This window comes from Bradyrhizobium sp. INPA03-11B, assembly GCF_040446015.1.
Lineage (GTDB): Bacteria > Pseudomonadota > Alphaproteobacteria > Rhizobiales > Xanthobacteraceae > Bradyrhizobium > Bradyrhizobium macuxiense_A.
Map to the genome: position 1 here is coordinate 1 of NZ_JASGSR010000026.1, position 56299 is coordinate 56299.

The following is a 56299-nucleotide window of genomic DNA, read 5'->3' on the forward strand; positions in this document are numbered from 1 at the left end:
TTGACCTGGTGGTAGTGCAGGGCGTGCAGCGTGGCCGCGGTCGGCGACGGCACCCAGGCGGTGGTGGCGCCGGCCTGCGGGTGGCCGATCTTCTGCGCCAGCATGTCCGCCATCTTGTCGGGCGCGGCCCACATGCCCTTACCGATCTGGGCATGGCCGGGCAGGCCGTCGATCAGGCCGTTGTCGACGTTCCAGTCCTCATAGGCCTTGATCCACGGCTGCGCCTTCATGTCGTTCTTGCGGATCATCGGACCCGCTTCCATCGAGGTGTGGATCTCGTCGCCAGTGCGGTCGAGGAAGCCGGTGTTGATGAACATGATGCGCTTGGAGGCGCGCTGGATGCAGGCCTTGAGGTTGACCGTGGTGCGGCGCTCCTCGTCCATGATGCCGACCTTCAGCGTGTTTTCCGGCAGCGAGAGCATCTTCTCGACCTCGGCGAACAGGTCGCAGGTTAGCGTCACCTCGTCGGGGCCGTGCATCTTCGGCTTGACGATATAGGCCGAGCCGGTGCGGCTGTTCTTGACCTTGGAATTGCCCTTGAGGTCGTGGATCGCGAGCAGGCCGGCAACCGCGGCGTCCAGCAAGCCCTCCGGGATTTCCTCGCCCTTGGCGTCGAGCACCGCGTCGGTGAACATGTGGTGGCCGACATTGCGCATCAGCAGCAGGCTGCGGCCGTGCAGTTTCAGCTCGCTGCCGTCGGGCTTCTTGTAGACGCGGTCGGCATTGAGCGAGCGCGTCAGCGTCTTGCCGCCCTTGTCGAAATCGGCCGACAGCGTGCCGTTCATCAGGCCGAGCGTGTTGCGATAGACCAGCACCTTGTCCTCGGCGTCGACTGCGGCGACCGAGTCTTCCATGTCGAGAATGGTGGAGACCGCCGATTCCAGGATCATGTCGGCGACGCCGGCCGGATCGTCCTTGCCGATGACGTTGCTGCGGTCGATCTTGACCTCGACATGCATGCCGTTGTTGACGAGCAGGATCGCGGTGGGCTGGGCGGCATCGCCGAGATAGCCGGCGAACTGCGCGCCGTTCTTCAGCGCGGTCGAATTGCCGCTCTTCAGCTTGACCGAGAGCTGCCCGGCGATCACGGCATAGGACGTCACGTCGGTGTGGCTTCCGGTCGCCAGCGGCACGGCGGCATCGAGGAACGCCTTGGCCTTCGCGATCACCTTGTCTCCGCGGGCCTTGTTGTAACCACGGCCAGCCTCGCTCGGATCATGCGGGATCGCGTCGGTGCCGTAGAAGGCGTCGTACAGCGAGCCCCAGCGCGCGTTGGCGGCGTTCAGCGCGTAGCGGGCGTTGGTCAGCGGCACCACCAGCTGCGGGCCGCAGATCTTGCCGATCTCCTCGTCGACGTTGGCGGTCTCGACCTTGTGGGTCGCGGGCTCCGGCAGCAGATAGCCGATGTCCTTGAGGAACGCGGTGTACGCGTTGATGTCGAACGCCTTGCCCTTGTTGGCGCGATGCCAGTCGTCGATCTTGGCCTGCAGCGCGTCGCGGACCGCGAGCAGTTCGCGATTCTTCGGGCCGAGCTTCTGGATGATGGCGGCGAGTCCTGCCCAGAACGCGTCCGGCGCGATCCCGGTTTTCGGTGTCGCCTCCTTGGCGATGAAATCAAACAGGACAGGGGCGATCTTCAATCCATGGGCATCGACACGAGTCATGATGGGCTTTCTCAAAGAAATGGGGCGCTTAGGGGCTGCTTTCGCAAGAAATCAGCAAAAAAACGCGCCAAAGGGCCGCGTTCACGGCCCTTTTAGCCCTAAAGCCACGGCTCTGAGAAGGCCCCCTTTTCCCAAGCGCGGCTCGGGCAGCCGCGCTGAAGGGCGCGGTCAGGGCGCCCTGGTCCGTACCTTGGTGGCGATCAGCAATGCAGCGAGCACCAGGGGAATTGCGCCCGCCACGAACACGGCCGCCGCGCCCATCATATCGAGCACAAGCCCGCCACCCGCCGCGCCCATGGTGATGCCGAGGAAGATCGAGGCCACCGTCAGTCCGGTGCCGCTTTCGGTCTCGTCGGGCACCATGCGGGTGATCCAGGTCGTCGTCGCCACCGGCACGCCGCTGAAGGCGAATCCCCAGAGTGCGACCAGCGCCAGCGCGGGAACGAGGTCCTTGCCATAGACCGAGAGCAACAGACCGAGCACGCTGATCGCCAGCGGCATCGCGATCAGCGTGAACTTGAGCTTGCGCTCGGCCATCAGCCCGCTGACGAAGGAGCCGATATAGTTGGCGACGCCGAAGGCGAGCAACGTGGCTGCGACGCCGGCAGCGCCAAGCCCGGTCACGCTTTCAAGGAACGGGCGGATATAACCGAAATAGCCGAAGTGTCCGGTGAAGACCAACGTTGCCGCCAATATGCCGGCGCCGATACCCGGCCGTGTCAGGATGTCGATCAGGGTGTCGAGCCCGGCTTCGCCTCTCGGGGCCAAGCGCGGCAAGGCCAGCGCCTGGATGACGAACACGGCTGCGCCCAATGCAGTTGCGAGCAGGAACACGATGCGCCAGCTCGCCACCTCGCCGAGATAGCTGCCAAGCGGAACGGCGATGATCATCGCGGCGGGGATGCCGCTCATCACGATCGACAAGGCCCGCGCAACCAGCGAGGGCGGCACCAGCCTGATCGTCGTCGCTGCCGCCATCGCCCAAAAGCCGCCAATGGCGAGGCCAAGCACGATCCGCGCGGCGAGCAGGAACGTGATGTTCGGCGCCAGCGCCACCAGCAGGTTGGAGATGACCAGCAGGATCGAAAAGCTCAGCAGCACCGGCTTTCGGTTGAAGCTGCGTGTCAGCCTCGGCGTGAACAACGCGCCGACCAGGCCGGCCAGCGAGGTCGCGGTCACCGCCTGACCGGCGAGACCCGGACTGACACCGAGGTCCCTCGCCATCGGTGTCAACACGCCGGACGGCAGGAACTCCGCCGTGAGAAGTGCGGTCACGCCCAGCATCATTGCGACGACGGCGCCCCAGGAGGGCCTGTCACCGACCTCGAGAGCGACGTCGCCCGGCGTCAGCGCAACGGCATCGGCGTGCGCCAGCGCGGGGTCCAGTTCTTGATCCATCGACCGAAACTTCCATCTTATGTTGCACCGCCGCAGACATAGGCTGGAGGTTTTGGACAATCTATGCCATAAACACCCGAATGTTTGATCGTTCGTCCAGATCGTCTGCCGCCGACACGACCGACGCCGCCGTCGATCTGGTGAGCGAATTGCTGCTCGGCATGCGGCTCGAGGGCGTTCACTACCGTCGGGTCGAGACGCGGGCGCCGTTCGGTTTCCGCTTCGACACGCCGTATGGACGCGCGCAATTCCACTTCGTCGCCCATGGCACAGCGCTGCTGCGCTACGCCGATGCGACGTTGCTTACCCTTGGATGCGGTGACGCGATTTTCCTGCCGCGCGGCGGTGCGCATGACCTCGTCTCGGCCCCGGATGAGCCGAGTTGCGACGTCGAGCGTTTCGCGACCGAGACGCTCTGCGGCAATGTCGATGTGACGTCGGCCTGCCCTGAAGGATGCCCGCAGGACGACCAGGTTCTGGTCTTCAGCGCCTGCATGAATTTCGATCTTGGCGGCATGCGCCCGCTGATCGCCCTGATGCCGGAGGTGATGCGGGTCGACACGCTGCTTGCGCGCCAGCCGGAAATTGAGCCGATGTTGAAGGCGATGGAGCGGGAGACCTGCACGCCGCGGGCCGGCTCCGTCGGCGTGATGGCGCGGCTCGCCGATGTTCTCGCTGCGTCGATCGTGCGTGGCTGGGTCGAATGCGGCGGCGACAACGCCATCGGCTGGTTCGAAGCTTTGCGTGATCCGCGTCTCGGCCGCGCGATCGGCGCGCTGCATCGCGCTCCCGGCCGCAACTGGACTGTCGCTGAATTGGCCGCGGAGGCGGGTTGCTCGCGCTCGCTGTTTGCCGAGCGCTTCCAGTCAATGACCGGGCAATCGCCGCTGCGCTACCTTGCCGAGCTGCGCATGCGCCTCGCCACACAATGGATCGAGCATGAGCGCCAACCGATCGATGTGATCGCCCAGCGGCTTGGCTATGCGTCGCAGGCGGCCTTTAGCCGCGCGTTCAAGCGCATCACCGGGCAATCGCCGGGGATGGTGCGGCACGCGGCCGGAAGCCGCCGCGCGGCGGAGTAGCTGCGCGCGAAGCGGTCGCGTGACGACGCGCCTCTCGTTTCACACACCGCCGTCATGCCCCGCTTCAAGCGGGGCATCCAGTACGCCGCGGCTCATCGGCTCAGAAGTTGCTGTCTCTGGAATACGTCATCGCCCGGTCGAGCCGGGCGATGACGGGTGAATCAGATATTCGCCGCGAGGTCGGTCAGTTCGTCGAACAGGATGCCGGTGGTGGCCAACATCCGCTCGATCTCGTCGGTGGCATCGCTGACCGAGCGGTTGGAGGTGTCGATGGTCAGCTCGTTGCCGGCCGGCGGCTGATAATCATTGCCGATGCCGGTGAAGCCCTGCAGCGCGCCGGAGCGCGCCTTGGCGTAATGGCCCTTGGGATCGCGGGTCTCGCAGACCTCGGCAGGGGTGGCGACATAAATCTCGCGGAACGCGCTATCGGCGATGCGGCGTGCCGCGGCACGGTCGGTCGCCGACGGCGACACCGCGGCGACGATCGCGATATGACCGTTGCGCGCCAGATGGGTCGCGACCTCGGCGAGGCGGCGGATGTTCTCGGTGCGATCCTGCGGCGAGAAGCCGAGGTCGCTGTTGAGCCCGGCGCGGAAGGTGTCGCCATCGAGCAGGATCGGCGAGCCGCCATTGCTGAACAGGCGTCGCTCCAGCGCCCGCGCCAGCGTCGACTTGCCCGAGCCGGGCAGGCCGGTCAGCCAGATCACCGCGCCGTTGTGGTGGTAGCGCGCCGAGCGCTCGTCGGGCCGCAGTGCGGACTCCACCGGCACGATGTCGATCGGCACCGCGGGCCGGCCGGCGTCGACCGACAGCACGAGGCCGCCGCCGGCGATGCGGCCATTGACCTCGATCACGAGGCGGCCGGTGCGCGGATTGTCGGTGTAGGGATCCGTCGCGACCGGCTGCGCCAGCGAGATGTCGATCTCGCCGACATGGTTGCGCGCGATCGCGGTGTTTTCTTCGTTGGACAGCGCGCCGGGATCGATCGCCTTTTCGATCGCGACCACAGTGGCGCGGCTTTCCTTGGTGCCGAGCCGGATCAGGATCTGCTCGCCCTTGGTCAGCGGCTTGTCGTGCAGCCAGAAGATCCGCGCGCGGATGCGGCGGGTGTCGCGCGGGCTCTGCCCGGAATGTCCGATGATGTCGCCGCGCTCGAGGAACAATTCGCGGTCCAGCGTGATGCCGACCGAACGCCCGGCGCCCTGCGGGCCGCCAACCGGCGTCACCGGCCAGCTCTCGACCGTCTTGATCTTCGCGATCTTGCCGGTCGGCATGATGACGATCTCGTCGCCGGCCTTCAGGCAGCCGGACTCGACACGGCCCGCCACGATGCGGCGGTCGTCGAACTTGTAGATCGCTTGCACCGGCAGCCGCAGCGGCAGCTCCGCCAGCGGCTTTGCCGGCTCGAGCGCGTCGAGTGCCTCGACCACCGTCGGTCCCTTGTACCATTCGATCCGCGGCGTGTGTTCGGCGACGCCGTCACCGTCGCGCGCGGAGATCGGGACCACCGCGGTCGGCGTCACGCCGAGGCCGATCAGGTGTGCCGAAATTTCCGCGCTGATCTCGTTGAATCGCGCCGCGCTGAAATCGACCCGGTCCATCTTGTTGACGACCACCGCGACCTGCTTCACGCCGAGCAGGTGCAGCAGATAGCCGTGCCGCCGCGTCTGCGAGCGGACGCCTTCGAGCGCGTCGATGATCAACACCGCGCCGTCAGCCTGCGAGGCGCCGGTGATCATGTTGCGCAAAAACTCGGCGTGGCCGGGCGCGTCGATCAGCACGACGTCGCGCGAGCGGGTGCGGAAGCGGATCTGGGTGGTGTCGATGGTGATGCCCTGGTCGCGCTCGGTCTGCAGCGCGTCGAGCAGGAACGACCATTCGAACGGCATGCCGCGCCGTGCGCTGACCGCCTTGAGCATCTCGAGCTTGCCGTCCGGCAGGCTGCCGGTCTCATGCAGCAGGCGGCCCACCAGGGTGGACTTGCCGTGGTCGACATGGCCGACGATGACGATGCGTACCTGCGGCCGGGTGGTGCCGTTGGGCGTTGCCGAGATCGAGGCGGTGGGAAGGATCATGTTCATCGGAACGCTCGCGCGAAGTGGAAAGCCAACTGATTGCTTCGGGGGTGATCAGAGATAGCCGGCGACGCGAAGCCGCTCGAACGCATCCTCGGTCTCGTGGTCGAGCGCGCGGCCGGCGCGCTCCGGGATCTTGGTGGCGTCGAGCTCGGCGAGGATCTCGTCGATGTTGGAGGCGGTGGAGGCGACCGGGTTGGTGATGTCCTGATCTCCCAGCGAGCGGTAACGCTTGCCGTCCTTGGCGAGATAGAGCGGGATGATCGGAATGCCTTCGCGCTTGGTGTAGGCCCAGATATCGGCCTCGGTCCAATGCAGGATCGGATGGATGCGCAGATGCGCGCCTTGCGGCGGCGAGGCGTTGAAGTGATCCCAGAACTCCGGCGGCTGGTCGCGCACGTCCCATTCGCCCTCGACGCCGCGCGGCGAGAACACGCGCTCCTTGGCGCGGGTCGCCTCTTCGTCGCGGCGGATGCCGGCGATCAATCCGTCAAAGCCGTATTTGTTGAGCGCCCATTTGAGCCCCTCGGTCTTGCGCGCAGCGGAACGCGCCGCCGGCGGCAGAGTGGGGTCGACGGCGTCGATCGGCGGGCAGGGCTCGACGCGCAGATCGAGATCCCATTCCTTTCCGAAGCGATCGCGGAACGCATACATCTCCGGAAACTTCTTGCCGGTGTCGACATGGAGCGCCGGGAACGGGACGCGGCCGAAGAACGCCTTGCGCGCCAGCCAGATCATCACGTTGGAATCTTTGCCGAGCGACCACAGCAGCGCGAGTTTCTTCAGCCGGGCGAACGCCTCGCGCAGGATGTAGATGCTCTGCGCCTCCAGTTCGTCGAGATGGTCCATCGACGGCGGCTGAGCGACCGGAATTCCCGGCACGGAAGATGCTTGTGCAAGGGCTGCGGACCGCGTTCCGGCAGCGACAGATTCGTTGTCGAGAAGATGCATCTCTTGGCCTTGGCCTGTGGAGTTGAAAATTCTAAAGTTGCGCTGCAATAGAGAAGAAATAATTTTCTCTTTGCCGGGCTTGATCGAGAGATAAATAGAAAATAATTTCAGTCAACCCCCAAATTGGGGAAGCGAGTGTCTGATGCGATATCTGCCAGTGTTTCTGGATCTGCAAAGCGGCAAGGTGCTGCTCGTTGGAGCGGGCGAGCTCGTGCGCGCCAAGTTGCGGCTGCTCGCAGCCGCCGGCGCCGCGGTTCGCTGGTATGCGACCGACGGTGATCATGAGCTCGCCGGTATCGCGGCGGAGGACGCCGCGCGCATCGAGCGTGCCGAGGGCGATCCGCTCGCCGCCGATCTCTCCGATGTCATCGCCGTGCTCTGCGCCGGCGCTGGCGAGGTCGGTGTCGCGATGTCGGTGCGCGCCAAGGCGATTGGCCTGCCGGTCAACGTGATGGACGACCTCGTGCACTCCACCTTCATCATGCCCGCGATCGTCGATCGCGGCGATGTCGTGGTCGCGGTCGGCACCGGTGGCACGTCGCCGGTGGTGGCGCGCCGCATCCGCGAGAAGATCGAAGCCGTGCTGCCGGCGCGGATCGGCGATCTCGCCGGCTTCATCGGCCACTTCCGCAAGGCGATGCATGCCCGCATCGACGAGTTTCCGCTGCGCCGCCGCTTCTGGGAGCGCATCATCGACGGCCCGATCGGCGCGCTGGTGCTGGCCGGCCGCAAGGACGAAGCCGAGCAGGCACTGAACGCGATCAGCGATCCCGCCGCATTCGCCGGTGCAGATAGCGAAGGCAAGGCCGTCGGTCATGTGACGCTGGTCGGCGCCGGTCCCGGCGATCCGGATCTGCTCACGGTGAAGGCGCTGCGTGCGCTGCAGGATGCCGACGTCGTGTTCTATGACGAATTGGTGTCACCCGAAATTCTCGACCGCGTCAGGCGCGATGCGGCGCGGATTCCGGTCGGCCGCCGCGTCGGCAAGCCCGGCATCGGCCAGGACGCCACCAACCGCCTGATGATCGAGGCGGCGCAGTCGGGCCAGCGTGCGGTGCGGCTGAAGGGCGGCGATCCCTTCATCTTCGGCCGTGGCGGCGAGGAGATTGAGGCGCTGCGCGACGCCGGCGTCGCGTACTCCATTATTCCCGGCGTCTCCGCCGGTCTCGGCGCGGCCGCGCAATTCGAGGTGCCGCTGACCTTCCGGCACGAGGCGCTGCGCATCACCTTCCTCACCGCGCACAAGGCGCGCGATGCCGAAGTCGTCGACTGGTCGGTGCTGACCGACACCAAGATGACCGTCGTCGTCTACATGGGCATGACCGCCGCACCCGCGATCCGTGAAGGCATGCTCGCCGCGGGCCGCTCTCCCGAAACGCCGGTCGGCGTGTTCGCGCGCGTGACGCGGCCCGATGCCAAGGCTGCGGTCGGCACGCTGGCGCGGTTGCCCGAACTGGTCAAACAGGTCGACCGCGGTCCCGCTGTTCTCATCATCGGCGACGTGGTCGCGCATTCCGCGCCGTGGAGCCGATCCAACGTCACCCAACTGTTCTCCAACCAGATGTTCTCCGAACTGCTGAAAGCTGCCGAATGACCTCTCCGCTTGAACAGAAGAAAATCAGGATCACGGGCCCCTCGATGGTCACCGCCAACCGGACCTGGGACGGCGCCGTGGTGTACCGAACCGCCAAGCAAGGCTGGTCCACCGAACTCTCCGACTCCGCGATCGTGACCACGTCCGACGAGGCCCGCGCGCTGCTGGCCGAAGCCACCGCCGACGACGTCGGCGCGGTCGGCCCCTATATCGCGCCGGTCGAGCTCAAGGACGGCGGCAAGGTCAAGCCGGGCAATCTCCGCGAACATATCCGCGCCAAGGGCGTCACCATCGATCTCCAGGTTCCCGCGTAAGGCGCGCCGCGTTAGGGCTCATCGAACATGTATGCTTATGACGAACTCGACCGCACGCTGATCAACGAGCGTGTTTCGGAATTCCGCGACCAGGTGAAGCGCCGCCTCTCCGGCGAGCTCACCGAGGACGAATTCAAGATCCTGCGCCTGCAGAACGGCGTGTACTTGCAGCTGCACGCCTACATGTTCCGCGTCGCGATCCCCTACGGCACGCTGTCGTCGAAGCAGCTGCGCCGGCTCGCCCATGTCGCGCGCCGCTACGACCGCGGCTATGGCCACTTCACCACGCGGCAGAACATCCAGTTCAACTGGATCAAGCTCGCCGAGCTGCCGGACGCGCTGTCCGATCTCGCCGAGGTCGGCATCCATGCGATGCAGACCTCAGGCAACAACATGCGCAACGTCACCTCGGACCAGTGGGCCGGCGTCGCGCCCGGCGAGATCGAGGATCCGCGGATCTGGTCGGAACTGATCCGCCAGCACACCACGCTGCATCCGGAATTCTCGTTCCTGCCGCGCAAGTTCAAGATTGCGATCACCGCGGCCGAGCACGACCGCGCCGCGATCAAGATCCACGACATCGGCCTGCGCCTGCACAAGAATGCCGACGGCGAGACCGGCTTCGAGGTGCTGGTCGGCGGCGGCCTCGGCCGCACCCCGTTCATCGCCAAGACCATCAAGCCGTTCGTTCCCGGCCGTGACATCCTGAGCTACATCGAGGCGATCCTGCGGGTCTACAACCAGTACGGCCGCCGCGACAACATCTACAAGGCGCGCATCAAGATCCTGGTGCATGAGCTCGGCATCGAGAAGTTCGCCAAGGAGGTCGAGGAGGAGTGGAAGGCGATGGGCGATGTCGGGCTGACGCTCGATCACGCCGCCATCGAGGAGGTCCGCTCGCGCTTCTCCTATCCGGCTTACGAAAAGCTGCCGCATATGCCGGACGAGCTGAAGCAGGCCGCGCACGATCCGCTGTTCGAGCGCTGGCGCAAGAACTCGGTGTCGGCGCACAAGGTGCAGGGCTATTCGATCGTGACGCTGTCGCTGAAGCCGGTCGGTGGTCCGCCCGGCGACGCCACCGCCGAGCAGATGGATGCGGTCGCCGACCTCGCCGACAAATATTCGTTCGGCGAAATCCGCGTCGGCCATGAGCAGAACCTGGCGCTGCCGCACGTCGCCAAGCGCGACCTGCCGCTGCTGTTCAAGGCGCTCGATCGCCTCGGCCTCGCGACCCCGAACGTCAACCTGGTCACCGACATCATCGCCTGCCCGGGGCTGGACTACTGCTCGCTGGCCAATGCGCGCTCGATCCCGATCGCGCAGGAGCTGACGCGCCGTTTCGCCAACCACGACACCGCCGACCTGATCGGCCGGCTGCACATCAATATCTCCGGCTGCATCAATGCCTGCGGACATCACCATGTCGGCCACATCGGCATTCTCGGCGTCGAGAAGAACGGTGAGGAATTCTACCAGATCACGATCGGCGGCCGCGCCGACGAGAACGCGCAGTTGGGCACCTTGATCGGCCCGGCCGTTCCCTATGCGGAAGTCGCCGACGTGATCGAAGACATTGTCGAAGCCTATCTCGCGCTGCGCGACCGTCCCGAGGAATTGTTCGTCGACACGGTGAAGCGTCTGGGCGTCGAGCCGATCAGGGAGCGCGTCTATGCCACTCGTTAAGCAGGGAAGAATCACGACCGATCTGTTCGTGCATGTCGCCGACGGCGCCGAGCTGCCGGGCGACGGCGCGGTGCTGGCGACGGCCGAGCGTTTTCTCGCGGATCCCGAGGCGCTGCTGCGCCGGCCCGGCAAGCTGGGCGTGCTCTGGCCGAACAACCGCAATCTCGACGATCTCGTGCCGCATCTCGATCGCCTCGCCTTGGTCGCGCTGGTGTTTCCGACCTTCCGCGACGGCCGCGCCTACAGCCAGGCGCGTCTGCTGCGCGAGCGTTATGGCTATGACGGCGAGCTGCGCGCCACCGGGCAGATCCTGCGCGACCAGTTCGTGTTCATGACCCGCGCCGGCTTCGACGCCTTCGAGGTGAAGAAGGATGCCGACGCCGATGCGTTCGCCCAGACCATGAAGCGCTATTCGGTGTTCTACCAGCCGACCGGCGACGGCCGCGTCACCGCGCTCAACCGCCGCATGCAGCTGCGTCATTCGGAGAGCGCCGGCCAGTGAGCACGCTCGTACGACAGCTTCCGGCGGCCCCGGTCGCATTGCCCGCGGCCGATGAGCTCGATCGCGCGCTGCGCACCGCATCGCCCGCCGAGGTGATCGCGGCCGCGTTGCGGACGATCGGCCGCGAGAAATTGGCGCTGGTGTCGTCGTTCGGCACCGAGTCCGCCGCGCTGCTCAAGGTGATGGCGGATGTCGATCCGGCGATCCCGGTGGTGTTCCTCGATACCGGCTGGCTGTTCGAGGAGACGCTGGCCTATCGCGACACGCTGATCAAGACGCTCGGCCTCACCGATGTGCGCTCGATCAAGCCTGACGAAGACGCGTTGTCGCGCCAGGATCCGGATCGCGAGCTGTGGTTCACCGATCCCGACGCCTGCTGCCGCATCCGCAAGGTCGAGCCGCTGGCACGTGCGCTGAAGCCGTTCGCCGGCTGGATCAACGGCCGCAAGCGGTTCCAGGGCGGCGCCCGCACTGAAATCCCTGTCGTCGAGGACGACGGTGCCAGGCTGAAATTCAATCCGTTCGCCCATGTCTCGCGCGAGGAGATCGAGGCGATCTACGCGCTCGGCAAGCTGCCGCCGCATCCACTTGTCGCATCGGGATATCAGTCGGTCGGGTGTATGCCTTGCTCGAGCCGGTCCGCAACCGGCGAGGATGCACGCGACGGCCGCTGGCGTGGCCGCGCCAAGACCGAATGCGGCATCCACACGATGAAGATGTCGTAAGCATGATCCGGAAAAGTGCGAAGCGGTTTTCCGAAAAGATCATGCTCAGATAACGCGCCAGATCGCGATGACGTTTCATTGCGGTTTGGCGACGTGACAAAGCCTTCGCACCGCGGCGGCTTCGTAGCACAAGCGCGCTGCGCCGCTGAAAACAAAGAAAACCGGTTTCGTTGACTTCAGGCCACTTCACCGTGAGTTATGTCTGGCGTGTTCCCTGACATTCTCAGGTTGAATGGAGACCGAAAATGATCCGTCGTGTGCTGCCGCTGGTTGCGGGATTGTTGTGGGCGAGCTCGGCCTTCGCGACCGACTATTCGCTGCTCAACGTGTCCTACGATCCGACGCGCGAGCTCTATGTCGACTTCAACAAGGCCTTCGCGGCGGCCTATCAGAAGGACACCGGCAAGAGCGTCGAGATCAAGCAGTCGCATGGCGGCTCGGGCTCGCAGGCGCGTTCGGTGATCGACGGATTGCAGGCTGACGTCGTTACGCTGGCGCTGGCCTATGACATCGACGCGATCGCCGGCAAGGGTCTCATCGCCGCGGACTGGCAGAAGCGCCTTGCGCTCAATGCCTCGCCCTACACCTCGACGATTGTGTTCCTGGTCCGCAAGGGCAATCCCAAGGGCATCAAGGATTGGGACGATTTGATCAAGCCCGGCGTTGCCGTGATCACGCCGAACCCGAAGACCTCGGGCGGCGCGCGCTGGAACTATCTCGCTGCCTGGGGCTATGCGCAGAAGAAGTTCGGCTCAGCCGACAAGGCGAAGAAGTTCGTCGCCGACCTCTACCAGAATGTGCCGGTGCTCGACACTGGTGCGCGCGGCTCGACCGTGACCTTCGTCGAGCGCGGTGTCGGCGACGTGCTGCTAGCGTGGGAGAACGAGGCCTTCCTGGCGCTGCGAGAATTCGGCGCGGACAAGTTCGAGATCGTGGCGCCGCCGCAGTCGATCCTCGCCGAGCCGCCGGTCGCCGTCGTCGACAGTGTCGCCGACAAGAAGGGCACCCGCGCCGTCGCCGAAGCCTATCTGAAGTACTGGTACACCAAGGAAGGCCAGGAGATCGCCGCGCGTAACTCCTACCGGCCGCGCGATCCCGAGATCGCCAAGGAGTACGAAAAATCCTTCGCCAAGGTTGAACTTTTCACCATCGATGACGTTTTCGGTGGTTGGACCAAGGCGCAGAAAGAGCACTTCGCCGAGGGCGGCATCTTCGATCAGATCTACAAGAACTGATCGACAGGGGGGATGGTGAGCATAGCGGTCGCACGACGCAGTACGCTGCCGGGGTTCGGTCTCACCATGGGACTGACCCTGACATGGCTCTCCGTCATCATCCTGATTCCGCTGGGCGCGCTGTTTCTCAAGACGTTCGAGCTCAGCCTCGATCAGTTCTGGGGCATCGTCACCAGCCGCCGCACCCTGAACGCGCTGAAGATTTCGTTCGGGCTGTCGTTCGCGGCCGCCTGCGTCAATCTGGTGATGGGCACCATTATCGTTTGGGCGCTGGTGCGCTACCGGTTTCCGGGCAGGCGGCTGTTCGACGCGATCGTCGACATTCCCTTTGCCTTGCCGACGGCGGTCGCCGGCGTCGCGCTGACCCAGCTGTTCGCGCAGAAAGGCTGGCTCGGCGCGCCGCTCGCCGAGCTCGGCATCAAGGTCGCCTTCACGCCGATCGGCATCTTCATCGCGATGATCTTCATCGGCATCCCCTTCGTGGTGCGCACGGTGCAGCCGGTGCTGATCGACCTCGATCCCGAGATCGAGGAAGCCGCAGCAAGCCTTGGCGCCAATCGCTGGCACACGGTGTTCCGCGTCATCCTGCCGAGTTTGATTCCGGCGTTGCTCACCGGCTTTGCGCTCGCCTTTGCCCGCGCCATCGGTGAGTACGGCTCGGTGATCTTCATCGCCGGCAACCTGCCCAACGTCTCCGAGATCGCGCCGCTGCTGATCGTGATCCGGCTGTCCGAATTCCGCTACGCCGATGCCACCGCGATCGCGGTCGTGATGCTGGTGGCCTCGTTCCTGATCATCTTCCTGATCAACCGGCTGCAGCGCTGGGCGCAGGCCCGCATTCCCGTGCATTGAGGTTTGAGATGTCGATGCAGACGGGATTGGCGACCTCGACCACGCAGCTGCGGACCTACGCGCCCGCGACCGATGTCAGCGTGGCCGCGCCGGCGCCGCGGCTCGAGATCGCGCGCGCAACGCCGGTCAAGGCCCACCGTAACCCGCGCACCGAGCCGGGTCCGATCCGCCTTGTCATCATCGCGCTGGCGATCACCTTCCTCAGCGTCTTCGTCGTGCTGCCGCTGGTCGTCGTGTTCGCCTCGGCCTTCTCGAAAGGCATCGTCGCCTATTTTGCAGCGCTGGCGGAGCCCGAGGCGCTGGCGGCGATCAAGCTGACGCTCTTGATTGCCGCGATCTCGGTCACGCTCAACCTCGTGTTCGGCGTGGTCGCCGCCTGGGCGATCTCGAAGTTCGAGTTCGCCGGCAAGACCTTCCTGATCACGCTGATTGACTTGCCATTCTCGGTCTCGCCCGTGATCTCGGGCCTGGTCTTCGTGCTGCTGTTCGGCGCGCAGGGCTATTTCGGCCCGTGGCTGCAGGCGCACAACGTCCACATCCTGTTCGCGGTGCCCGGCATCGCGCTGGCGACGATCTTCGTCACCTTCCCGTTCGTGGCGCGCGCGCTGATCCCCTTGATGCAGGAGCAGGGCACCCAGGAGGAAGAGGCGGCAATCTCGCTCGGCGCCTCCGGCCTGCAGACCTTCTTCCGCGTCACGCTGCCCAACATCAAATGGGGCCTGCTCTACGGCGTCCTGCTTTGCAACGCGCGCGCAATGGGCGAGTTCGGCGCGGTTTCCGTCGTCTCCGGCCACATCCGCGGCGAGACCAACACGATGCCGCTGCTGGTCGAGATTCTCTACAACGAATACCAGTTCGTCGCGTCGTTCGCGATCGCATCGCTGCTCGCGATGCTGGCGCTGATCACGCTGGTGGCGAAGACTATTCTCGAGCGGCGGCTCGACGAGGCAGAGGTGCCCGATGGCGATTGAAGTCAAGAATATCGTAAAGAAGTTCGGCAGCTTTGCCGCGCTCGACAATGTCGATCTCAAGGTCGCTGACGGCGAGCTGCTGGCGCTGCTTGGGCCCTCCGGCTCCGGCAAGACGACGCTGCTGCGGATCATCGCAGGCCTGGACTGGCCCGACTCGGGCGAGGTCGCGATCGACGGCGAGAACGCGCTCTCGCGCGGCGCCAGCGAGCGCCAAGTCGGCTTCGTGTTCCAGCACTACGCGCTGTTCCGCCACATGACGGTGTTCGAGAACGTCGCGTTCGGCTTGCGTGTGCAGCCGCGCGCGATCCGCAAGGACGAGGCGACGATCCGCGCTCGCGTCAAGAATTTGCTCGATCTGGTGCAGCTCGATTGGCTCGCCAACCGCTATCCGAGCCAGCTCTCCGGCGGCCAGCGGCAGCGCATCGCGCTGGCGCGCGCGCTCGCGATCGAGCCGCGCATCCTGCTGCTCGACGAGCCGTTCGGCGCGCTCGATGCCAAGGTGCGCAAGGAGCTCCGGCAATGGCTGCGCTCGCTGCACAACGAGATCCACGTCACCTCGATCTTCGTCACCCACGACCAGGAGGAGGCGCTCGAGGTCGCCAACCGCGTCGTGGTGATGGACAAGGGCAAGATCGAGCAGATCGGCTCGCCCGGCGACGTCTATGACAATCCGGCGACCGCCTTCGTGCACGGCTTCATCGGCGAGTCCATCGTGCTGCCGGTCGACGTGGCCGGCGATGCGGTGCGGCTGGACGGCCGGCCGCTCAACATCCCGGCGCTGGGCGCGGCATCCGGCGCGGCCAAGCTGTTCGTCCGCCGTCACGACATGGCGGTCGGGCCGGCGGGAACCGGTGCCCTGGAAGGCGCCATCCGCCATGTCCGCTCGTTCGGTCCGATCCAGCGCGCCGAGGTGGCGCTGTCGGGCAGCGAGGGCAGGACCGTGATCGAGATCGACGCCCCCCGCGACCGCGAGCTGCAGGCCGGCGAAATCGTCTCGCTGCAACCCCGCCGCTACCGGATCTTTGCCGCCCAGGAGTAGCTCTGTAGCCCGGATGAAGCGCAGCGAAATCCGGGACTTCGTGCTGGGGATCGACCGGCCCCGGATTGCGCTCCGCTCCATCCGGGCTACGGCCTCCGGATCGATGGCCTTTGCTGGCCAAAAGTTAGCCCCTGTTCACCATTCAGCCACGGTTGGTATGCAACAACGACCGGCCAACCTTGGGGGTTTTACCTGTGAAACGGACGACGGTCGCCCTGTTCGGGCTGCTGGTGCTTGCCGGCTGCGCCGCGGACACCAAAATCCCGGAAGAACCGGCGATGTATCTCAACATGGCGCAGCCCGGTGCTGTCCTGGATAACCAGGCCGCCGCGATCATGTTTTCGCAGTACCGCCAGAACAATGGCCTCGGCATCGTCGTGGTCGACCCGGATCTGACCAGGCTCGCCGAGCAGCAGTCGCAGGCGATGGCCGCCCGCAACAAGATGGACCATGACGTCAAGGCCCCGCTCGGCAAGCGGCTCGAGGCCGGCGGCTACCCGGCGACCGTGGCGGTCGAGAACATCTCGGCCGGCTATCACACGCTGGCAGAAGCGTTTTCGGGGTGGCGCGATTCACCGCCACACAAGGCCAACATGCTCAAAAGCGGTGTCACAAAAATGGGCATCGCGGCCGTCTATGCTCCCAATACCAAGTACAAGGTGTTCTGGACGCTCATTCTGGCGGCAACCTGATTTCGATAACTTCCGCGTGATCTCGAGCATGATCCGGAAAAGTGTGAAGCGGTTTTCCGGGAAGATCATGCTCAGACAAAGAGTTCTCTATCTCGCTGATTGACGGCGCGGCGAACAGCAGCCACGGTTGCGGCTCAATTCGTTTTTGAGCGAACGGTTACGAATGGACACTTCGGATTCCGCGCCGGCCTCGACGCCCGCGCAAGCGCAGCGGGTGCTGGTTCTTCAGGGCGGCGGCGCGCTCGGCTCCTACCAGGCCGGCGCCTTTCAGGCGCTCTGTCATGCCGGCTTCGAGCCGGAATGGATTGCCGGCATCTCGATCGGCGCCATCAATGCCGCGATCATCGCCGGCAACGAGCCGGACAAGCGCGTGCCGAAGTTGAAGGAATTCTGGGAGATGGTGTCGGCGCCGGTGCCGTGGAATCCGGTCTCGAAGCATGAGCGCGCCCGCTCGCTGTTCAACGAGACCTCTGCCGCCATCATCGCGACCTTCGGCGTGCCCGGCTTCTTCACGCCGCGGATTCCGCCCGCGCCGCTGTGGCCGCCCGGCAGCTCGCAATCGCTGAGCTATTACGACACCGCGCCGCTGAAGAAGACGCTGGAGCGTCTCGTCGACTTCGATCGCATCAACGATCTGAAGACGCGGCTGTCGGTCGGCGCGGTCGGCGTCACCTCGGGCAATTTCTGCTATTTCGACAATTACGAATTCAAGAAGCGCGGCAAGAAGATCGGCCCCGAACACATCATGGCCTCGGGCGCGCTGCCGCCGGGCTTTCCTGCCGTCGTGATCGAGGGCGAGCATTACTGGGACGGCGGCATCGCGTCCAACACCCCGCTCGATTTCGTGCTCGACGAGGAAACCAGCCGCGATCTCCTGATCTTCCAGGTCGACCTGTTCAGCGCGCGCGGGCCGTTACCGGAGACGCTGCTGGAGGCCGCCGAGCGCGAGAAGGACATCCGCTATTCCAGCCGGACGCGGATGAACACCGACAAGAACAGGCAGATCCACAACGCCCGCATGGCGGTGCGCGACCTGATCGGCAAGCTGCCCGATTATCTGAAGAACGATCCGTCGGTCGAACTGCTGCGCAAGGCTTCCAAGGAGAACACCGTCACGGTGGTTCACCTGATCTACAAGAGCAAGAACTACGAGAGCTCCTCGAAGGATTACGACTTCTCCCATGTTGCGATGGTCGAGCACTGGGGCGCGGGCGTCCGCGACGTGCATTTGTCGATGCGTCACAAAGAATGGCTAGAACGGCCACAGTCCGGGGAAACCATGGTGACATACGATCTCACGGGGGACGAACCCAAGCCCCTTGAATCGAGCCCCCCGCAAGCAAAATAGGAGCGACCGATAATGGGTACGTTGACAGGCAAGACCGCCGTTGTGACCGGCTCGACCAGCGGCATCGGATTGGCGTATGCGCGCGCCTTCGCCGGCGCCGGCGCCAATATCGTGCTCAACGGCATGGGCGTTCCGGCCGACATCGAGAAGGAGCGTTCCGGCATCGAGACCGATTTCAAGGTCAAAGCGGCCTATTCGCCGGCCGACATGACCAAGCCGGCCGAGATCGCCGACATGATCGCGCTCGGCGAGAAGACCTTTGGTTCGGTCGATATCCTGGTCAACAATGCCGGCATCCAGTTCGTGTCGCCGATCGAGGAATTCCCGCCGGAGAAGTGGGAAGCGATCATCGCGATCAACCTGTCGTCGGCGTTCTACGGCATCCGCGCCGCGGTGCCCGGCATGAAGAAGCGCGGTTGGGGCCGCATCATCAACACCGCCTCGGCGCACTCGCTGGTCGCCTCGCCGTTCAAGTCGGCCTATGTTGCGGCCAAGCACGGTATCGCCGGCCTCACCAAGACCGCGGCGTTGGAGCTCGCGCAGCACAAGATCACCTGCAACTGCATCAGCCCGGGCTATGTCTGGACGCCGCTGGTCGAGCACCAGATTCCGGAGACCATGAAGGCGCGCAACATGACCAAGGAACAGGTCATCAAGGACGTGCTGCTCGCAGCCCAGCCGACCAAGGAGTTCGTCACCTCGGAGCAGGTCGCAGCGCTCGCGCTGTTCCTATGCAGCGACGACGCCGCGCAGATCACCGGCTCCAACTACTCGATCGACGGCGGCTGGACCGCGGAGTAATTCGCCTCCGCGAGTTGGCGGTTAAGAACAAGCCGGCCCTGATTGGATCAGGGCCGGCTTTTGCTTTTCTATGGGATGATCGGCAGGCTTGCCGTCAGGCATCCGATCCACTCTCTTTCGCAGGCTTTTGTTTCCCGGCCACCAGCCGCTTCATGCTCTCCAGGATGTCGACCTCATCCGCGCCGGAGCCGGCGTCGGGGGCGACTTCGATGGATGTGATCGCGGCCTCAGATATCTGCAACTCAACTTCGGAAGCGACGTGCTGGTGGCCCCGAAATGCGTTTTCGATCGCGTTCGCCATCGATAGCAATTCGTCCTGCGCCGCCTTCGGCCAGGATAGGACGCGATCAAACAGGTCTTTCAGCTCAGTGGCGCTCATGGCGGCAATCATATACCGCGTCCGGCCGAAAGCTATGCCACCGCCCGCCGCTTCCCGAATGCCAGCACGTGCAGGCCGAGGCGCGAGCGCACCACGTAGAACAACAGGATCGTCTCGAAGATCAGTGACAGCGAGGTCGAGGCGGCCGCACCCATGCCGCCGTAGCGCGGCACCAGCGTCATGCAGAGCCCGACATTCATGAAGAACGACACCGCGTAGGCGGTTGCGCAGATGCTCTGGTGGCCGAGCATGTTCAACAGGCGCTCCACCGGCCCGATCGCCGAGCGCACCACGAGGCCGATCGCGGCGACGAACATGATGCTGTAGCCGTCGACGAATTTCGGACCGAACAGCCACAGCAGCGGCTTGCCGAACGCGAGCAGGGCGAAGGTTGCGAGCAGCGACGGCCAGAACGTCCAGCTGATCGCATGCGCGACATAGGCTGACAGCCGGTCCTTGTCGCCGAGCGCATTGTATTCCGCGAAGCGATGCGCCGTCGTCGCCGCCATCGCGTAGTGCACGAACGACACCAGCGCCAGCGTCTTCACCACGGCGAAATAGATGCCGACCTCCTCGGAGGAGCGGAATTGCTGTAGCATCAGCACGTCGGTGTAGCCGAGCAACAGATAGAAGCTCTCGACCAGCATGATCGGCAGCGAGATCTTAAACCAGCCCCTGACGTCGTAGGTCTTCTCGCCCGGCCCGAGATGGGCTTTGAGGCGGCGGTTCAGCACGATCATCTGGCCGATCGCCGCGATGTAGACCGCGGCTGCGCTCGCGATCATCGCAGCGGTGGCGCCGAGATTGAGGCCGAGCGCCAGCGCGCCGGCGGTGAGCGCGATGATCAGCCCCTGCCGCACGATGAACTGCGGCATCAGGCCGAGTTGCATCCAGTCATGCGCGCGCGAGATGCCGTCCTGGGTGTTGGCGACCACGAAGGGCGGCAAGGTCAGGCAGCCGATATAGAGCGGCACCACCGCGTTGGGATCGATCCAGGGCGAGGCGACATGGATCACGCCGGCGAGCAGCAGCGCCACGGTGCTGGAGGCGGCAAGCACCACCCAGCGGCCGCCGGAGAGGAAGCCGCGCAGCGCGGCGAGGTCGCCGCGCGCGCGATATTCCGGGATGATCTTCTGCGAGGACGGCGCGATGCCGAAATCCATCGTGCTGCCGAGCAGCAGCACCCAGGTCCAGACATAGACATAGATGCCGTAGTCCGAGCCGCTCATCCAGCGCGCCAGCAGGATCTGCGCGAGATAGGCGATCGCGGCGCTGACGACGCGGATGATGAAGATCATGCCCGCGAGGCGCTTGGTGACCGACGCCTCCTTGGTGCCGCCGAGCAGCCGCGCGACGAAGTCCCGCACGCGTGCGACCGGGCCCGATGGCGCAGAGGTTGCGGCAGAGGATTCGGCAGAGGATCCGGATCGTGTCTCCATCACAGCCAAGGCGGAAAATTCCCAAAGCGCCGCAAGGCGGCAATGGCCCCCGATCTATCAACGAAACGTTAAGATTGGGTTGGGTGAGGGGATGCTCTCAAGCCCGGGGTCGTCCCGGCGTAGGCCGGGACCCATAACCACCGGGAACCGTTAGTACGCACAGCTTGTCCCGCAGCGTGCCTCGAACTACGGCCGCGGAGTATGGGTCCCGGCTCCCGTGCGCAATTGCGCACTAGGCCGGGACGACGCCGAGGCGTCAGTTCAAACGCTGTGGCGTCAGTTCAAATTGATATTGAATTCATAGCTCTTGTCGCCGCCGACCAGGGTCAGCTTCAGCGCGGCGCCGTCCGCCTTGGCGCCGGGCGGCAGGCCGTCGAGCTCGAACGAGAAGCGCTTCACGCCCGGCGGCGCGTGCTCGACCAGCTTGGGCACGGGCAGCGCCCAGTCCGGCGTCGGCCCCTCGACGAACAGGCTGAGGTCCTTGCTCTCCGGCGCGGTGACATCGACCAGCACGTTGTTGCCGTCGCGCTTGACGTCGCGGATCGTGAACGGGGCGGGATCGCCGATATTGGCGGGCTTCGGCACCGCGTTGAGCGCTTCCGACAGCGCAGCGTCCTCGGTCGAGGCGACGCTCGCGAACGCAAGCTCGGCCTTCGCCTCCACCGGCACGCAGAGCTTCTCGCACACCGCGTAGTTGATGTCGGCGCGCAGCACCAAAGGCTTGTCGGGATTCTTCGCAACGATGCGCAGCGGCAGCACCACCTGGTGCTTGTAGCCGAGCGAGGTGCCGCCCGCGCCGTCGTCGAACCGGCGCGGCGCCGGCCACATCACCGTGACCGCATCGACATTGTCCGACTTCGAGAAATCGAACCGCGGCGGCACGCCGGAATCGCCCGGCGTCCTCCAGTAGGTTTTCCAGCCGTCCTGCAACTGGAAAGCGATGCCGCCAAGCAGCACCGCGCCGCTGCGCGATCCCGCCAGCAACCGCACTGCGGAATGGGTGTCCTGCTGCCACGGCGAGGCGTCGTCGGCGCGAACCTCCGCGGCTACGGATGCGACGGAAATCAAGGCGGCAACGCCAAATGCGGCACGCATGGGAACTGTGACGACCATGAGACGTCTTTACCTGCAACTTTGGTTGCAAACCATTGAATTGCTTGTGATGCATCGCCGCACTGCGGCCGATGGTTGATTGACAGAACCGCCACCCAATATCAGGATGCCAAATCAGCAGGAAAGGCCTTTGCGGATGCGCCCTGAAGGCAAACCAGGCAAGACTCGCAAGACCGCCGCCGGCAGAAGCCCGGCCGTTGGTCCCGATGCCACCGATGATGGCTATCTCGATGGCCAGATGCTGATCGCGATGCCTGTGATGAACGACCCGCGGTTCGAGCGCTCCGTGATCTACATGTGCGCGCATTCGTCGGAAGGCGCGATGGGCATCATCGTCAATCGCCCGGCCGGCAGCATCGATTTTCCGGGGCTCTTGGTGCAGCTCGACATCATCGAGAAGTCGGACCAGATCCAGCTGCCCGAGAATGCCGAGATGATGAAGGTGATGAAGGGCGGCCCGGTCGACACCGGCCGCGGCTTCGTGCTGCATTCCAGCGACTTCTACATTCAGGACGCGACGCTGAACATCGACGACGGCATCTCGCTCACCGCGACCGTCGATATCCTCAAGGCGATCGCCAAGGGCGCCGGCCCCAAGCACGCGATCCTCGCGCTCGGCTATGCCGGCTGGGCGCCGGGCCAGCTCGAGAACGAGATCCAGCACAATGGCTGGCTGCACTGCGACGCCGATCCGGAGCTGATCTTCGGCACCGACGTCGACGAGAAATACGCCCGCGCCCTGCGCAAGATCGGCATCGAGGCCGGCATGCTGTCGAACGACGCCGGGCACGCGTAGGCTGTCAGCGTTGTAGCAACGATCTCCCCACATCACCGATGTCGTCCCGGCGAAAGCCGGGACCCATAACCACAGGGTGCGGTTGTGGTGCTGCGCTGGGGCCACAGCGTCGTGCAATCATGTGCAGTTGTGGTAATGGGTCCCGGCCTTCGCCGGGACGACGGTTGCAATTGCACCCTACTCCGCCGCCTCCTGCGCCACCGTCGGCTGCGTTCCCGCCACCGTGGCGCGGCGCATGTCGCGGGGTTGCGACTGGTCGTAGCGGCGCACGCGGTGCACGGTCTGGCGGTTGTCCCACATCACGAGGTCATGCAGCGTCCATTTGTGCACATAGACGAATTCGCCCTGCGTCGCGTGCTCGGTGAGGTCGCGCAGCAACAGCCGCGCTTCCGGCATGCTCATGCCCCTGATGGCGCCGGCATGCGACGACAGATACAGCGACTTGCGGCCGTGCACCGGATGGGTGCGCACCAGGCGCTGCAGCACCGGCTTGAACATCTGCTTCTCTTCCTCGGTGTAGTCGAGGAAGCCGAGCGAGCCGCGCGAATACATCAACGAGTGCTCGCAGATCATGTCCTCGATCTCGGCCTTGGTCTCGTCGTCGAGCGCATCGTAAGCCGCGCGCATGTCGGCAAATTCGGTGTTGCCGCCCTTCGGGTTCACGACGCGCGCCGACAGCAGCGAGAATTTTGCCGGGATCGGCCGGAACGAGCTGTCGGAGTGCCACAGGCAGTTGCCGAGGTTGAACAGATGGGTGCGATGATCCTTCGGCAGCGGCTTGCCGTCCTTGCCGAGGTTGCCGACATCGTTGAGCCCGGAGGAGAGGCGGTAGTCTTCCTTCTTGGTCACGGTCCCGCCGCGCGAGTGCTCGCGCTCGCCGAAGTTCAGCGCGAACGCCATCTGCTGTTCGTCCGTGATGTCCTGGCCGTGGAAGACGAGTACGGCGTACTTGTCCATGCCGGCCTCGATGTCGGTCGCCTCCTGCTTCGTCAGCGGCTTGCGCAGATCGACGCCGGAGACCTCGCCGACGAAATGCTTGTGAAGCTGCCGGATCAGGACCGTCATGGCGTGTCTCCCCGTATAGCGCGGGCGGTTGTCCCGCTTCGTTTGACGGGAAGGCTACTCCCGAGGCGCCGCCTGTCAACGCTTCGCGGCCGTGCGCGGGTCAGGCATTCCGCGCCATCAACCCGCCGTCGACAGGGATCACGGCGCCGGTCAGGAAGGATGCGGCGGGCAGGCACAGGCTCAGCGTCATGTGCGCGACCTCCTCCGGATCGCCATAGCGCGCGAGCGCGGTGCGGCGCTTGGCGTAGATCGTCTTGTGCTCCTCGGAGATGCGGTCGGTGATGCCTGTGCGGATCGGGCCCGGGCAGATGCAGTTGACGGTGATGCCTTCGCGCCCCAGTTCCACTGCGAGCGAGCGGGTCAGGCTGGTGACGCCGCCCTTGGCCGCGGAGTAGGGGCTGTGCAGGCCTGTTGCACCCAGAGCTTCGGTCGAGGCGATGTTGACGATGCGCGGCGAGCGCGACTTGCGCAGGTATGGCAGCGCGGCGCGGATGATGCGCGGATGCGCCGTCAGCATCACGGCGATGCCCTTGGCCCAGGCGTCCTCATAACCGGGATCGTCGATCGGCACCCGCACCGAGATGCCGGCATTGTTGACGATGATGTCGAGCCCGCCGAAATGCGCGGCGACGTCGTTGACGACCCTGGTGATGGCGTCGCGATCGCTGACGTCGAGCGTCCATGCCTTTGCCGAGCCGCCGCTCGCCGAAATCTCTTTCGCCACCGCCTGCGTGCCCTCTTCGGTCAGGTCGGTGACCGCGACATTGGCGCCCTCATCGGCGAACACGCGCGCGGTGGCGCGGCCCATGCCGCTGGCGGCGCCGGTGACGAGAACGGTGAGGCCCTTCACCGAACGGCTGAGCTGCTTGTATTCGGACACGACGGACCTCCCGTTGATTTTTTTGCGTTGTGCGAGCTGCAACGCTGGCACCGATCCGCCGAGACGTCAAACCGGTGATCCGTTTCCGGCACGCGCGCAGCGCGTTAACGCAAGTTTTGCGTGGGCTTTTGCGTTGGCTTTTCGCAAAGGATCATGCTCAATCAAGAAAACAGCATGAGGGAGGAACGCGATGAACGAGCTCGATTTCGGCGGCAAGCAGGTACTGGTGGTCGGCGGCTCCAGCGGCATCGGCAACGGCATCGCGCAGGCCTTCCGCGCCAAGGGCGCGCGCGTCGCCGTGTACGGCACCCGCGCGCAGGCGAGCGACTATTCCGCGGAGGAAGGCTCGCATCTGGATGGCCTTGCCTATGCGCAGCTCGATGTCTCTGATCCGCAGGCGATCGAACGCCTCACCCCGGCGTTCGATCGGCTCGACGTGCTGGTGCTGGCGCAGGGCGCGGTGATTTACCGCCGCGGGGAATTCGAGATGGAGGGCTTCCGCAAGGTGCTCGAAGTCAATCTGATGAGCCTGATGGCCTGCGCCACCAAATTCCACGCGATGCTGACCGCGAGCCAGGGATCGCTGATCATCGTGAGCTCGACCGCGGCGTATCATTCCACCATGGGCAATCCGGCCTACAACGCCTCGAAGACCGGCGCGGTCGGGCTGACGCGCACGCTCGGCGAGGCCTGGGCGGAGGACGGCATCCGCGTCAACGGCATCGCGCCGGGCCTCGTCGACACCAAGATGACCAAGGCGACGACCGCGAATCCAAAGCGGCTCGAAGGCGCGCTCGGGCGCATTCCGCTGAAGCGTCTCGGCACGCCCGCCGACATGGCCGGCGCCGCTTTGTTCCTGGCCTCGCCGCTTGCGTCCTACATCGTCGGACAGACCATCGTCGTCGACGGCGGGCTCATTCTCTAGCGCGAGACAGCTACAGGAACCTGCGCGAGGTTCCGCGGTTGGCTCCCTGACAGTTTCAGGGAGCAGTCGTGATGGACAAGGATCGGATTTTCGGAACGGCGAAGGAGTTCGCGGGCAAGGCCGAAGGCGCAATTGGCGATGCGACCGGTGATGCGCAGACGCAGGCATCTGGCCGTGCGCGCGAAGCCGCCGGCACCGTGCAGGATCTCTACGGACAGGCCAAGGATGCCGCGCGCGACGCCGCCGACAACGCGGTCAATTACGCCAAGGACGCCTATGAGCATCGCGGTGAGACCATCCGCGGCGGGCAGAAGGCGATGGCAAGATCGGTGCAGGACAATCCGCTCGGCGCGCTCCTGATCGCCGGCGGCATCGGCTTTGCGCTGGCGCTTTTGATGACGCGCCAGCCGCGCCGCCCGCCGCCGTCACGCTGGCGCTATTACGGCTGAGATTTGTAGGGCGGGTTAGCGCAGCGTAACCCGCCATCTTTCCGCGCAAGACGTCGGCGGATTACGCTGCGCTAATCAGCCCTACCAACCGCCGTCATTGCGAGGAGCGAAGCGACGAAGCAATCCATCTATCCGCGGGCGGACAGATGGATTGCTTCGCGGAGCCTGTCATCCGGCGGCGCTTCGCGCCGACCGGGTGGCTCGCAATGACGTGGATAATAGCGTCGATTGATCAGAAAGTGCGCCGCTTACTGCCAGGGATTCCCCGGCCCGGTGGCCCGCTGTCCGACATTGCGCGGCGGACGTGGCGGCGCGACCAGCGGGCGCTGCTGCGGCGCGCCGAAGCCGAAGAAGTCGCGCAGCCAGGGCTGCGTCTGCGGCTGCTGTTGTTGCGGCTGGGCCTGGGCCGGACGGAACACACGCTTCTGCGGCTTCGGCGCGGTGATGATCGAACCGTCGGGCGCGATCGCCGTGGTCGAGGGCGGCGGATTCGCAGGTCCCCCTGCCGGTGCAGCCGGTGTCACCGCAGCAACCGGCACGTCGCCCTTGGCCTGCTCGCGGCCGATCTCGCGGCGCGGCCAGGCGAAATCATCGGCGCGGCCGGCCGGCGGCGCCAAGGCCTCGCCTTTCACCAGCGTGCGCGCGGCGAGCGCATCGACCGCGGCGGGCCGCGAGCTGGGGCCGCCGAGCAATTGATCGGTGCCGACCGTGGAGGCGACCAGCGGCAGCACGGGGCCCGCCAGCGGCCGCGGCGCCGGCTTGCCGGGCTCGGTGCTGGTCTCGGGCGTTGCCGGTTCGCTCGGCAGCGCGATCGGGCCGCTTCGCACCGCGAGCAGGCGCGTCACCTCGCGCTCGACATAGTGCGCGAGCTTGCGCGCGCCGGCCTTGGTGAAGAACACGCCGTCATCGGAGCGCAGCTTGCGCGGCTGGCCTTCGAAGTCCGGGCCCTTCTGCATGAAGCGGCCGGCCTCGTCGACAAAGCCGTCCCAGACGTCGACATAGGTGATGCCGGCCTTGCCGGCGCCGTCGCGATAGAGCGCGTCGAGGAACAGCATGTCCGACGTGCCCTTCTGGCCGCGGATCGCGGGCAGGCCGACCCACAGCACCGGCACGCCCTTGCTCTTCAGCACGTTGATCAATTCCTCGATCTTCTTGCCGTAGAGCTCGACCCAGCGGTCGTCGCGGAATTCGGAGACGCCGTTGGCCGAGCGCGCGGTCTTTTCCGGCGCGGCCTGCGAGTCCGTGTCGGCGTCGTCGGCCGGCGGCTCGGTCTCGGCGGGCTTATTGTCGACCTTGCTATCGGTTTTGGCAGCGGCATCGGGCTTGTCGCCAGGCTTTGCGTCCGGCTTGCCGCGCGCGTCCTTTTTCTCGTCCTTCTTGTCGACCTTCTTCTCGACGACCGGTTCGCGGATCGAGGTGCGGTCGTTGAGGCCGAGCATCACGACGATGGCGTCGGGGTTCTCGGTGGCGAGAATGCCCTTGGCGGCCGCAGCCCAATCCGCCGGGTCGCCCTTGGGCTGGTAGCGGATCAGACCGGACACCGTCTTGTGCTTGCGGATCACGCCCATGTCGGGCTGATCGGAATAGGCATCCTCCAGGCCATAGGCGAGCCAGTCGGCCATCGCATCGCCTATCACGAGCACGTTGCGCTCGGCTGCGGCTTCGCGCTTGGCCGGCGGCGGCGCACGGGAGAAATCCTCGCGCGGCCGCTGCGGCTGCGATTGCGGCTGTTGCTGCTGGAACGGCGCGAAGAAATCGCCCCCGAACCAGCCGCCGCCACCGCCATGCTGCGGCGGAGCGCGGCGCTGCGGCTGCGGTGGTCCGCCGCCGAAGCCCGGGAAGCCGAAGAACTGCGCCGAGGCCGGCTGCGCGATGCCGATCAACAGCGCAAGCGCCACCGCCAGCGCGACCAGCGGCCCGGCTTCGGTGAATACGCGCAGGAAGGACTTCGGCTCTCGCATCGGGTTCGGTCGCAAATGATCTGGAAGTACGTGAGCATATTAGCGGAATCGGGCCGCAAGCGGGCAGCTTTTCCACCATAAATCGGGTGCCTCCGGCCACCGTCAAGGCGGACGGCAAATATCGGATTTCACGGTTACTTTCGGGGCGGTGCCAGGCGGTTGCCGCGACGGAACTGCGCTCCCTCTCCCGCTTGCGGGGGAGGGCCGGGGTGGGGGTGTCACCGCGATGGGACCAGTCATTCTGCGGAGAAAGCCCCCACCCGGATTGCATCTTCGATGCAATCCGACCTCCCCCCGCAAGCGGGAGAGGTGGGCGCAAGAGCCGTAACCCGCGGCTCTACTGCCCCCGCAGCCGCTCCAGCACCTCTGACGTGGCAAAACCGTCGGCCGGGGCGCCGATCGAGACCTGGAAGCCGCGCAGCGCCTCGCGGGTCTGGCCGCCGAACTGGCCGTCGGGCGTGCCCTTGTAGAAGCCGCGCTGGGCCAGCAGCTGCTGCAGTTCCAGCCGCTCGGCGCGCGACAGCACCCGCTCCTGGCGCGGCCAGGGCTGCACGAACGGCGCGCCGCCGCGCAGGCGGTCGGCGAAATGGCCGATCGCGAGCGCATAGGCCTCGGCCGGGTTGTACTTCATGATCACCCGGAAGTTCTGCAGCATCAGGAAGCCCGGCCCCTCGGCGCCCGCCGGCGCCAGCAGATAGGCCTTGTCGGACGACCGCGGGAACGGCTGGCCGCCCGCCCGCTTGACGCCGAGCTGCTCCCATTGCGACAGCGGCATCACCTTGGCGCGGTCGGCCAGCATGTAATTCAGGCCTTGCGGCAGCACGACCTCGTAGCCCCAGCTCGCGCCGGGCTGCCAGCCGTCCTTCTTCAGATTGTTGGCGGTCGAGGCGATCAGGTCGCTCGGATTGTCGACGACGTCGCGGCGGCCGTCGCCATCGCCGTCGACGGCGTAGCGCTTGAACGCGGTCGGCATGAACTGGGTCGGGCCGAAGGCGCCGGCCCAGGAGCCGCGCATCTGCTCGGGCCTGAGATCGCCGCGGTTGAGGATCTCCAGCGCCGACAGGAATTCGTCCTTGAAATAGGCCTGCCTGCGGCCGATGCAGGCAAGCGTCGCGGTCGATTGCACCACGCTGCGATCGCCCATCTGGGTCGAGTAGTTCGACTCGATGCCCCAGATCGCGGCGATGATATAGCGATCGACGCCATAGGCCTTCTCGGTCGCGTCGAACTGCGGCTTGTATTTGGCGAGGACCTCGCGGCCCTTGGCGAGCCGCGCGTCGCTCACCAGGATGTCGAGATAATCCCAGATCGCCTTGGTGAACTCCGGCTGCGAATCCAACAGGTCCATGATGCGCAGATCGGGCTGCAGGCCGGCGGTGAAGCGCTCGAAATTCTGCTGCGTGATGTTGCGCCGTGCGGCATCTGGCCACATCGCAGCGACGCAATTCGGGAAGTCCGAGGCCGCCTGGCGGATCGCGGCTGATGTCATCAGCGGATGGCCGGAGGCGCCGTCTTCGCCACTCCACGGCGGCGCGGCGCCGTCCTGCCCGGTCGCGGCCTGCGGCGGCGTCGCGGCGTTCGGTCCGGAAAAGATGCTGTCGATCAGGTTGGTCAGGCCGTTGCCCGCCGATTGAGCCTGCGTGCTGCCGGGCAGCAGCAGCGCCAGCGCGATCAGGCTCGCGCTGAAAAGCCTGGTCTGTGATGTTCCTATCGAGCGCATTTGTCGTGTGCCTGTCAAAAAACGTGCTGTTCCAGAAGGACCCGGGACGGTTTCCAATAACTTAACATGGGCGAGATTTCGTCGTGGCCCGCATTGGCTGACGGGAACGGCGGAATTAAGCCGCACCACACATCCGCCTTTGTTGGCGGCTGCAAAACGAGGTACCAAGGTGCGATTCATTTCGCGCCGTCGTCCCACCCATTTCAAGGGCCCCCGATAATCCCATGAAGATCCGCAAAGCCGTCTTTCCCGTCGCCGGTCTCGGTACCCGCGTGCTGCCTGCCACCAAGGCGATGCCGAAGGAGATGCTGACGATCGTCGACAAGCCCCTGATCCAGTACGTGGTCGACGAAGCGAGGGAAGCCGGCATCGAGCACTTCGTGTTCGTCACCGGCCGCAACAAGGGCGTCATCGAGGATCACTTCGACCGCATGTTCGAGCTCGACACCACGCTCGCGCAACGCGGCAAGAAGACCGAGCAGGACATCCTGGCGCAGAACCAGCCGGAGGCCGGCGCGATGAGCTTCACCCGGCAGCAGGCGCCGCTCGGGCTCGGCCACGCGGTGTGGTGCGCGCGCGACATCGTCGGCAACGAGCCGTTCGCGGTGGTGCTGCCGGATGAGCTGGTGCTGAACACGCCGGGCTGCCTGAAGCAGATGATCGACGCCGCCAACAAGCTCGGCGAGAAGTCGAACGTGATCGCGGTCGAGGCGGTGCCCGACGAGCTCACCCATCAATACGGCATTTGCGGCGTCGGCAAACGCACCGGCAACATCTTCGAGGTCGACGGCATGGTCGAGAAGCCGCCGCAGGGCACCGCGCCGTCGAACCTGTCGATCACCGGCCGCTACATCCTGCAGCCCGAGATCTTCAACATCCTGGCGACGCAGGAGCGCGGCGCGGGCGGCGAGATCCAGCTCACCGACGCGATGATCGGGCTCGCCAAGACGCAGAAATTCTACGGCGTCGAGTTCGAGGGCGAACGCCACGATTGCGGCTCCAAGCCCGGCTTCCTCCGCGCCAACATCGCCTTCGGCCTCAAGCGCCCCGAACTGCGCGACGGCCTGATCGCCGAGATGAAGAAGTATCTGGAGAAGTGAGGGGGTCGATCCGGGGCCTGCCATGGGAGCCGGAACGACAGCTTCGTAGCAACCATCATGATCTAACGGTTGCTACGGACTGCGCCCACAAATTCGGTGTCGTCCCTGCGAAAGCAGGGACCCATAACCACCGAATCTCATTGTTGCGCGATGCTGGAACGACGAGTCCCGTTCACAACATCCGCCGCGGAGTATGGGTCCCTGCTTTCGCAGGGACGACAGCTGAGAGTGTGGCGAGATGCGCGCGTCAAACGCGGGCTGCGTCCACTCCAAGACCCAGCCGCGATCACCCAGCCTTCCTTCGCCCCGCGCGCTTCGCCGGCTCCTTCGCGCCACCTTCCTTCGGCGCGCGCAACTCCCGGGCCGCGAGCGAGACCACGTCCGCGATCTGCTGGAGCTGCGAGGCGAGCGGCGAAGTCTTGCGCCAGACCATGCCGACGGTGCGCGACGGCTGCGGATGCTTGAAGCGCGACACCGTGACGGGCGCCGAGCGCGTCTCCACCGTCACCGCCATCTCGGGGATCAGGGTGACGCCGATGCCGGCGCCGACCATCTGCACCAGCGTCGACAGCGAGCTTGCATCCAGCACCTCGCGCGGCGGCGAGGACTGCATGTTGCAGAACGAAAGCGCCTGGTCGCGGAAGCAATGGCCTTCCTCGAGCAGCAACAGCCGCATCTCGCGCAGCATCTCGGCGCTCGGCACCGGCGTCTTGGCATCCTCGCCCGGGCGCACCAGCAGGAAATTCTCCGAGAACAGCGCGACCTCGGTCAGCGACGGTTCCGACACCGGCAGCGCCACGATCGCGGTGTCGAGCCGGCCCTCGGCGACCTCCTTGATCAGCTTCGGCGTCAGCGTCTCGCGGACATGGATGTCGAGCTCGGGATGCAGCCGCGCCAGGGTCTCGATCACCTTCGGCAGCAGATAGGGCGCAATGGTCGGGATCATGCCGACGCGCAGCCGTCCGGCGAGCTTGTCGCGCGAGGCGCGCGCGAAATCGCCGAGCTCGTCGACCGAGCGCAGGATGTCGCGCACGCGATGCAAAAGTTCCTCGCCGAACGCCGTCAGCGTGACCTGGCGCGCGCTGCGTTCGATCAGGACGCCGCCGACCGCCTGTTCCATCTCGCGGATCTGCATCGACAGCGCCGGCTGCGACACCGCGCAGGCATCCGCGGCACGCCCGAAATGCCCGTGGCGGGCCAGCGCATCGAAATACCTCAGTTGCCGGAGTGTGACATTTATCATCAGATTATCTTATCGACGCGATCATTAAAGTCAATTTCACCTGATGGATTGAGGCGCGTAGAATCATTCTTGGAAGAGCTCCAGCACATTCCAGAATCCATCACCTCGGAGAAGAAACATGGACGCAAAAACCGACGAAGGCGCGGGCAAATGCCCATTCACGGCAGCCCCTCGCGGACACACGAATCGTGACTGGTGGCCGAAGTCGCTGGACGTTCAGGTCTTGCATCACAACTCCAGCCTGTCCGATCCGATGGGCAAGGGGTTCGACTACGCCAAGGAATTCAAGACCCTCGACCTCAACGCCGTGATCAAGGACCTGACGGCCCTGATGACGACGTCGCAGGAGTGGTGGCCGGCGGACTTCGGCCATTACGGCGGCCTGATGATCCGCATGGCCTGGCACTCGGCGGGCACCTACCGCATCAGCGACGGCCGCGGCGGCGCCGGTGCCGGTCAGCAGCGTTTCGCCCCGCTCAACAGCTGGCCTGACAACGCCAACCTCGACAAGGCGCGCCGGCTGCTCTGGCCGATCAAGCAGAAATACGGCCGCAAGATCTCCTGGGCCGATCTTTATGTCCTCGCCGGCAACGTCGCGCTGGAATCGATGGGCTTCAAGACGTTCGGCTTTGCCGGTGGCCGTGCCGACGTATGGGAGCCGGAAGAGCTGTATTGGGGTCCGGAAGGCACCTGGCTCGGCGACGAGCGCTACAGCGGCGAGCGTCAGCTCTCCGAGCCGCTCGGCGCGGTGCAGATGGGCCTGATCTACGTCAACCCGGAAGGCCCGAACGGCAATCCCGACCCGGTCGCCGCTGCAAAGGACATCCGCGAGACGTTCTTCCGCATGGCGATGAACGACGAAGAGACCGTTGCGTTGATCGCCGGCGGCCACACCTTCGGCAAGACCCACGGCGCGGGTGATCCGTCGCTGATCGGGCCGGAGCCGGAAGGCGGCGCGCTCGAGGAGCAGGGCTTGGGGTGGAAGAGCAAGTTCGGCACCGGCGTCGGCGCCGACGCGATCACCGGCGGCCCCGAGGTCACCTGGACCCAGACGCCGACCAAGTGGAGCAACCACTTCTTCGACAACCTGTTCAAGTATGAATGGGAGCTGACCAAGAGCCCGGCAGGTGCGAAGCAGTGGAAGGCGAAGGGCGCTGCGGCCGACATTCCGGACGCGTTCGACTCGTCGAAGAAGCACGTCCCGACCATGCTGACCACGGACCTCTCGCTGCGCTTCGATCCGGCCTATGAGAAGATCTCGCGCCGGTTCTACGAGCATCCGGATCAGTTCGCGGACGCTTTCGCCCGCGCCTGGTTCAAGCTCACGCATCGCGACATGGGCCCGATCCAGCGCTACCTCGGCCCGCTGGTGCCGAAGGAGACGCTGATCTGGCAGGACCCGGTGCCGGCGCTCGATCACGCCGTGATCGACGACAAGGATATCGAGGCGCTCAAGGCGAAGATCCTTGCCTCGGGTCTGTCGGTGTCCGAACTGGTATCGACCGCCTGGGCCTCGGCCTCCACGTTCCGCGGTTCGGACAAGCGCGGCGGCGCCAACGGTGCGCGCATCCGTCTCGCCCCGCAGAAGGACTGGGATGTCAACGAGCCGGCGCAGCTCAAGACTGTGCTGTCCAAGCTCGAAGCCATCCAGAAGGAGTTCGGCAAAAAGGTCTCGCTCGCCGATCTGATCGTGCTCGGCGGCGCGGCTGCGATCGAGAAGGCGGCGAAGGACGGCGGCACCAATGTGAAGGTCCCCTTCACGCCGGGCCGTACCGACGCGTCGCAGGACCAGACCGACGCGCACTCCTTCGCCCCGCTCGAGCCGCGAGCTGACGGCTTCCGCAACTATCTCAGCGGCAAGCCCCAGGCCATGCTGCCCGAGGAGGCGTTGGTCGATCGCGCGCAGCTGCTGCGGCTGACAGGACCGGAATTGACGGTCCTGGTCGGCGGCCTGCGTGTGCTCGGCGCCAATGCCAACAAGTCGAAGCACGGCGTCTTCACCGGCAAGCCGGGGACGCTGACCAACGACTTCTTCCTCAATCTGCTCGACATGGGCACGGTGTGGAGCGATGCCGGCGAGGGCCTCTATGAGGGCCGCGACCGCAAGACCAACGCGGTGAAGTGGACCGGCACCCGCGTCGACCTGATCTTCGGCTCGCACTCGCAGCTGCGCGCGTTCGCCGAAGTCTACGGCTCGTCGGATGCCAAGGAGCAGTTCGTGAACGACTTCGTCGCGGCCTGGGCCAAGGTGATGAACGCGGATCGCTTCGATCTCGTGAAGTAAGCGGCCAGCAGCGGCAATCTGGACAGGGCGGCGTTTCGGCGCCGCCCTGTTTCATTTCAGGGGACGCCGGTTTGAAGACGAAGGGCTTTCTGCGCTTTGCTCAGTCGTGCAGCTTCATGTCCCGGATCATCTCCTCGAACTCTGCCTGCGTTGGTGCCGCCAGCGGCGCTTGTTGCGCGCTGCTTGCTACAATGGGGCCGTCACACTGCGAGACGTCGCGCCGGGGCTCGATGATTGCAGTCAGGCTGGCCCAGCAGACGAAGAGCGCGACGATCCAGTCCAGTACATTGGTTGCCGTCATGGCAGCACCAGCATCAGCATTTCCATGCGACGATGGTGCAGCCGGCGCGACGCTTGCGCAATTCGGAAGCTACGAAACGTAACTTCGGCGTTGCCGAGTGGACACCGTCATTGCGAGCGAAGCGAAGCAATCCATCATGCCGCATGGAGAAATGGATTGCTTCGTCGCTACCGCTCCTCGCAATGACGGCGGATAGAATTGAATGTCCAACCCGAGCCGTGCGGCCGCTGCTCGCGCTATCCAGTCCGCGCCCGCCGTCCCTCGATCGGGTACGCCGGATCGTTGAACCCCGGCGTCGAGGGATGGCCTGACACGACGAGACGGTCGATCAGGGCTTCGTCCTCGGCGGTGAAGCGATAGTCGAGCGCGCGGATGTAGTCGTCCCATTGCGCCTCGGTGCGCGGGCCGGCGATCACGGCGCTGACGAACGACGAGTTCAGCACCCAGGACACTGCGAACTGCCCGGCGGTGATGCCGCGGCTCTCGGCGTGGCGCTTGATCTCCTGCGCCAGCTGCAAGGATTCCGGCCGCCACTCGGTCTGCATCATGCGCTTGTCGTTGCGCCCCGCACGGGTGTCCGCAGGCGGCGCCGCATCGGGCGCGTATTTGCCGGTCAAGACGCCGCGCGCCAGCGGGCTGTAGGGCACGATGCCGAGGCCGTAATAGGCGCAGGCCGGGAAGTGCTCGACCTCCGGCATCCGGTTCATCGCGTTGTAATAGGGCTGGCTCGCGACCGGACGGTCGATGCCGAGCCGGTCGCAGATGTTGCAGATCTCGGCGACGCGCCAGGCGCGGTAGTTGGAGACGCCGAAATAGCGCACCTTGCCGGCGCGGATCAGGTCACCCATCGCACGCACCGTCTCGTCGAGCGGCGTCGCGTGGTCTTCCTTGTGCAGGTAATAGACGTCGATGTAGTCGGTGCCTAGCCGCTTCAGGCTCTCGTCGGCGGCCTGCAACACCCAGCGCCGCGACAGCCCGCCATGGTTCGGATCGTCGCCGATCGGGTTGGCGAGCTTGGTCGCGAGCACCCAGCTCGACCTTCTGTTCGAGATCGCGCGGCCCACGACCTCTTCGGACTTGCCGCCATTATAGGCGTCGGCGCTGTCGATGAAGTTGATACCGGCCTCGCGCGCCTTGGCCACGATCCGCGACGAGATCGCCTCATCGGTCGGCCCGCCGAACATCATGGTGCCCAAGCAGATCGGCGAAACCTTCAGGCCGCTGCGGCCGAGCTGACGGTATTGCATCGATCGTTCCTCCGAAATGACGGGGATCAACTCTCGTTCTTCAGAATCTTGAACACGCCGTTGGCCATCGCGATACAGCGCTTGTCGACAGTCACCTCGGCCGTGATGAAGATCAGGCTGCGGGTCGAGCGTACCACGCGCGGCCGCGTCGTCAGGATCTCGCCGATCTTGCCGGCCTCGACGAAATGGGTGTCGAGTTGCACCGTCGCAAGTGTCGGCTTGCCCGAGACGAAGCGCGCGGCCATGCCGCAGGCGCGGTCGGCGAAGGTCATGATCACACCGCCTTGCACCAGGCCGCGGCGGTTATGGTGCTTGTCCTCGGTGATCAGCGCGAGCTCGAGCGCGCCGTCCTTCAACCGTTCCCACAGGGGGCCGATCAGCGTCAGGAAGCCCGTGGTGTCGGCGACCTTCCAGCCGTCGGATTTGAGTCTGTCCGCGGCCTTGGCCGTCATGAGGTGAGGATCCGTTGCTTAGCTATGATTGATCGCAGGAGGCATGTCGTTCCGCTCATTTCATCAAACGCTGTTGTGTTGTAGTCAAGCGCAATGGCCCGCACGTTTGACGATGCCACCCGGCGGAATATCGCAGAGCTCTGTGCCGCGTTCGCGCGTCAGGCCGCGGCCGATGCCGCGCCGGCGCTGAAGCGCGCGGCGGTCGCGATCGCGCTGACCGAAACCGATGACGGCCACGGCACGGCCTTCCTGCTGACCCGGCGCAGCGCGCGCCTGCGCGCCCACAGCGCGCAATGGGCGCTGCCCGGCGGGCGCTGCGATGCCGGCGAGACGCAGCCCCAGGCCGCGCTGCGCGAATTGCACGAGGAGCTTGGCCTTGCGCTTGGCCCGCGCGACGTGCTCGGCATGCTCGACGATTATCCGACGCGCTCCGGCTATCTGATCACACCGGTCGTGGTCTGGGCCGGCGCGCATGCGGCGCTTGCGCCGAACCCGGATGAAGTCGCGTCCGTGCACCGCATCGGCCTCGATGCGATCGAGATCGACGACGCGTTCAGCTTCGTCACGATACCCGAGAGCGCGCGGCGGGTGATCCGCTTCCGGCTCGGCGGCCAGCAGATCCATGCGCCGACCGCCGCGCTGATCTATCAGTTCCGTGAGGTGCTCGCCGGCCGCAACACCCGCGTCGCCGATCTGGAGCAGCCGGTGTTCGCATGGAAGTAGGCCGACGCTATCGGTGATGCCGCTTGCGGGCGTTCATCTTCATTGCCTTGCCCTGCGCAACGGGCGGATGCGTCGCGGTCGCGGGTTCCGGAGGCGCGCGCGACACATTCTCGTAACAAGAGAGCCGTGAACGCGTATCCGGAAACGACCCGCAGTCCGGACGCTCGGCGCGCGCCGGTGCGGAGAGTATCAGAGCGCCAGCGGTGGCGAGCCACAGTGCCATCCTCATCGCAATCTCCAAGGCCTTCCCAGGACACGCATTCTTCGGAGAACACCGCATTGTGGCGAAAATTCTGGACCTGATCGCGGCATCCGGCCGCCTCCGATCCGGAGATTTCCGGGCTGACTTCGCAGCAGTGCTTGCTACAACGAGGCCATGCGCCCGCAATTGATTCGCCTTTCGTCAGGATTTGTCGCGCTCGCGCTTGTCGCCGGCGCGCCGTCAGTATCGGCCGGCGAGGCCGATGCGCTGCCGCCGTCCGTCGCCAATGCGATGGCGCAGGCGTCGCCGCAGGCGATCATGGAATATCGCCGCAAGTTGCAGGAATACGAGGAGGCGCGCGCCGCCTTCGAGCAGGATGCGGGTGCCTATTGGAGCGCGATCGCCGACAAGCGGCGCGGCCGCAACGCCAAGCGCCGCGACCGCGTGCAGATCACGCTCGACGATTACGTGCTGCAGCAGCCGCCGGTCTATGAGGGGCCGAGGCGGCCGGTCAATCCGGCTCCCGAGGAGGAGGGTGGCAAGCCGCCGCGTCCGCCCAAGACGATCCCGGTGGTCTCGGATCTCGTCAGGGCGGCGGCCGAGCAATTCCAGTTTGCGCCGCAGCGGCCGTCGAGCGAGGTGGAGTTCAAGCGCGCCTATGCCCGCTACGCGCGCGCGGCGGGGCTGACGCCGGAGCAGGCGGTGCGGGTCTATTCGTTCGAGACCGGCGGCACCGGCAATTACGACGTGCAGGCGGGGATCGAGCATGGCGGCAAGCGCGCCATCTCGACCGCGATGGGCTACAATCAGTTGCTCACCACCAACACCGTCGAGCTATTGGCCGAGCAGGGCCATGAATTCGTGCGGGATCTGACCGAGCGCGTTGCGAGGACGCAGGGGCCGGCGCGCAAGGCCATGGAGCACAAGCTCGCGGTGCTGAAGAAGATGGTCGCGTTCACCCGTACCGTGCCCGACGACTGGTCGGCGCATCAACGCCTCGCCGACACCGCGCAAGGCTGGGCGTGCCACGCCATGGTGCTCGACATCGATGTCGGCCCGATGCTGCAGACCCACAAGCTGCTGACCTCGGTGATCTTCGCCCGCAACAAGGGCTACGCAAGGCCGCTGACCGCGGCCGAGCTCGAGATGATGAACCTGACGGGCGACGGCACCGGGTTTGACATGGTGACAATGCCGCAGGCGATGCGCGAGCAGGTGCCGACCACGAACTTCTTCCAGCGCTCGGGCTACGAGCGCAACCCGGTCGCGATCCGCCACAACACAGTGGCCAAGCTGCTTGCCGTCACCAACGAGCGGATGGACTTCAACAGCAACAAGCCCGGCGCAAGGGAATTGGCCGGGGCGTTCTGAGGTCTGCCGAATAACGTCAGCGCATTTCCGGTTCTGATTGAATCAGAACCGGAGCCCAAGACCCTTCTTTTGACAGCCTCTTCTTTTGACGCTTTTCCTTCACGCGAACCGGCGTCCACTTCGCTCGAAACGCTCTATTTCGAGCCGAACATGAACTTGCCGTCGCCCTCGAGATAGGGCCCGGAGCGCATGTAGAGCTGGCCGTTCTGTCCGATGAAGAACAGCGTCCCCTTCGGCACCTTCTTGGCGCCTTTCAGCAGCGTGCCGGCATTGCTGGTGCCCATCTTGTAGGCCCAGGTCTTGCCCTCCTTGTCATAGGCGTAGCCCATGTCGGACTTCAGCTCCCAGGGCGCAGCCTCCTGCGCGAATGCGTATGTCGTCATCGCAGCAAGGGTCGCGGTCGCAATAAAGGTCTTGGTCAAAAAATGCGTCATGATCCACCTCCGGCCGAAAAAAAAAACGGCATCGTCCCCACGTCTCTGAACAAATCACGAACGGTATTCGGGCGTCAATACGACAATCGGCGCGGCCGCTCACAGAGATCAGCGACTTTGTGATTTCCCGCATCAAGCTTGGCGACTATCTTCGCGTTTCCGTTTACAAACGCTTTGATTGGCGGAAACACTACCTGGGGGTGATCGCGATGAACCACGTCATGAAGATCGGTATCGGTGTCGCTCTGTCGTTCATGACGCTGGCGTCAGTCGCGCAAGCGGACGAGTTCAAGCTCTCCAACAACCAGCGCATCTCCTGCAGCCGCGGCCTGTCCGCCGGCAAGCTCAAGACGTCGACCTGCAAATCCTACGCCTATCTGTTCAACGCCAAGACCTCGGAATACTTCCGCTGCCAGGTCTCGCTGGCGCTGACGCAGGACAACAAGGAGGTCATCAACGTCCAGGCCGACGGCAGCTGCACCAAGAAGCCGCGCATCTTCGAGACCGACGGCAATTACACGTTCGATGCCACCGAGACCGAGCCGCCGAACACCAACTCGTTCTTCGGCACCGGCGGCTATGCGATCTGGGCCAACGATACCACCACCCAGAAGGTTCGCGGCTGCATCACCATCTCGTCCGGCCTCGGCTCCGATATCTCGAAATGCCTCGACATGACGTTTCAGTGATGGCGGTGCGGGCCGTGTGATGCGCAAGCTGCGCCCAGCCCCGCTCTGCCGCTCCTGGCTGTTTCTCGAAGGCGCCAACGAACAGGTGCTGCAGCACGCGGCCGCCAGCGGCGCCGACGTACTGATCCACGAACTCGAGGACTTCACCCCGCCGTCGCTGCGTCCGAAGGCGCGGGCGCTGGCGGCCGAGCTCTACGCGGCCTGGCGCGACCAGGGCGTGGTGGTCGCGGTCCGCGTCAACCCGCTGGACCAGGACGGCATGGACGATCTTGCCGCCGTGATGCGCGGCCGTCCTGATATTGTCGCGCTGCCGAAGGTCGCCGAGCCGTACCATGTCGTCAGGCTCGACGAGGCGGTGACGCGGTTCGAGCGCGACTACGGCATCGCTGAGGGATCGACGTCACTGCTGCCGAACATCGAGTTCGCGCGCGGCCTGGTGCAGACCGGCGCGATCGCGGCGGCGAGCCGGCGCACCATCGGCTGCCTGATGGCGTCGGAAGATCTCGCGGCCGATCTCGGCGCCGAGCGCGGCAGCGACGGCCTGGAGCTCGCTTACGCGCGGCAGCGCTTCATCGTGGAATGTCGCGCCGCCGGCGTCGTCGCGGTGGATTGCCCTTACACCTGGAGCGACGCCGCGGGCGTCGCGCGCGACACGGTCTGGGCGCGACGGCTGGGATACACCGCCAAGAGCCTGGTCGATCCCGCGCATGCGGCCATCGTCAACGGCGTCCTCACGCCGAGCGAGGACGAGTTGCGCCGGGCGGGCAGGATCGTCGCGGCCTTCGAAGCGGCGCGAACGCAGGGCCTCGGCCGCGTCGAGCTCGACGGCTCGCTGCTGGAAGTCCCGACCTATTCCAACGCGAAGCGGTTGATCGCGCGCGGCGAGGCGCTGCACGCGATCGATCGCCAAGCTCGCGCCTGAGCGGAGGCGATGCCTCAGGAGGCCGGCTCTTTCTCCGAGAAGTGCATCCGTGAACGGGCGAACTTCTTGACGCCCATCGGCTTGCCGAACAGGTAGCCCTGGACCTGATCGAAATCCATCTCATGCGCGGCGAGAAAATCCGCGCGCGTCTCGACGCCTTGGGCCACGACCTGCGCGCCGGCATCGTGGGCGAGCTCGACGATGCGCCGGCACACCGTCTGCTTCAGGCGCTGATCCGCGCAGCCGGTGACGTATTGATGATCGACCTTGAGCTGGACGAACGGAAAGTTCGGCAGTCCGAGCAAGGACGGCCAGTTCGCGCCGACATTGTCGATCGAGATGCCGATATTGTGCAGGCGAACGCGCCTCGCGACCTCGATCGCGAGATCCAGATTGTCGACCACCTCGGTGCTGTCGATCTCGATCAGCAGGCCAGCGAAGGCCGCATGGTCCGGAATCCGGTAACACAGCTCGCGCACCGCATGATCGTCGGCGAGAAACGAGATCGGCAGGTTGATCGAGAGATTGACCGGCCCGATCTGTTCGAGGAGATAGCGCCAGTCCTCGATCGCGCGCTCGATCACGAACTCGGACAGCGCGTGAAAATGCGGATCGCTTTCGTCGGGGATGAAGTAGGCCGGCGGCACGACGCCCCATGCGGGATGGCGCATCCGGATCAGTGCCTCGGCTCCGCTCGGAACCAGCGTCCGGAGATGAATTTTCTGCTGATACCACAGCTCGAGCCAGCCGGCTTTCAGCGCTTCGGGCACGTCCACCGCCGGGCTCGGCGCCGGTTCGAGCGGCAGCAACGAGGCCAGACTGTCACGAAGGGATCCGGCGCTGAACGGGGTGGACAGGGCCGGCAGCATGGCGATGCCGTACTCATCGCCGATCTGCCGGACCGCCTTGACGATGATCGAGTCCGGTTGCCCGATGACGAGGACCTTGCCGCGATAGTCCTTTCTCACCAAAGTCTCGAGAATTTTACTGACTTCGATGCCGTCCACGGACACGCCGAGCACCAGAAGATCGGGCCGTTCCGCGTCCAGGACGGTGTCGAGCTCCAGTGCCTGGCCGCATTCACTGGTGATGAAGCCGAGGTCTTCCAGCGCCTCTGCAAGGAAGGTTCGAAGGTGTTTTTTGCTGTCCGCAATGCATGCGCGCGGGGTCAGCTTGCGATGTCCGAACCATCCGGCGCGTGTTTGTGTGATGTGGCTGATGTGATTCATGCCCCGCCTTGTCCGTAATTACCCCGGCTTGACTCGTACATCTAAGAACCCCGGCAATCATGGAAATTTCTGGTTCATACATTGATTGGCTCGCTAACCTTAAAGGATTCAATTCGAATCAAATGAAGCCGGAATCGCTGCGTCTTGCCGCGGTTACACGTGCAACAAATGCGTCATCTGAGCTTCATGAGCGCGATTGTGCGCGACTTTGGACGTACGCAGAAACATTGCGCGCGTGTGTCATCGAGAGACGGCGTTAATGACTGTGTTGTCGCGTCGATGCAGATGCGGAACTGGATCATTGTCGGACATCGGATCGCTTCACGTGCGGTGATCCACGGCGCGCCAACGGCGAATCACGGATCATCCGTCGTGTGATGCCAAAGCAGGTGCGTGCGATGTCGCCGTTGCCGTGCGCAGCGTCTCCGGCATCGACGCACAGGAGCGACGCCGCAAAGGAACAGACTCGCGACAATGGCGGCGGCGATCATCAGGGCGCGTTTGGCGATCGCGGCGATCGACATCACCGAGCCGATCGAGGCCTCGTCCCACTTCCGTTCGGTCAGAAGGTAGATCGCAAGATAGGGGCCGAGCCCGTCCCGCACGTCGGCGAGGAAGAAGTTCAACGCATCAAGCGCGCTCAACGGTCGTCGTCCCGGACGGCTGCAAGTCATACCTCGCGGCGAGATTGCGCATCTTAACCCGCTTGCTCGCGCAGAGTTCCCGCGCAGGTAAGGTGGTGCTGCCATCAGGCATTTCGGCCACGCATGCGTCAATTGGATGGGTTGACCCGGCGGGGGTGTGCGGCCAATTTCCGGCCCGGCTTAGGGGAGAATATTGCTCATGAATTCTAGGTTGATGGCTGCCGCGATCGTGGCAGCCAGTGTTTTGGCTGCGCCGGTCGCGCAGGCCGAGCAGTTCATTAACGTGCTCACCGGCGGCACCTCGGGCGTCTACTACCCGCTCGGCGTCGCGATCGGGAAGATCTACGGCGACAAGATATCAGGCGTGAAGACCCAGGTGCAGGCGACCAAGGCCTCGGTGGAGAACCTGGTGCTGCTGCAGCAGGGCCGCGGCGAGATCGCCTTCACGCTCGGCGATTCGCTGAAGGCAGCTTGGGAAGGCGACGCCGAGGCCGGCTTCAAGACCAAGCTCGACAAGCTGCGCACCATCGGCGCGATCTATCCGAACTACATCCAGATCGTCGCGACCGCCGAAAGCGGCATCAAGACGCTCGCCGATCTCAAGGGCAAGAGCCTGTCGGTCGGTGCGCCGAAGTCCGGCACCGAGCTCAACTCGCGCGCGATCCTCGCGGCTGCCGGCATGAGCTACAAGGATCTCGGCAAGGTCGAGTATCTGCCGTTCGCCGAATCGGTCGACCTGATGAAGAACCGCCAGCTCAACGCCACCTTGCAGTCCGCCGGCCTCGGCGTCGCCTCGCTGAAGGACCTCTCGACCTCGAGCGACATCACCGTGGTCGCCGTGCCGAAGGAGACCGTCGACAAGATCGGTCCGCCCTTCGTCTCCGTGATCATTCCGGCCAACACCTATACCGGCCAGGACAAGGATGTGCCGACCGCTGCGGTCGTGAACTACCTCGTCACCTCGAGCGCGGTGTCGGACGATCTCGCCTATCAGATGACCAAGCTGATCTACGAATCGCTGCCGGAACTCGCCAATGCCCATGCCGCGGGCAAGGAGATCAAGCTCGAGGCCGCCGCGACCGGCAGCCCGGTGCCGCTGCATCCCGGCGCGATTCGCTTCTACAAGGAAAAGGGCCTGATCAAGTAGGTCAGGACGTCTGCTCCTTGCCGTCATTGCGAGGAGCAAAGCGACGAAGCAATCCATCTCTCGGCTTGCGGCGAAATGGATTGCTTCGCGGAGCCTGTCATCGGGCGCGTGTTCGCGCGACCCGTTGGCTCGCAATGACGGGCCCGCTTTTCCTGACGCGGCTTTTGGTGGGCGGGTTCTGTAGATATAAGCGTCGCGGGCACGGCGGGGGACTTATTCAATGCAGCAACGGGTTGCGGGCGAAGAGCCCATCAAGGTTGAATTCGACAATTTCGAGCATGGCTTTCCGGAGAGCTTCGGCCCAGGCGCCTGGGGGCATCTGGCCTACGCCATCGGTCTCGCCTTTGCGGTGTTCCAGCTCTATGTCGCGGCGTTCAACTATCTGCCGAGCCAGGTGGTGCGCGGCGTCCATGTCGGTTTCCTGATTCTGTTGACCTTCGGCCTGATCGGCAATTTCACCGCGAAGACCGATTTCGGCCGCGCGGTGAGCTGGATTGTCGGCGCCGCCGGTTTCCTCTGCGGACTCTACCAGTGGATCTTCTATGCCGATTTGATCGCCCGCGACGGCGATCCGACCAACATGGACCTTGCGGTCGGCACGCTGCTCGCGGTCCTGATCTTCGAGGGCACGCGGCGCCTGATGGGGGCGGCGTTGCCGCTGATGTGCGGCGCCTGTCTGCTGTACTGGTTCTTCGGGCAGTATCTGCCGTCGCCGTTCAACCATCGCGGCTATGACTTCGACCAGATCGTCACCCATCTCTCGTTCGGCACCGAAGGCTTCTACGGCGTGCCGATCTACGTCTCGGCGACCTACATCTTCCTGTTCATCCTGTTCGGCTCGTTCCTGGAACGCGCCGGCATGATCCAGCTGTTCACCGACGTCTCGCTCGGCCTGTTCGGCCGCACCCGCGGCGGCCCGGCCAAGGTCGCGGTGTTCGCCTCGGGAATGATGGGCACGATCTCGGGCTCCGGCGTCGCCAATGTCGTCACCGTCGGCCAGTTCACGATTCCCTTGATGATCAAGTTCGGCTACCGCCGCGCCTTTGCCGCCGGCGTCGAGGCCACCGCCTCGATGGGCGGCCAGATCATGCCGCCGGTGATGGGCGCGGTCGCCTTCATCATGGCGGAGACGCTCGGCGTTGCCTATTCGGAGATCGTCAAGGCCGCGGTGATTCCGGCGATCCTGTACTTCGCCTCCGCGTTCTGGATGGTGCATCTGGAAGCCGGCAAGCATGGCCTCGTCGGCATGAAGCGCTCGGAGATCCCGAGCGCCTGGAAAGCGCTGGTCGCGCGCTGGTACCTGGTGTTGCCGCTCGCGGCGCTGGTCTACATGCTGTTCGAAGGCTTCACGCCGCTCTATGCCGGCAGCATGGGGCTCGCGCTGACGGTGGCGTTGATCCTCGGCGCCAGCATCACGCTCGGCTTCTCCAACACCGTCGTGCGCTATGTCTTCTGGATCGGGCTTGCGCTGGTGGTTGCGGCGGTGTCGCGCCACGGGCTCGAGATCGTGCCGGTTGCCAGCGTCGTCGCCGGCCTGATCGTGATCGCGGCGATCACCCGCGGCGGCCGCGCCACGCTCAGGGCCTGCCGCGACTCGCTCGCCGACAGCGCCAAGTCGGCGCTGACCGTCGGCATGGCCTGCGCCATTGTCGGCACCATCATCGGCATGATGACGCAGACCGGCGTCGGCACCATCTTCGGCAGTTGGATCATCGGGCTCGGCGCCAAGAGCCTGTTCCTGGCGCTGATCATGACCATGCTGCTGTCGATCCTGCTCGGCACCGGCATCCCGACCATCCCGACCTACATCATCACGGCTGCGCTCGCAGCCCCCGCGCTCGCCAAGCTCGGCGTGCCGTTGATCGCGAGCCACATGTTCGCATTCTATTACGGCATCATGGCCGACCTATCGCCGCCGGTCGCGCTTGCGGCGTTGGCGGCGGCGCCGATCGCCAAGGAGAATCCGGACAAGATCGGCTGGGAGGCGATGCGGATCGCGCTCGCCGGCTACGTCATTCCCTTCATCTTCGTCTACTCGCCGGCATTGATGCTGCAAACCAACGACCCGATGGCCGCGCAGCTCGGCTTCTACGGCGCGGTGGCGCTGGCGACCTTCAAGGCGCTGGTGGCAATCGGGCTGTTCGGCATCGTCGCGATCGGCTTCCTGTTCACGCGGCTGACCTTGATCGAGATCGCGGTTGCGTTCGGCGCCGCGCTCTGCCTGTTGGGCGATTTCCGCTTCTCGGATACCGCGGGCTTCACACTCGCTGCCGGTGTCGTCTTGTGGCAGTGGCGGCAGCGCCCGCGCGATGCGGTGGCGGCGGCTTGAGCGTCTGCCTTGCCTCCGCCGGTGTCGTGAAGGCGCTGCAGGTCGCAGCCTTCACGCTCGCCTGGACGCATTCGATCGAGAAGACCGCCTGGCAGGAAGACTGGCTGGTCACGCCGGCCGGGCTGACGTTGCAACAGGCGCGCATCAAAGGCACCGGCGCCGGCATGGAGCCGCCGCCGGAGGCGCGCCTCGTCGATGGCTGGTTTCAATGGTCGCCACAGCCGGTGCAAAGGGCGGAGGTCGTGCTCGGTAATTCCGGTGCCGCGGGCGAATGGCATCTGTGCCACGCGGGACGCTGCCAAACGTTATCGGAGATTTTCGGGCATCCGATCGGTGCTAATGTCACGACGATGAGTGTTTGCCGAGATCCGTAGCCCGGATGGAGCGCAGCGAAATCCGGGAACAGCGGCCCCGGATTTCGCTGGCGCTTCATCCGGGCTACGGTCCTCTTGCAAGAACAACAACGGAGAACAGGCGATGGATCGGCTCAAGGGCAAGGTTGCGATGGTGGTCGGCGCGGGCTCGATTGGACCCGGCTGGGGCAATGGCAAGGCGACCGCCGTCACCTTCGCGCGCGAGGGCGCCAGCGTGTTCTGCGTCGATCGCAACGGCGCGGCGGCCGAGGAGACGGTCAAGATCATCACCGAGGAGGGCGGCAAGGCCGCCGCATTCACCGCGGACGTCTCGCGCGCCAGCGAGGTCGAGGCGATGGTCGCGGCCTGCCTGAAGGCTTATGGCCGCATCGATGTGCTCGACAACAATGTCGGGATCGCCGAGGTCGGCAGCGTGGTGGAAGTGGCGGAAGCCGAGTGGGACCGCGTGTTCGCGGTCAACCTCAAGAGCGCCTATCTGTCGATGAAGCACGTCATTCCCGTCATGATCAAGCAGGGCGGCGGCTCGATCATCAACATCTCCTCGATCGCCTCGATCCGCCATGTCGGCATCTCCTATGTCAGCTACAATGCCAGCAAGGCGGCGATGAACCAGATGACGCGCTCGACCGCGGTCGAGTTCGCCTCCAAGCATGTCCGCGTCAACGCGATCCTGCCCGGGCTGATGAAGACGCCGATGGTCGCGCATTCGGCCGGGCTCGCGCAGAGCTACGCCAAGGGCGATGTCGAGGCGATGTGGCGCGCGCGCGACGCGCAGGTGCCGATGGGGCACATGGGCGACGCCTGGGACGTCGCCAACGCCGCGCTGTTCCTCGCCTCGGACGAGTCGAAATATGTCACCGGCATCGAGCTCGTGGTCGACGGCGGCATCACCTCGAAGTCGGGGGCGTGAGCAACGAGGGCTCGCTTCACCTCGCCCCATTGGGGAGAGGTCGGAATGCATCGCTAGATGCATTCCAGGTGAGGGGGAGTCTCCGCAAATGCCGCTATCGCCGGTTACGCGGAGACAGCCCCTCACCCCAACCCTCTCCCCGTAAAGAACGGGGAGAGGGAGCGCAGTGCCTTCGCGGCGGCTATTCATCCTGATCTCTTCACGCGCTACGCCTCGACGCTGAGCTCGGCGCGGTCGAGCTCTTCCTCGACCAGGTGGAAGGCATCGTCGCCGATGGTCTCGGTGCGGCGCAGCTTGAGCAGCGCCTGCCGCGCCGCCGCGATGGCGCGGCGGCGTATCGGATCGGCCGGCAGTTCGCGCGAGAACAGGCCGCCATCGGGGTCGCTCTCGGCGCGCAGCAGCACGGCGCGGTATTCGAGCCGGAGGATTTCAGCTTCCTCCGAAGGATCGGCGTCGATCTCGTCGAGCGCGGCGCGAAACGCGACGCTGCGGGCATGGGCCGCCTCGCGCCCGACCGGATCGTCGTCAGCGAAATTCAGCGCCAGGATCAGCGGCCGCAAGGTCAGGCCCTGGATCACCAGCGAGCCGAGCACCACGGCGAATGCCGTCAGCAGGATCAGGTCGCGATACGGAAACCATTCAGGCAGCGCGAACGCGGCCGCGAGCGTGACGATGCCGCGCATGCCGCACCACGACACGATGAAGCCGCGCTTCAGGGTCGGCACCGCGTCCACCACATGGGCGGGCAGCCAATGCCGCGCCTTCAGCGTGCGCAACAGCGCGCCGTAGGGCATCACCCAGAGGATGCGGGCGAGGATCACGACGGCGAGGATCGCGGCGGCAAAGCTGCAATATTTCCAGCGTACCTCGGCGTCGAGCTCGGACCAGATCGGGCGCAATTGCAGGCCGATCAGCATGAAGGCGAGCACGTTGAGCACGAACACGACGGTCTCCCACACCGCATAGGACGACACGCGCAGCCGCGCCGAGGTGCGGGCCGGCGCGGTGCGGGCGATGGTGATCGCATAGGCGATGATGGTCAGGATGCCGGAGAGCCCGAGATGCTCGGCGACGATCCACACCATGAAGGTGCCGCCGAACTGCGTGATGATCGCGCTCGGCGCCTCGGTGATGCGGCGGGTGATCATCATCCAGACCTGCGCGAACAGGTAGCCGGCGGCAAGGCTCCCGACCAGCGCGATCGTGATCGACGGCACGAATTCGCGGATCTTCATGTGTTCGGCGGCGACGAGGCCGACCGCGACCCGATAGATCAACAGCGAGGTCGCATCGTTGAGCAGGCTTTCGCCCTCGAGGATCTTCTGGATCCGGTAGGGCAGGCTGACCTGGCGCAGGATCGCGGTGGCCGCAGCCGCGTCCGGCGGGGCAACGATGGCGCCGAGCGCGATCGCGACCGCCCAGGGCATATCCGGGCGCAGCCAATGCGCGACCACGGCGACCGCGGCCGTGGTGACACCGACCGCGACCACCACCAGCGTCGAGACCGGCAGCCAGTTGTTGCGGAGATCGCGCAGCGAGGTGTCGAAGGCGGCATCGAGCAGCACCGGCGCGACGAACAGCGCCAGCGCCAGCTTCGGTTCCAGCGCCCAGGTCGGGGCCCACGGCAGCAGGGTCAGCAGCACGCCGCCGAGCGCAAGGAAGGTCGGGTAGGGCACCTTGATCCGCCGCGCCAGCGCCGACAGCGCTACCGCTGCGAGCAACAGGCCGATGATCCATTCGAATGTCAGCAAGACGAACCCCCAAGGTGCGGCTCCAGATGCGGCTCAGAGTGCAGCCGATCGTCGCAATTGACGTATAATCCAGCGTGTGGTTTTGCGGCAAATGGCACCGCCCGAAATCGGAGGCCGGTGATACAGGCGCGGGATGTCTTGTCGGGGATGGGAATGCGACGCAACTCTCGAAATCTGGCTGTGGCGCTGCTATGCCTTTGCCTGTTAGGCGCGCTGACCACAGGCGGTGCGCGCGCGACCAGCAGCGAACCCGGCAAGGATGTGCAGGCCGATGCCGGCCCCTGCATGGCCGCCGCTGCGGCGACGGATGACGACAAGACCATCGAGGTCTGCGGCGCGCTGATCGACAATGAGAAGGCGGCCAAGCCCGATCGCGTCAAGGCCCTGCTGGCGCGCGCAGGTGCCTATGACCGCAAGCAGATGATCGACCGCGCGATCACGGACTATGACACCGTGCTCCGGCTCGATCCATCGCTGGCCGACGCGCACAATGCGCGCGGCGAGCTGTGGCGGCGCAAGGGCGACCGGCCGAAGGCGATCATGGATTTCGGCGCCGCCGTCAAGCTCGACCCGAACCATGCCGCGGCCAAGGCCAACTACAAATCGCTGTCGCTGGAGCTGGAGCGGATCGGCGCGATGATGGCGGTCGCCGGCAAGCCGAGCTTCGACTGCCGCAAGGCGCGTCGCCCGGTGGAGAAAGCGATCTGCGGCAATCCCGCGCTCGCCGATCTCGATCGCGAGATCGGCGCATCGACCTTTCGCGCGGTGCGCGAGGCCGGGGATCCGCGCCAGGCGCGCGAGCTGCAACGCGCGCAGGACGATTTCATCGCCCGCCGCAATGCCGGATTCGGCAAGCCGGGCTACGACCTGCAAAAGGCGATGCGCGAGCGGCTGCAGCAGATCAACGGAGCCGATGGCTACTAGTGCCAAGGTCGGTCAGTTTACGGCTTGAAACGCGGCCGCTTCCCGTGACAATGGTCGGCAAATGACGCGCGACCGCGCGAGGGAGAAACGCGATGAACATTCAGCAGGGCCGGTATCATGAGGTGTATGCCCGCTCGCTTCGGGACCCCGAGGGGTTTTGGGCGGAAGCGGCGCGCGAGATCGACTGGATCGAGCCGGCCAGCAAGATCTACGGTCCCTCCGCGGGCGCCTATGGACGCTGGTTCACTGGTGCCGTGGTCAACACCTGCCACAACGCGCTGGATCGCCATGTCGCCGGCGGCAGAGCCTCCCAGGTCGCGCTGATCCACGATTCCCCGCTCACCAACACGATCACCAAATTCACCTATTCCGAGCTGCTGAAGGAAGTGCAGACGCTGGCCGCGGTCATGCAGGATTTCGGCGTCGCCAAGGGCGATCGCGTCATCCTCTATATGCCGATGGTGCCGGAGGCCGTTGTCGCGATGCTCGCCTGCGCGCGGATCGGCGCGGTGCACAGCGTGGTGTTCGGAGGCTTTGCGGCCAAGGAGCTCGCGACCCGCATCGACGATGCCAAGCCGAAGCTGATATTCTCGGCGAGCTGTGGCATCGAGCCCGGGCGCATTGTGCAGTACAAGCCGCTGCTCGACGAAGCGATCCGCCTTGCCGGTGCCAAGCCCGAGACCTGCATCATCCTGCAGCGGCCGCAGCAGGCGTGCGAGCTCACCGCGGGCCGCGACCATGACTGGGCGACGCTCCGCCGTGCCGCGCTCGATGCCGGCAAGACCGCGCCCTGCGTGCCGGTAGCGGCCACCGATCCGCTCTACATCCTCTACACGTCGGGCACGACCGGAATCCCGAAGGGCGTGGTGCGCGACAATGGCGGCCATCTCGTCGCGCTGAAATGGTCGATGGAAAATCTCTACGGCGTGAAGCCCGGCGAGATCTGGTGGTGCGGCTCCGACATCGGCTGGGTGGTCGGTCACTCCTACATCGTCTACGGCCCGCTGATCCACGGCGCGACCACGATCATGTATGAGGGCAAGCCGGTCGGCACGCCGGATGCCGGCGCATTCTGGCGCGTGATCTCCGAGCACAAGGCGGTCGCCTTCTTCACCGCGCCGACCGCGTTCCGCGCCATCAAGAAGGAAGATCCCGAGGGCAAGTTCATCCGGAACTACGATCTCTCCAGCTTCCGCACCCTGTTTCTCGCCGGCGAGCGCGCCGATCCGCCGACGGTGGAATGGGCGGAGCAGCAGCTCAAGGTGCCGGTGATCGATCACTGGTGGCAGACCGAGACCGGCTGGTGCATCGCCGGCAATCCGGTTGGCCTCGGCATGCTGCCGGTTAAGCACGGTTCGCCGACAGTGCCGATGCCGGGTTATCAGGTCGACATCGTTGACGAGGCGGCAAAGCCGGTCGCCGTCGGCACGATGGGCTCGATCGTGATCAAGCTGCCGATGCCGCCCGGCTGCCTGCCGACGCTGTGGCAGCAGGACGATCGTTTCCGCGACGCCTATCTCTCGGAATTCCCCGGCTACTACAAGACCTCGGACGCCGGCTACAAGGACGCCGACGGCTATGTCTGGGTGATGGGCCGCACCGACGACATCATCAATGTCGCCGGCCACCGGCTCTCGACCGGCGGCATGGAGGAGATCCTGGCCTCGCATCCTGATGTCGCCGAATGCGCTGTGCTTGGCGTCAAGGATGCGATCAAGGGCGAGGTGCCCTGCGGCTTCCTGGTGCTGAAGGCCGGCGTGACCAAGGCGCCGGACCAAGTCGAGAAGGAGGTCGTCGCGCTGGTGCGCGAGAAGCTCGGCCCCGTCGCCGCCTTCAAGCTCGCGATCACGGTGGCGCGGCTGCCGAAGACCCGCTCCGGCAAGATCCTGCGCGGCACCATCAAGAAGATCGCCGACGGCGAGCCCTGGACCATGCCGGCGACGATCGAGGACCCGAAGGTGCTGGACGAGATCGGCGAGGCGCTGAAGGGGAAGGCGTAACTGCGATCGTTGTTGGTGTGCTATGCGCGCTTTCGGATAGACCGCCGGTGTGGCCACCCCTCTCCCTAACCCTCCCCCGCAAGGGGGGAGGGAACCCGTCCGCCGGTGCCTCCCTCACGTAAGGTGAGTGGAGGTGCGTGCAGTTGACACTGCGTCACGTGAGGCGAGCACATTGGTCAGGCTCCCTCCCCCCTTGCGGGGGAGGGTGGGGAGAGGGGTGGCCCCGGGCGAGATGACCGCTGCGCGCGCCATCGCGCAATCGGGCCGCGCTCGAAACGCATCCGGAAGCAAAATGGCCTTGATTTTGATGGATTGCCGGGTCATCCCGGCCTTCCCTGTCATATGCCACGAGATACGGACCACCGGATGCGATCCATTTCCGCACGCGCGCCTCTCGCATTGCTGCTCGCACTGCCGCTGCTGGCAGGTTGCCTCGAACGCGGGCGATCGCCGATCGCGGAGAGCATGGGCGACGACGATCAGTACTGCCAGGGGGGCGGCAAGGTTGCAGTCGGCTCGCCCGAATATGTCGCCTGCCGCAAGGACCGCGACGTCCAGCGCCAGAACGCCGAAGTCCGCTCCGACCGGCGGCAGCGCGATCTCGGCGAATACATGATGAACAATCCGGACCGGCACTAGCGCGGTGATTGCGGCCCTGCCGGAACGTGACAGGATCGGAGAGCTCGACGGGCTGCGCGCGATCGCGATTCTGATCGTCGTCATCTGGCATTATTTCGGCGCGCCGGACGGGCCGCAGGGCTTGCCGTGGAAATTGCTGCATGCCGGCCGCTTCGGCGTCGACCTGTTCTTCATTCTGTCCGGCTATCTCATCACCGATATCCTGCTGCGCCACCGCGCGGCCGAACGATACTACTCGGCGTTCTACGGCAGGCGCGCGTTCCGGATTTGGCCGCTCTACTATCTGATGTGCGGCTGCGCGCTGATCGGCTGGTATTTCTCGCTCAGCCCTGATCTGTTCGACACCAGGGGCGTGCCCGGCTGGCTTTATCTCTTCGGCTTGCAGAATTTCGGCATGGCGAAGGCCCAGACCGACGGCGCTTACTTCCTGGCCGTCACCTGGTCGCTCGCGATCGAGGAGCAGTTCTATCTGCTGTTTCCATTGCTGGTCCGGAACATTCCGCCCGAGCGGCTGTTCGCGATCCTGCTGGTGCCGATCCTGATCTGCCCGATCGGACGCCTGATCGATAGCGCGCTGCCGGACGCCTATGGCTGGTACGTGCTGCCGCAATTCAGGATCGATTCGCTTGCGATCGGCGCGCTGATCGCCTGGTGGCGCCTCTACCGCAAGCCGGATGCCGAGATCTCCAGGCTTGTCGCAAACATCCTCAAATGGTCGAGCGTCTCGCTTCCGCTGTTGTGGCTGTTCGGATGGAAGCGCTGGTCGGTGGCGTTCTCGCACACCCAGGTCGAGATCTTCTTCGGTGCCCTGTTGTTCGTCGTTCTGGAAAATCGCGGTTCGCCAACACTCGCACTGCTGCGCAGTTCGGTCGCGACCTTCTTCGCCAGAACCTCCTACGCGGCGTATCTCACCCACCACGTCATCGTGTACCTGCTGTTCGCCGTGCTCCATGAGCCGAGAACGATCGAGAGCCTCGCCGGCATCTCGCTGACCTTCGGCGCGCTCGTGCTGACCTTCGGGCTGTGTGCCCTGAGCTACCGATATTTCGAACGTCCGCTGCTCGATTTCGCCCATCGGCGCTTCTCGTTCGGCTGATCCAAAGCGCGCGCGGGGATCAAGGCTATTCGTGGCCCCAAATAAAAACGCGGCGGGTTTCGCCCGCCGCGTTTGGTATTCCGCTCGTCGCGTTGCGACGTCCGCTTACTCTTCCTCGTCGGGCTTCTTGCCGCCGATCGTCTTCAGCTTGGCGAACACGGCATCGACGTTGAGATCGTCGTGCCGCTCGATCGGCTGATCGTCCAGCTCGTCCTTGCGCGTGGTCTCGGAGGCCGGCAGCAGCGTGGCGCCGCCGTAGACCGTCGTAGTCGGCTTCTCCTTGGCGGCGCGCTGCACCTCGAAATCGAGCTCGATCTGCGAGCACAGGCCGAGCGTCACCGGGTCCATCGGCGTCAGGGTCGAGGCGTTCCAGTGGGTGCGGTCGCGCACGCTCGCGATCGTGGTCTTGGTGGTGCCGACCAGCCGCATGATCTGGGCGTCCTTCAGCTCGGGGTGGTTGCGCACCAGCCAGAGGATCGCGCTCGGCCGCTCATGGCGGCGCGACACCGGGGTGTAGCGCGGGCCCTTCTTCTTGGCGGCGGTCGGCAGCACAACCTTGCTCTCCTGGAGCCTGAGCCGGTAGTTCTGGTCGCGCTCGCCCCGCTCGATCTCCTCGCGGGTCAGTTGGCCGTTCGAAATCGGGTCCATGCCCTTGATGCCCTGGGCGGCGTCGCCGTCGGCGATGGCGCGGACCTCCAGGGGGTGCATCTTGGTGAAATCGGCCACCTGATCGAAGGTCAGGGCGGTATTGTCGACCAACCACACGGCAGTCGCCTTCGGCATCAGCGGTGCGTTGCTCATGGCAAATCTCCTTTGTGCTTCGCCCACCTCTGTCGAGGCGAAGCTGGTAGTCATCGGCGATGACGGGAATTATGCCGCCTATATAAGCCCTCCGGGGGGAATGGCGCAATGGGCCAGCAAAATCGCCTTGACAGCGCCCGAAAGCAGTCCCAAGTCCTTACCTTAACTGGCCGTTCCCCGCCCGCCGGCGAGGGGTGATTCGGTCCCGAAATTGCCCCGAGACAGCCCCGAGACCAGCCCGATGTCAGCGAAAAAACCCGATCTTAAAATCGTGCTTTGTTCCCCCCGCGGCTTTTGCGCCGGGGTGGTCCGCGCCATCGACACGGTCGAGCGCGCCCTCACCATTTATGGCGCCCCGGTCTATGTCCGGCACGAAATCGTCCATAACAAGTACGTGGTGGACAGCCTGAAGACCAAAGGCGCCATTTTCGTCGAGGAATTGTCCGAAATCCCCGACGAAACCAACGCTCCGGTGGTGTTCTCGGCCCATGGTGTTCCGAAGTCGGTTCCGGCCGAGGCCAAATCCCGCAATTTCTTCTCGCTGGACGCGACCTGCCCGCTGGTGACCAAAGTCCACCGCGAGGCGGCGATCCATTTCAAGCGTGGCCGCGAGATCCTCTTGATCGGGCATTCCCACCATCCCGAGGTGGTCGGCACCCTGGGCCAGCTGCCGGAGGGCGCCGTGACCCTGATCGAGACGGCGGAGGATGCCAAAACCTTCGTCCCGAAGGATCCGGACAATCTCGCCTTTGTGACCCAGACCACGCTGTCGATCGACGACACCGCGGAGATCGTGGCGCTGCTCAAGGAGCGCTTCCCGAACGTCAACGGTCCGCACAAGGAAGACATCTGCTACGCCACCACCAACCGCCAGCTTGCGGTGAAGAAGGTGGCGCCGGTGGTCGATGCCCTGATCGTGGTCGGCGCGCCGAACTCGTCGAACTCGCAGCGCCTGCGCGAGGTCGCCGAGCGCGAGGGCTGCCCGGTTGCGATTCTTGCCCAACGGGCCAGCGACATCGACTGGGCGCGCTTTGAAGGCATCAAGAGCCTCGGCATCACCGCGGGCGCTTCGGCGCCGGAGGTGATCGTCGAGGAGATCATGGGCGCCTTCGCCGAGCGCTATGAATTGCACGTGGAGACGGTCTCGGCTGCGGAAGAGAACGAGTTCTTCCCGCTGCCGCGCTCGCTGCGGCCCGACGCTGCCGCGGCGGAATAGACCATATGGCGGTCTACACCGACGTTGCCGCCGAAGATCTCGCGGAATTCCTCAAAAGCTACGACATCGGCGAATTGCTCTCCTACAAGGGCATCGCCGAGGGCGTCGAGAATTCGAACTTCCTGCTGCACACCAGCCAGGGCGCCTACATCCTCACGCTCTATGAGAAGCGCGTGGCGGAGGACGATCTGCCGTATTTCCTGTCGCTGATGGCGCATCTCGCCGAGCGCGGCGTGTCGTGCCCGCAGCCGGCGCGCAACCGCAAGGACGAGGTCACGAGCCGGCTCGCCGGCCGGCCGGCGGCGATCATCAACTTCCTCGAGGGCGTGTGGCCGCGGCGGCCGAACGTGGCGCATTGCTCCGGGGTCGGCGAGGCGCTGGCCAAGATGCATCTTGCGGGTGCCGACTTTCCGCTGGTCCGCAGGAACCCGCTGTCGGTGTCCGGCTGGCGGCCGCTGTTCGATCTCGCCGCCGCGCGCGCCGACAGCGTGCAGGTGGGCTTGCACGACTTCATCGCGCGCGAGCTCGATCATCTCGAAGCCTCCTGGCCGGCGGACCTCCCGGTCGGCGTCATCCATGCCGATTTGTTTCCCGACAACGTGTTCTTTCTCGGCGTCA

The 56299-nt window shown here is 65.3% G+C and carries 51 protein-coding genes and 1 pseudogene (1 of these 52 cut by a window edge); 32 read left to right on the forward strand and 20 right to left on the reverse strand.

Annotated elements, in window-relative coordinates:
- Together QMZ05_RS13510 and QMZ05_RS13515 are read right to left on the reverse strand one after the other, a co-directional pair.
- On the reverse strand, nt 1-1664 hold a 1664-nt coding region (locus tag QMZ05_RS13510), incomplete at its 3' end, for a malate synthase G (protein ID WP_353701192.1).
- A gap of 168 nt (nt 1665-1832) precedes the next feature.
- The gene (locus tag QMZ05_RS13515; protein ID WP_353701193.1) at nt 1833-3062 is read right to left on the reverse strand and encodes an MFS transporter; all 1230 of its coding nucleotides are present in this window, start codon (nt 3060-3062) and stop codon (nt 1833-1835) included.
- Nucleotides 3063-3142: 80 nt separating this feature from the next.
- Here QMZ05_RS13515 and QMZ05_RS13520 point away from each other — a divergent pair, with 80 nt between their 5' ends.
- A complete protein-coding gene (locus QMZ05_RS13520; RefSeq protein WP_353701194.1) occupies nt 3143-4144 on the forward strand; it encodes an AraC family transcriptional regulator in 1002 nt (333 codons plus the stop codon).
- 161 nt (nt 4145-4305) lie between these two features.
- Here QMZ05_RS13520 and cysC read toward each other — a convergent pair whose 3' ends face one another.
- Together cysC and cysD are read right to left on the reverse strand one after the other, a co-directional pair.
- Complete coding sequence (gene cysC, locus QMZ05_RS13525) at nt 4306-6225, reverse strand: adenylyl-sulfate kinase (RefSeq protein WP_353701195.1); 1920 nt, start codon at nt 6223-6225, stop codon at nt 4306-4308.
- A gap of 48 nt (nt 6226-6273) precedes the next feature.
- On the reverse strand, nt 6274-7068 hold the full coding sequence (cysD, locus tag QMZ05_RS13530; RefSeq protein ID WP_353701260.1) for a sulfate adenylyltransferase subunit CysD: 795 nt from the start codon (nt 7066-7068) through the stop codon (nt 6274-6276).
- Between the two features lie 244 nt (nt 7069-7312).
- Between cysD and cysG the strand changes: the two genes are divergently transcribed.
- From cysG to QMZ05_RS13590, 12 genes are all read left to right on the forward strand, one after another.
- The gene (cysG, locus tag QMZ05_RS13535) at nt 7313-8764 is read left to right on the forward strand and encodes a siroheme synthase CysG (RefSeq protein WP_353701196.1); all 1452 of its coding nucleotides are present in this window, start codon (nt 7313-7315) and stop codon (nt 8762-8764) included.
- On the forward strand, nt 8761-9078 hold the full coding sequence (locus QMZ05_RS13540) for a DUF2849 domain-containing protein (RefSeq protein ID WP_074131355.1): 318 nt from the start codon (nt 8761-8763) through the stop codon (nt 9076-9078). Before cysG ends, QMZ05_RS13540 begins: the two co-directional genes overlap by 4 nt.
- 27 nt (nt 9079-9105) lie before the next feature.
- Nucleotides 9106-10761 carry a nitrite/sulfite reductase gene (locus QMZ05_RS13545; RefSeq protein ID WP_050425814.1) on the forward strand — a complete coding sequence of 552 codons (1656 nt, stop codon included), beginning with the start codon at nt 9106-9108 and terminating at the stop codon, nt 10759-10761.
- Complete coding sequence (locus QMZ05_RS13550) at nt 10748-11263, forward strand: DUF934 domain-containing protein (protein ID WP_353701197.1); 516 nt, start codon at nt 10748-10750, stop codon at nt 11261-11263. Before QMZ05_RS13545 ends, QMZ05_RS13550 begins: the two co-directional genes overlap by 14 nt.
- Nucleotides 11260-11988 (forward strand): phosphoadenylyl-sulfate reductase, encoded by a 729-nt coding sequence (locus tag QMZ05_RS13555; RefSeq protein ID WP_353701198.1) that lies wholly within the window; start codon nt 11260-11262, stop codon nt 11986-11988. The genes QMZ05_RS13550 and QMZ05_RS13555 overlap by 4 nt, the downstream gene beginning before the upstream one ends.
- 245 nt (nt 11989-12233) lie before the next feature.
- Complete coding sequence (locus QMZ05_RS13560; RefSeq protein ID WP_353701199.1) at nt 12234-13223, forward strand: sulfate ABC transporter substrate-binding protein; 990 nt, start codon at nt 12234-12236, stop codon at nt 13221-13223.
- A gap of 12 nt (nt 13224-13235) precedes the next feature.
- The gene (gene cysT, locus QMZ05_RS13565) at nt 13236-14075 is read left to right on the forward strand and encodes a sulfate ABC transporter permease subunit CysT (RefSeq protein ID WP_353701200.1); all 840 of its coding nucleotides are present in this window, start codon (nt 13236-13238) and stop codon (nt 14073-14075) included.
- A 14-nt stretch (nt 14076-14089) separates the two neighbouring features.
- Entirely contained in the window at nt 14090-15046 is a 957-nt protein-coding gene (gene cysW, locus QMZ05_RS13570) for a sulfate ABC transporter permease subunit CysW (RefSeq protein ID WP_353701201.1), read from the forward strand.
- Nucleotides 15036-16085: a sulfate ABC transporter ATP-binding protein gene (locus QMZ05_RS13575; protein ID WP_353701202.1), complete on the forward strand. Its 1050-nt coding sequence runs from the start codon at nt 15036-15038 to the stop codon at nt 16083-16085. Before cysW ends, QMZ05_RS13575 begins: the two co-directional genes overlap by 11 nt.
- A gap of 194 nt (nt 16086-16279) precedes the next feature.
- Nucleotides 16280-16777 (forward strand): CAP domain-containing protein, encoded by a 498-nt coding sequence (locus tag QMZ05_RS13580; RefSeq protein ID WP_353701203.1) that lies wholly within the window; start codon nt 16280-16282, stop codon nt 16775-16777.
- A gap of 163 nt (nt 16778-16940) precedes the next feature.
- Nucleotides 16941-18125 carry a DUF3734 domain-containing protein gene (locus QMZ05_RS13585; RefSeq protein WP_353701204.1) on the forward strand — a complete coding sequence of 395 codons (1185 nt, stop codon included), beginning with the start codon at nt 16941-16943 and terminating at the stop codon, nt 18123-18125.
- A 12-nt stretch (nt 18126-18137) separates the two neighbouring features.
- Nucleotides 18138-18926: a 3-hydroxybutyrate dehydrogenase gene (locus QMZ05_RS13590; protein ID WP_353701205.1), complete on the forward strand. Its 789-nt coding sequence runs from the start codon at nt 18138-18140 to the stop codon at nt 18924-18926.
- Between the two features lie 94 nt (nt 18927-19020).
- Here the strand turns inward: QMZ05_RS13590 and QMZ05_RS13595 are convergent, their stop codons facing one another.
- The 3 genes from QMZ05_RS13595 to QMZ05_RS13605 form a co-directional block, all read right to left on the reverse strand.
- The gene (locus QMZ05_RS13595; RefSeq protein WP_353701206.1) at nt 19021-19317 is read right to left on the reverse strand and encodes a hypothetical protein; all 297 of its coding nucleotides are present in this window, start codon (nt 19315-19317) and stop codon (nt 19021-19023) included.
- Nucleotides 19318-19337: 20 nt separating this feature from the next.
- Nucleotides 19338-20744 carry an oligosaccharide flippase family protein gene (locus QMZ05_RS13600; protein ID WP_353701261.1) on the reverse strand — a complete coding sequence of 469 codons (1407 nt, stop codon included), beginning with the start codon at nt 20742-20744 and terminating at the stop codon, nt 19338-19340.
- 276 nt (nt 20745-21020) lie between these two features.
- Nucleotides 21021-21839 carry a protein-disulfide reductase DsbD domain-containing protein gene (locus QMZ05_RS13605; protein WP_353701207.1) on the reverse strand — a complete coding sequence of 273 codons (819 nt, stop codon included), beginning with the start codon at nt 21837-21839 and terminating at the stop codon, nt 21021-21023.
- A gap of 154 nt (nt 21840-21993) precedes the next feature.
- On the opposite strand from QMZ05_RS13605, the gene QMZ05_RS13610 reads away from it, so the two are divergent.
- Nucleotides 21994-22653 carry a YqgE/AlgH family protein gene (locus QMZ05_RS13610; protein ID WP_353701208.1) on the forward strand — a complete coding sequence of 220 codons (660 nt, stop codon included), beginning with the start codon at nt 21994-21996 and terminating at the stop codon, nt 22651-22653.
- A gap of 177 nt (nt 22654-22830) precedes the next feature.
- Here QMZ05_RS13610 and QMZ05_RS13615 read toward each other — a convergent pair whose 3' ends face one another.
- A complete protein-coding gene (locus QMZ05_RS13615) occupies nt 22831-23718 on the reverse strand; it encodes a TauD/TfdA family dioxygenase (protein ID WP_353701209.1) in 888 nt (295 codons plus the stop codon).
- A gap of 100 nt (nt 23719-23818) precedes the next feature.
- On the reverse strand, nt 23819-24598 hold the full coding sequence (locus tag QMZ05_RS13620; protein WP_076860885.1) for an SDR family NAD(P)-dependent oxidoreductase: 780 nt from the start codon (nt 24596-24598) through the stop codon (nt 23819-23821).
- A gap of 190 nt (nt 24599-24788) precedes the next feature.
- Between QMZ05_RS13620 and QMZ05_RS13625 the strand changes: the two genes are divergently transcribed.
- Nucleotides 24789-25523, forward strand: coding sequence for an SDR family oxidoreductase (locus QMZ05_RS13625; RefSeq protein ID WP_353701210.1), 735 nt, complete (start codon nt 24789-24791; stop codon nt 25521-25523).
- Nucleotides 25524-25594: 71 nt separating this feature from the next.
- Nucleotides 25595-25972: a CsbD family protein gene (locus QMZ05_RS13630; RefSeq protein WP_353701211.1), complete on the forward strand. Its 378-nt coding sequence runs from the start codon at nt 25595-25597 to the stop codon at nt 25970-25972.
- Between the two features lie 248 nt (nt 25973-26220).
- Here QMZ05_RS13630 and QMZ05_RS13635 read toward each other — a convergent pair whose 3' ends face one another.
- Nucleotides 26221-27933, reverse strand: a complete 1713-nt coding sequence (locus tag QMZ05_RS13635; protein ID WP_353701212.1) for an SGNH family hydrolase — start codon at nt 27931-27933, stop codon at nt 26221-26223.
- A gap of 337 nt (nt 27934-28270) precedes the next feature.
- A complete protein-coding gene (locus QMZ05_RS13640; RefSeq protein ID WP_353701213.1) occupies nt 28271-29653 on the reverse strand; it encodes a lytic murein transglycosylase in 1383 nt (460 codons plus the stop codon).
- 224 nt (nt 29654-29877) lie between these two features.
- Between QMZ05_RS13640 and galU the strand changes: the two genes are divergently transcribed.
- Nucleotides 29878-30753 (forward strand): UTP--glucose-1-phosphate uridylyltransferase GalU, encoded by an 876-nt coding sequence (gene galU / locus QMZ05_RS13645; protein WP_353701214.1) that lies wholly within the window; start codon nt 29878-29880, stop codon nt 30751-30753.
- A 286-nt stretch (nt 30754-31039) separates the two neighbouring features.
- On the opposite strand, the gene QMZ05_RS13650 is transcribed toward galU, so the two are convergent.
- Nucleotides 31040-31996: a LysR substrate-binding domain-containing protein gene (locus tag QMZ05_RS13650; RefSeq protein ID WP_353701215.1), complete on the reverse strand. Its 957-nt coding sequence runs from the start codon at nt 31994-31996 to the stop codon at nt 31040-31042.
- Nucleotides 31997-32114: 118 nt separating this feature from the next.
- Here QMZ05_RS13650 and katG point away from each other — a divergent pair, with 118 nt between their 5' ends.
- Nucleotides 32115-34280: a catalase/peroxidase HPI gene (katG, locus tag QMZ05_RS13655; protein ID WP_353701216.1), complete on the forward strand. Its 2166-nt coding sequence runs from the start codon at nt 32115-32117 to the stop codon at nt 34278-34280.
- A gap of 100 nt (nt 34281-34380) precedes the next feature.
- On the opposite strand, the gene QMZ05_RS13660 is transcribed toward katG, so the two are convergent.
- From QMZ05_RS13660 to QMZ05_RS13670, 3 genes are all read right to left on the reverse strand, one after another.
- Nucleotides 34381-34581, reverse strand: coding sequence for a hypothetical protein (locus QMZ05_RS13660; RefSeq protein WP_353701217.1), 201 nt, complete (start codon nt 34579-34581; stop codon nt 34381-34383).
- Between the two features lie 236 nt (nt 34582-34817).
- The gene (locus QMZ05_RS13665; RefSeq protein WP_353701218.1) at nt 34818-35828 is read right to left on the reverse strand and encodes an aldo/keto reductase; all 1011 of its coding nucleotides are present in this window, start codon (nt 35826-35828) and stop codon (nt 34818-34820) included.
- Between the two features lie 26 nt (nt 35829-35854).
- A complete protein-coding gene (locus QMZ05_RS13670) occupies nt 35855-36280 on the reverse strand; it encodes a PaaI family thioesterase (protein WP_050419346.1) in 426 nt (141 codons plus the stop codon).
- A gap of 93 nt (nt 36281-36373) precedes the next feature.
- Between QMZ05_RS13670 and QMZ05_RS13675 the strand changes: the two genes are divergently transcribed.
- Together QMZ05_RS13675 and QMZ05_RS13680 are read left to right on the forward strand one after the other, a co-directional pair.
- Nucleotides 36374-37003 carry a CoA pyrophosphatase gene (locus QMZ05_RS13675; RefSeq protein WP_353701219.1) on the forward strand — a complete coding sequence of 210 codons (630 nt, stop codon included), beginning with the start codon at nt 36374-36376 and terminating at the stop codon, nt 37001-37003.
- Nucleotides 37004-37379: 376 nt separating this feature from the next.
- Nucleotides 37380-38576 carry a hypothetical protein gene (locus QMZ05_RS13680; RefSeq protein ID WP_353701220.1) on the forward strand — a complete coding sequence of 399 codons (1197 nt, stop codon included), beginning with the start codon at nt 37380-37382 and terminating at the stop codon, nt 38574-38576.
- A 134-nt stretch (nt 38577-38710) separates the two neighbouring features.
- Here the strand turns inward: QMZ05_RS13680 and QMZ05_RS13685 are convergent, their stop codons facing one another.
- Nucleotides 38711-39010 (reverse strand): hypothetical protein, encoded by a 300-nt coding sequence (locus QMZ05_RS13685; protein WP_353701221.1) that lies wholly within the window; start codon nt 39008-39010, stop codon nt 38711-38713.
- A gap of 209 nt (nt 39011-39219) precedes the next feature.
- On the opposite strand from QMZ05_RS13685, the gene QMZ05_RS13690 reads away from it, so the two are divergent.
- Together QMZ05_RS13690 and QMZ05_RS13695 are read left to right on the forward strand one after the other, a co-directional pair.
- Complete coding sequence (locus QMZ05_RS13690) at nt 39220-39699, forward strand: hypothetical protein (protein WP_353701222.1); 480 nt, start codon at nt 39220-39222, stop codon at nt 39697-39699.
- Between the two features lie 19 nt (nt 39700-39718).
- Complete coding sequence (locus QMZ05_RS13695; RefSeq protein WP_353701223.1) at nt 39719-40621, forward strand: CoA ester lyase; 903 nt, start codon at nt 39719-39721, stop codon at nt 40619-40621.
- Nucleotides 40622-40635: 14 nt separating this feature from the next.
- Here the strand turns inward: QMZ05_RS13695 and QMZ05_RS13700 are convergent, their stop codons facing one another.
- Both QMZ05_RS13700 and QMZ05_RS13705 read right to left on the reverse strand, forming a co-directional pair.
- Nucleotides 40636-41850 (reverse strand): EAL domain-containing response regulator, encoded by a 1215-nt coding sequence (locus QMZ05_RS13700; RefSeq protein ID WP_353701224.1) that lies wholly within the window; start codon nt 41848-41850, stop codon nt 40636-40638.
- A gap of 461 nt (nt 41851-42311) precedes the next feature.
- Nucleotides 42312-42524, reverse strand: a pseudogene (locus QMZ05_RS13705) (MFS transporter); the annotation flags it as partial.
- 169 nt (nt 42525-42693) lie between these two features.
- Here QMZ05_RS13705 and QMZ05_RS13710 point away from each other — a divergent pair.
- From QMZ05_RS13710 to QMZ05_RS13725, 4 genes are all read left to right on the forward strand, one after another.
- Nucleotides 42694-43641 (forward strand): TAXI family TRAP transporter solute-binding subunit, encoded by a 948-nt coding sequence (locus tag QMZ05_RS13710; RefSeq protein WP_353701225.1) that lies wholly within the window; start codon nt 42694-42696, stop codon nt 43639-43641.
- A 220-nt stretch (nt 43642-43861) separates the two neighbouring features.
- Nucleotides 43862-45970: a TRAP transporter permease gene (locus QMZ05_RS13715; RefSeq protein WP_353701226.1), complete on the forward strand. Its 2109-nt coding sequence runs from the start codon at nt 43862-43864 to the stop codon at nt 45968-45970.
- Nucleotides 45931-46344, forward strand: coding sequence for a DUF1850 domain-containing protein (locus tag QMZ05_RS13720; RefSeq protein ID WP_353701262.1), 414 nt, complete (start codon nt 45931-45933; stop codon nt 46342-46344). The genes QMZ05_RS13715 and QMZ05_RS13720 overlap by 40 nt, the downstream gene beginning before the upstream one ends.
- Before the next feature lie 103 nt (nt 46345-46447).
- Nucleotides 46448-47254, forward strand: coding sequence for a glucose 1-dehydrogenase (locus QMZ05_RS13725; RefSeq protein ID WP_353701227.1), 807 nt, complete (start codon nt 46448-46450; stop codon nt 47252-47254).
- Between the two features lie 206 nt (nt 47255-47460).
- Here QMZ05_RS13725 and QMZ05_RS13730 read toward each other — a convergent pair whose 3' ends face one another.
- Nucleotides 47461-49005: a sodium:proton antiporter gene (locus tag QMZ05_RS13730; protein WP_353701228.1), complete on the reverse strand. Its 1545-nt coding sequence runs from the start codon at nt 49003-49005 to the stop codon at nt 47461-47463.
- Nucleotides 49006-49158: 153 nt separating this feature from the next.
- Here QMZ05_RS13730 and QMZ05_RS13735 point away from each other — a divergent pair, with 153 nt between their 5' ends.
- The 4 genes from QMZ05_RS13735 to QMZ05_RS13750 all read left to right on the forward strand — a co-directional run bounded on the left by QMZ05_RS13735 (nt 49159) and on the right by QMZ05_RS13750 (nt 53664).
- Nucleotides 49159-49929, forward strand: coding sequence for a hypothetical protein (locus tag QMZ05_RS13735; RefSeq protein ID WP_353701229.1), 771 nt, complete (start codon nt 49159-49161; stop codon nt 49927-49929).
- Nucleotides 49930-50021: 92 nt separating this feature from the next.
- The gene (locus QMZ05_RS13740) at nt 50022-51929 is read left to right on the forward strand and encodes a propionyl-CoA synthetase (RefSeq protein WP_353701230.1); all 1908 of its coding nucleotides are present in this window, start codon (nt 50022-50024) and stop codon (nt 51927-51929) included.
- A gap of 366 nt (nt 51930-52295) precedes the next feature.
- Nucleotides 52296-52568 carry a hypothetical protein gene (locus tag QMZ05_RS13745; protein WP_074131779.1) on the forward strand — a complete coding sequence of 91 codons (273 nt, stop codon included), beginning with the start codon at nt 52296-52298 and terminating at the stop codon, nt 52566-52568.
- Nucleotides 52569-52572: 4 nt separating this feature from the next.
- Nucleotides 52573-53664, forward strand: a complete 1092-nt coding sequence (locus QMZ05_RS13750; RefSeq protein WP_353701231.1) for an acyltransferase — start codon at nt 52573-52575, stop codon at nt 53662-53664.
- Nucleotides 53665-53769: 105 nt separating this feature from the next.
- Here QMZ05_RS13750 and QMZ05_RS13755 read toward each other — a convergent pair whose 3' ends face one another.
- Nucleotides 53770-54465 carry a cell cycle transcriptional regulator TrcR gene (locus tag QMZ05_RS13755; RefSeq protein ID WP_353701232.1) on the reverse strand — a complete coding sequence of 232 codons (696 nt, stop codon included), beginning with the start codon at nt 54463-54465 and terminating at the stop codon, nt 53770-53772.
- A gap of 241 nt (nt 54466-54706) precedes the next feature.
- Between QMZ05_RS13755 and ispH the strand changes: the two genes are divergently transcribed.
- Nucleotides 54707-55681 carry a 4-hydroxy-3-methylbut-2-enyl diphosphate reductase gene (gene ispH, locus QMZ05_RS13760; RefSeq protein WP_353701233.1) on the forward strand — a complete coding sequence of 325 codons (975 nt, stop codon included), beginning with the start codon at nt 54707-54709 and terminating at the stop codon, nt 55679-55681.
- A 5-nt stretch (nt 55682-55686) separates the two neighbouring features.
- On the forward strand, nt 55687-56299 hold the 5' portion of the coding sequence (locus tag QMZ05_RS13765) for a homoserine kinase (protein WP_353701234.1). Its footprint extends 368 nt past the window's final position; only the first 613 of its 981 coding nucleotides appear in the window; it begins with the start codon at nt 55687-55689; its stop codon lies off the right edge, out of view.

What these genes read in the sequence shown, in the direction of transcription:
- QMZ05_RS13515 (WP_353701193.1), bottom strand. Translation starts at nt 3,062, where the DNA reads ATGGATCAAGAACTGGACCCCGCGCTGGCGCACGCCGATGCCGTTGCG.
- QMZ05_RS13520 (WP_353701194.1), top strand. Translation starts at nt 3,143, where the DNA reads ATGTTTGATCGTTCGTCCAGATCGTCTGCCGCCGACACGACCGACGCC.
- cysC (WP_353701195.1), bottom strand. Translation starts at nt 6,225, where the DNA reads ATGAACATGATCCTTCCCACCGCCTCGATCTCGGCAACGCCCAACGGC.
- cysD (WP_353701260.1), bottom strand. Translation starts at nt 7,068, where the DNA reads ATGGACCATCTCGACGAACTGGAGGCGCAGAGCATCTACATCCTGCGC.
- cysG (WP_353701196.1), top strand. Translation starts at nt 7,313, where the DNA reads ATGCGATATCTGCCAGTGTTTCTGGATCTGCAAAGCGGCAAGGTGCTG.
- QMZ05_RS13540 (WP_074131355.1), top strand. Translation starts at nt 8,761, where the DNA reads ATGACCTCTCCGCTTGAACAGAAGAAAATCAGGATCACGGGCCCCTCG.
- QMZ05_RS13545 (WP_050425814.1), top strand. Translation starts at nt 9,106, where the DNA reads ATGTATGCTTATGACGAACTCGACCGCACGCTGATCAACGAGCGTGTT.
- QMZ05_RS13550 (WP_353701197.1), top strand. Translation starts at nt 10,748, where the DNA reads ATGCCACTCGTTAAGCAGGGAAGAATCACGACCGATCTGTTCGTGCAT.
- QMZ05_RS13560 (WP_353701199.1), top strand. Translation starts at nt 12,234, where the DNA reads ATGATCCGTCGTGTGCTGCCGCTGGTTGCGGGATTGTTGTGGGCGAGC.
- cysT (WP_353701200.1), top strand. Translation starts at nt 13,236, where the DNA reads ATGGTGAGCATAGCGGTCGCACGACGCAGTACGCTGCCGGGGTTCGGT.
- cysW (WP_353701201.1), top strand. Translation starts at nt 14,090, where the DNA reads ATGCAGACGGGATTGGCGACCTCGACCACGCAGCTGCGGACCTACGCG.
- QMZ05_RS13575 (WP_353701202.1), top strand. Translation starts at nt 15,036, where the DNA reads ATGGCGATTGAAGTCAAGAATATCGTAAAGAAGTTCGGCAGCTTTGCC.
- QMZ05_RS13585 (WP_353701204.1), top strand. Translation starts at nt 16,941, where the DNA reads ATGGACACTTCGGATTCCGCGCCGGCCTCGACGCCCGCGCAAGCGCAG.
- QMZ05_RS13590 (WP_353701205.1), top strand. Translation starts at nt 18,138, where the DNA reads ATGGGTACGTTGACAGGCAAGACCGCCGTTGTGACCGGCTCGACCAGC.
- QMZ05_RS13595 (WP_353701206.1), bottom strand. Translation starts at nt 19,317, where the DNA reads ATGATTGCCGCCATGAGCGCCACTGAGCTGAAAGACCTGTTTGATCGC.
- QMZ05_RS13600 (WP_353701261.1), bottom strand. Translation starts at nt 20,744, where the DNA reads ATGGAGACACGATCCGGATCCTCTGCCGAATCCTCTGCCGCAACCTCT.
- QMZ05_RS13605 (WP_353701207.1), bottom strand. Translation starts at nt 21,839, where the DNA reads ATGCGTGCCGCATTTGGCGTTGCCGCCTTGATTTCCGTCGCATCCGTA.
- QMZ05_RS13610 (WP_353701208.1), top strand. Translation starts at nt 21,994, where the DNA reads ATGCGCCCTGAAGGCAAACCAGGCAAGACTCGCAAGACCGCCGCCGGC.
- QMZ05_RS13615 (WP_353701209.1), bottom strand. Translation starts at nt 23,718, where the DNA reads ATGACGGTCCTGATCCGGCAGCTTCACAAGCATTTCGTCGGCGAGGTC.
- QMZ05_RS13625 (WP_353701210.1), top strand. Translation starts at nt 24,789, where the DNA reads ATGAACGAGCTCGATTTCGGCGGCAAGCAGGTACTGGTGGTCGGCGGC.
- QMZ05_RS13630 (WP_353701211.1), top strand. Translation starts at nt 25,595, where the DNA reads ATGGACAAGGATCGGATTTTCGGAACGGCGAAGGAGTTCGCGGGCAAG.
- QMZ05_RS13635 (WP_353701212.1), bottom strand. Translation starts at nt 27,933, where the DNA reads ATGCGAGAGCCGAAGTCCTTCCTGCGCGTATTCACCGAAGCCGGGCCG.
- QMZ05_RS13640 (WP_353701213.1), bottom strand. Translation starts at nt 29,653, where the DNA reads ATGCGCTCGATAGGAACATCACAGACCAGGCTTTTCAGCGCGAGCCTG.
- galU (WP_353701214.1), top strand. Translation starts at nt 29,878, where the DNA reads ATGAAGATCCGCAAAGCCGTCTTTCCCGTCGCCGGTCTCGGTACCCGC.
- QMZ05_RS13650 (WP_353701215.1), bottom strand. Translation starts at nt 31,996, where the DNA reads ATGATAAATGTCACACTCCGGCAACTGAGGTATTTCGATGCGCTGGCC.
- katG (WP_353701216.1), top strand. Translation starts at nt 32,115, where the DNA reads ATGGACGCAAAAACCGACGAAGGCGCGGGCAAATGCCCATTCACGGCA.
- QMZ05_RS13660 (WP_353701217.1), bottom strand. Translation starts at nt 34,581, where the DNA reads ATGACGGCAACCAATGTACTGGACTGGATCGTCGCGCTCTTCGTCTGC.
- QMZ05_RS13665 (WP_353701218.1), bottom strand. Translation starts at nt 35,828, where the DNA reads ATGCAATACCGTCAGCTCGGCCGCAGCGGCCTGAAGGTTTCGCCGATC.
- QMZ05_RS13670 (WP_050419346.1), bottom strand. Translation starts at nt 36,280, where the DNA reads ATGACGGCCAAGGCCGCGGACAGACTCAAATCCGACGGCTGGAAGGTC.
- QMZ05_RS13675 (WP_353701219.1), top strand. Translation starts at nt 36,374, where the DNA reads ATGGCCCGCACGTTTGACGATGCCACCCGGCGGAATATCGCAGAGCTC.
- QMZ05_RS13680 (WP_353701220.1), top strand. Translation starts at nt 37,380, where the DNA reads ATGCGCCCGCAATTGATTCGCCTTTCGTCAGGATTTGTCGCGCTCGCG.
- QMZ05_RS13685 (WP_353701221.1), bottom strand. Translation starts at nt 39,010, where the DNA reads ATGACGCATTTTTTGACCAAGACCTTTATTGCGACCGCGACCCTTGCT.
- QMZ05_RS13690 (WP_353701222.1), top strand. Translation starts at nt 39,220, where the DNA reads ATGAACCACGTCATGAAGATCGGTATCGGTGTCGCTCTGTCGTTCATG.
- QMZ05_RS13695 (WP_353701223.1), top strand. Translation starts at nt 39,719, where the DNA reads ATGCGCAAGCTGCGCCCAGCCCCGCTCTGCCGCTCCTGGCTGTTTCTC.
- QMZ05_RS13700 (WP_353701224.1), bottom strand. Translation starts at nt 41,850, where the DNA reads ATGAATCACATCAGCCACATCACACAAACACGCGCCGGATGGTTCGGA.
- QMZ05_RS13710 (WP_353701225.1), top strand. Translation starts at nt 42,694, where the DNA reads ATGAATTCTAGGTTGATGGCTGCCGCGATCGTGGCAGCCAGTGTTTTG.
- QMZ05_RS13715 (WP_353701226.1), top strand. Translation starts at nt 43,862, where the DNA reads ATGCAGCAACGGGTTGCGGGCGAAGAGCCCATCAAGGTTGAATTCGAC.
- QMZ05_RS13725 (WP_353701227.1), top strand. Translation starts at nt 46,448, where the DNA reads ATGGATCGGCTCAAGGGCAAGGTTGCGATGGTGGTCGGCGCGGGCTCG.
- QMZ05_RS13735 (WP_353701229.1), top strand. Translation starts at nt 49,159, where the DNA reads ATGCGACGCAACTCTCGAAATCTGGCTGTGGCGCTGCTATGCCTTTGC.
- QMZ05_RS13740 (WP_353701230.1), top strand. Translation starts at nt 50,022, where the DNA reads ATGAACATTCAGCAGGGCCGGTATCATGAGGTGTATGCCCGCTCGCTT.
- QMZ05_RS13745 (WP_074131779.1), top strand. Translation starts at nt 52,296, where the DNA reads ATGCGATCCATTTCCGCACGCGCGCCTCTCGCATTGCTGCTCGCACTG.
- QMZ05_RS13755 (WP_353701232.1), bottom strand. Translation starts at nt 54,465, where the DNA reads ATGAGCAACGCACCGCTGATGCCGAAGGCGACTGCCGTGTGGTTGGTC.
- ispH (WP_353701233.1), top strand. Translation starts at nt 54,707, where the DNA reads ATGTCAGCGAAAAAACCCGATCTTAAAATCGTGCTTTGTTCCCCCCGC.